Genomic DNA, 56988 nt, shown 5'->3' on the forward strand with positions numbered 1-56988 from the left:
GTGAGTGATTCATGACTGATACTTTCAACCCCGGCCCGGATGATGTCGAGATCGTTGAGCGAGAGCAATGCTTCAGCGGCTTCTATCGCCTGGATCGTCTACAGCTACGTCATCGTCTGTTCAGCGGTGGCATGGGCCGGCAGCTGGAGCGTGAGCTGTTTGTCCGTCACGATGCGGTCTGCGTGCTGCCTTACGACCCTCGCCGCGACGAGGTCGTGTTGATCGAACAATTTCGAGTCGGTGCGATAGGGAAAGTCGCGAATCCATGGCTGATCGAACTGGTCGCCGGTCTGATTGACAAGGACGAGCAACCGGAAGAGGTGGCACGTCGCGAAGCGGTCGAGGAGGCAGGACTGGAGGTCGCCGAGTTGTGGCCGGTGACGACCTACTTCCCGTCGCCGGGCGGCAGCACCGAGCGAGTGCATCTTTATGTCGGACATTGCGACAGCTCCAATGCGGGCGGCGTGTTCGGCCTGGATGAAGAGGGCGAGGACATCCGCGTACACGTCTGGTCGGTCGAGCGGGCGCTGCAAGCGGTGCGCGACGGTGGCATCGACAACGCCGCGAGCATCATCGCGCTGCAGTGGCTGGCCTTGAATCGTGACGAAATCAGGGGGGCATGGACATGAGGCGAACGCGCGAACGATACCGCGTCGACCTGCTGGAGCTGCAAGCGGCCTGCGAGGCGAACTACCTGCGGCTGATGCGCCTGCTGCCCGATATGCGTAACCAGCCGGAGACGCGTCGAATCGCCATGAGTCAGGGTGATCGGCTGCTCGGCGTGCTCGTGCTGAAGGTGATGGAGAGCTGCCCCTATACCACCACTGTGCAGATCAGCCAGCAGGATTGCCTGCCTTGGCTGCCCGTGCCGCAGATGGAGGTGCGGGTCTATCACGATGCGCGTATGGCTGAGGTCATCAGTGCCGAAAATGCCCGGCGTTTCCGAGGAATCTACAGCTACCCCAACGCGCAGATGCACCAGCCTGACGAAAAGAACCAGCTCAATCTGTTCCTCGGCGAATGGCTCGGTCACTGCCTGGCATGCGGTCATGAGCTCGAGCCGGTGCTGTAAGCGGCGATCGACGTTGAGACATTCGCTGCACTAGAAACATGACCGTCTTTCGCTGCAGCCATTGCGCGGGTTCGCTTGCAGTGTGTTCTGTGATACATGCCCGCATCGCGTGGTTTACCCCTGCGACCACCAGCCACCATAATTCGTCTGCCATTTCGCCAAAGGAGACGGGGCTTGGCTGCGTCGACCCTCACTGCTGAAAAAGACTCGGTACTGCTCGTGCAGTTGACCGATAGTCATCTGTTTGCCGAGGCGGGTGGCAAGCTGCTGGGCCTGGATACGGGCGAAAGCCTGCAGCGCGTTGTCGATCTCGTTCTCGACGAGCAGCCTCGCATCGACCTGATGCTGGCGACAGGCGATCTTTCTCAGGACGGCTCGTTGGCCTCCTACCAACGCTTTCGTCAGCTTTCCGAACGTATCGACGCTCCGGTGCGCTGGTGCCCAGGCAACCATGACGAGCTGGCCGCGATGCAGGAAGCTACCCGCGGCAGCGAGATCATGCTGCCCGTGCTGGACATCGGCGCATGGCGAGTCATCCTGCTCGATACGCTGGTGCCGGGTTCGGTATTCGGGATGCTCCGCGACGATCAGTTGGCATTGCTCGAGCGGACCCTGCGGGACGCCCCTGAGCGTCATCACCTGATTTGTCTGCATCATCATCCGGTCACCATCGGCAGCCGTTGGATGGACAGCATCGGGCTGCACAACCGCGACGCGCTGTTTGCCGTGCTTGATCGTTTTCCATGCGTTCAAGCGGTGCTCTGGGGGCACATTCATCAGGAATTCGACGCCTTGCGCGGTGACGTTCGACTCCTCGCCACACCGTCCACCGGCGTGCAGTTCGCTCCGGGCAGCGAAGATTTCCAGGTCGATACATGTGCGCCGGGATACCGTTGGTTGCGCCTCTATGCTGATGGGCGGCTCGAAACCGGCGTCTCTCGCGTGGTCGGCACGACGTTTGAAGTCGACTACAGCGTCAAGGGCTACTGAGAACCGGCTGCTTCGGCCCGTTCGCAATCGCATAGCCGGGTTCGCGCACGACTCGGTTCATGCAGCTTGCAGCCAGCGCGGCTCGCCTAGTAGCCTTTCCGTCTTTTGTCAGCTCAGCGAATCCGCATGACACGCACGAAACCCGCCATCCTCTATATGCACGGCCTCAACAGCTCCCCACGGTCGCAAAAAGCCAGCCAGTTGACCGCTGCGTTGGGCCGTATCGGCATGAGCGCATGGCTACAGGTACCCGCGCTGCACCATCATCCGCGGCATGCCATCGCTCAGCTGGAAGCGGCCATCGCCGAGTTGGGGCGTCCCGTGCTGGTCGGCAGCTCGCTCGGCGGATACTATGCAACGCACCTCGCCGAGCGTCACGGACTCAAGGCTCTACTGATCAATCCGGCCGTGACGCCGCACCGTCGCTTCGATGGCTATCTCGGGCCGCAGACCAATCTCTACACGGGCGAAGTCTGGGAACTTACCGAGGACCACGTGGTGGCGCTGGCTGAGCTGGAAGTGACGCCACCCCGGGACGCCGAACGCTATCAGGTCTGGTTGCAGACGGGCGATGAAACCCTCGATTACCGTCAGGCGGCCGACTTCTACAGGGGTTGCGCGGTACGCATCCAGGCCGGTGGCGATCACGGCTTCCAGGGTTTCGCCGAGCGGCTTCCCGCCCTGCTGGCGTTCGCCGGCTTCGATCCGGCGATTTTCGCAGACGTCGATTTCTCCGATTTATAAGGACATCACGAGACGCCCATGTCTTACACCGCAGAAGCCATTGAAGTCCTCTCCGGCCTGGATCCGGTGCGCAAGCGTCCGGGCATGTACACCGACACGTCTCGGCCCAACCATTTGGCCCAAGAGGTCATCGACAACAGTGTCGACGAGGCGCTGGCGGGTCATGCCAGCTCCGTCCAGGTGATTCTGCACCAGGACAATTCCCTTCAGGTGATCGATGACGGCCGCGGCATGCCCGTGGACATCCATCCGGAGGAGGGCGTCTCGGGTGTTGAGCTGATCCTCACCAAGCTGCACGCCGGCGGCAAGTTCTCCAACAAGAACTATCAGTTTTCCGGGGGGCTGCACGGGGTTGGCATCTCCGTTGTGAACGCCCTTTCGACCCGGGTCGAGGTGACGGTCAAACGGGACGGCAGCGAATATCGCATGGCCTTCGCCGACGGATTCAAAGCCAGTGAGCTGGACATCATCGGCTCGGTCGGCAAGCGCAACACGGGCACCAGCGTGCATTTCTGGGCCGACCCGAAGTATTTCGATTCGCCGAAGTTTTCCATCAGCCGGCTCAAGCATGTGCTCAAGGCCAAGGCCGTGTTGTGTCCAGGACTCAACGTCAGTTTCGAGGACAAGAACACCGGTGAAAAGGTCGAGTGGCACTACGAAGACGGCCTGCGTTCGTATCTCGTCGATGCCGTGAGCGAATTCGCTCGCCTGCCTGACGAGCCCTTCTGCGGTAGCCTGGCCGGCAACAAGGAGGCGGTCGACTGGGCTTTGCTGTGGCTGCCCGAGGGGGGTGACAGCGTCCAGGAAAGCTACGTCAACCTGATTCCTACCGCGCAGGGCGGCACCCACGTCAATGGCCTGCGTCAGGGCCTGCTGGATGCCATGCGTGAGTTCTGCGAGTTTCGCAATCTGCTGCCACGCGGGGTCAAGCTGGCGCCCGAGGACGTCTGGGAGCGGATCGCCTTCGTACTGTCGACCAAAATGCAAGAGCCGCAGTTTTCCGGCCAAACCAAGGAGCGTCTGTCTTCCCGGGAGGCCGCGGCGTTCGTCTCCGGTGTGGTCAAAGATGCCTTCAGTCTCTGGCTCAACGCGCACCCTGAGCTGGGCATGCAGCTTGCCGAACTGGCCATCAGCAACGCCGGGCGCCGGCTCAAGGCAAGCAAGAAGGTCGAACGCAAGCGCATCACCCAGGGCCCGGCGCTTCCCGGCAAACTGGCCGATTGCGCGGGACAGGATCCTGCGCGCTCCGAGTTGTTTCTGGTCGAGGGTGACTCCGCCGGAGGGTCGGCCAAGCAGGCCCGTGACAAGGAGTTCCAGGCGATCATGCCGTTGCGTGGCAAGATTCTGAATACCTGGGAAGTCGATGGCGGCGAGGTGCTGGCGAGCCAGGAAGTGCACGACATCGCGGTCGCCATCGGGGTGGATCCCGGTGCGGCGGACATGTCACAGCTGCGCTACGGCAAGATTTGCATCCTCGCCGACGCCGACTCGGACGGCCTGCACATCGCGACCCTGCTTTGCGCGTTGTTCGTTCGCCATTTCCGCCCGCTGGTCGACGCCGGGCATGTCTATGTGGCGATGCCGCCGCTGTACCGCATCGATCTGGGCAAGGATATTTTCTATGCCCTGGACGAGGCCGAGCGCGACGGCATTCTGGATCGGCTGTTGGCCGAGAAGCGCCGTGGCAAGCCTCAGGTGACCCGGTTCAAGGGCCTTGGCGAAATGAATCCGCCACAGCTACGCGAAACCACTATGGATCCCAACACACGCCGACTGGTGCAGTTGACGCTCGATGATTTCGACGGCACCCGTGAAATGATGGACATGCTGCTGGCCAAGAAGCGCGCCGGTGATCGCAAAAGCTGGCTCGAATCCAAGGGTAACCTCGCCGAGGTGCTGATTTGAACCGTCGCTGGATTGCGCTGTTGATCGCGCTGGTGGTACCGGTCTGGGCTGTCGGCGATGTTCAGGAGCTGGCGCTGGTCAGCGAGCATCCTGTCGAGGGAATCGCTCATGGCAACTTGTCGGGATTGGCCTGGTGCGGTGACGGACTCTGGGCTGTCTCGGATCGGGAGGACGATCTGTTATACCGCCTGGATGCAAGTGAAACCGTCTGGCGTGCCGAAGCCGAGCAATTCGAGCTACCGCCCGTACCGAACACTGGTTTGTCATGGGGTGTGCGCATACGGGCCGCCCTTACCGGCATGGTGCGCGGTGGTGAGATGGATTTTGAAGGGCTGAGTTGCGACAGCCTCGGCAATCGCTATCTGGTCAGCGAAGCGCACGCGGCGGTGCTCCGGGTCAGCCCGGCGGGCACGGCGGAGTGGCTGAACCTGCCGGATGGCCTGGTCCGTCAGGCACGCGCGAGCGGAATGCTGCTTCAGTTCAACGCCATGTTCGAGGGCGTCACTGTCGATCCGGAGGCTAATCGGCTGTGGCTTGCGGCCGAACATAGTCGCCGCGGTTTGATGGTTATGCATCGTAAGCAGAGCGTCTGGCAATGCACTGGCGGTTGCGTATTGCTAGCTGAAGGGGGGCGCGAGTCACCGCCTGCGGCGATGAACGAAAACGACCAGCCGCGACGCTTTTCCGGCCTGGCTTTTCATCGGGACAAGCTATTCACGTTGGAGCCCGTTCGGCATCAGATCTGTCGGCGCAAGCCGGCGACCGGCGATAGCGAAGCGTGCTGGAGCTATGCCGCCACGGCTTTGGCGGATTCGCGTCGCTATGACACGCCCTTCGGCAATGCCGAAGCACTGTGGGTAGACGCCGAGGGTGCCTGGATCGGCGTCGACAACAACGGGCTCACACGTGCCGACGGCGAAAAGCGGCCGGTCGTCTGGCGCTTCGCCGCGCCGAAGGGCGGCTGGGGTGCCAAGCAGTGACCCAGCCTGCCGGCCGGCGCGCCGGCCGCGTCATGCTGGTGCTGGCGTGGGGGGCGGGTTTGCTGCTGGCCACGCGGTTCTTCGCCGACTGGGAGCAGAGTCGCTTCAATCCCAATAGTGAACCCGTTTCGGTGGTGCGGGGCGATCAGGTCGAGGTGCGGCTGGAAAGTAATTTCCAGGGCCACTTCATTGCTGACGGGCTGATCAATGGCCAGTCGGTGACCTTTCTGCTGGACACCGGGGCAACCGACGTGGCAATACCAGCCGAGCTGGCGGAACGCCTTGTTTTGCCCCGCGGCGCCCCAGTGACGCTGCAGACCGCCAACGGTCGGACGACCGGTTATCGTACGGTGCTCGACAGCCTTGCCCTTGGCGACATCGTGCTGCAAAACGTGCCCGCCCTCATCGCGCCAGGCTTTGGCGGAGAAGAGGTGCTGTTTGGCATGAGTGCCTTGAAACAACTCGAATTCACCCAGCGCGCCGGCACCCTGGTGCTGCGCCAACACGCCACGGATCGACCATGAGCGAAACTATCGACCTGAGCCTGGACGGCGTGGAGCGTCGCTCCCTTGCCGACTTCACCGAGCAGGCTTACCTCAATTATTCGATGTACGTGATCATGGATCGCGCTCTGCCGCATATCGGCGACGGCCTCAAGCCTGTGCAACGGCGGATCATCTACGCCATGAGTGAGCTGGGGCTGAACGCCGATTCGAAGCACAAGAAATCGGCGCGTACCGTTGGTGATGTACTCGGCAAGTTCCACCCTCACGGCGATTCGGCCTGCTACGAAGCCATGGTGCTGATGGCGCAACCGTTCAGCTATCGCTACACGCTGGTCGACGGTCAGGGTAACTGGGGCGCGCCGGACGATCCGAAGTCCTTTGCCGCCATGCGGTATACCGAGGCCCGCCTGTCGCGCTATTCCGAGGTGCTGCTGTCGGAGCTGGGGCAGGGCACGGTGGAATGGGTGCCGAACTTCGATGGCACGCTCGATGAGCCGGCGACCCTGCCGGCGCGGCTGCCCAACCTTTTGCTCAACGGTACCACCGGTATCGCCGTGGGTATGGCCACCGACGTGCCGCCGCATAACCTTCGCGAAGTCGCCGCCGCCTGCGTGCGCCTGCTCGACGAGCCGAACACCTCGGTTGAACAGCTCTGCGAGCATGTGCAAGGCCCGGACTATCCGACCGAGGCGGAAATCGTCACGCCACGCGCCGACCTGCTGAAGATCTACGAAACCGGCCGCGGCTCAGTACGCATGCGCGCTGTGTACCGCGTCGAAGATGGCGATATCGTGGTCACTTCGTTGCCGCATCAGGTGTCTGGCTCCAAAGTGCTGGAGCAGATCGCCGCGCAGATGCAGGCCAAGAAGTTGCCGATGGTGGCCGATCTGCGCGATGAATCGGACCACGAGAACCCCTGCCGGATCGTCATCATTCCCCGCTCCAACAGGGTCGACGCTGACGAATTGATGCAGCACCTGTTCGCCACCACCGAGCTGGAATCCAGTTACCGGGTCAACACCAACGTCATCGGTCTCGACGGCCGACCTCAGGTGAAGAACCTCAAGGTGCTGCTCAGCGAGTGGCTCACCTACCGCATCGGTACCGTGCGCCGCCGTCTGCAGTTCCGTCTGGACAAGGTCGAGAAGCGCCTGCACCTGTTGGAAGGCCTGCTGGTGGCCTTCCTCAACCTCGACGAGGTGATCCATATCATTCGTACCGAGGACCAGCCCAAGCCGGTCCTGATGGCACGTTTCGAATTGTCCGAGCTACAGGCCGACTACATTCTCGATACCCGTCTGCGGCAGCTGGCGCGCCTCGAAGAGATGAAGATTCGCGGTGAGCAGGACGAATTGGCCAAGGAACGGGAACGGCTGCTGGCGCTGCTGGGCAGTGAAGCCAAGCTTAAGAAACTGGTTCGCAAGGAGCTGATCGCCGACGCCGAAACCTATGGCGACGAGCGCCGTTCCCCTATCGTGGCGCGCGCCGAGGCGCGGGCGCTTTCGGAAAACGAATTGCTGCCTTCCGAGCCGGTCACGGTGGTGATCTCCGAGAAGGGTTGGGCGCGTTGCGCCAAGGGCCATGACATCGACGCTACCGGGCTTTCCTACAAGGCCGGGGATGGTTTCCGGGCCGCTGCAGCGGGCCGATCCAACCAGTACGCGGTATTCATCGACTCTAGCGGGCGCAGCTACTCGCTGGCGGCGCATTCGCTGCCTTCTGCACGCGGCCAGGGCGAGCCGCTGACCGGGCGCCTGACGCCACCGCCGGGCGCCAGCTTCGAATGTGTGCTGTTGCCGGATGACGAGGCGCTGTACGTCATCGCGTCCGACGCCGGTTACGGTTTCGTGGTCACGGGCGAGGATCTGCAGGCCAAGAACAAAGCCGGCAAGGCGTTGCTTTCGTTGCCGGCTGGCGCACGCGTGGTCGCACCTCGGCCGTTGAGGAATCGCGATCGGGACTGGCTGGCCGCCGTCACGACCGAAGGCCGCCTGCTGGTGTTCCCGGTCCGCGATCTGCCGCAGCTGGGCAAGGGCAAGGGCAACAAGATCATTGGCATTCCTGGCGATCGCGTCGCCAGCCGTGATGAGTATCTGACGGATCTCGCCGTGCTGCCCGAGGGCGCGACGCTGGTCTTGCAAGCCGGCAAGCGCACTTTGTCGCTCCGGGCCGATGATCTGGAGCACTACAAGGGCGAGCGCGGGCGGCGCGGGAACAAGCTGCCGCGCGGCTTCCAGCGCGTGGACGCGCTGTTGGTCGAGGCGGTTAACTGAGACGGAAGTCCATTAGAGGCTGGCTTCCAGCAGCCGTTTCACGGAAGATAGTGGCCTTCGAATTTTCATCGCGATTCGCGATGCGGTTGCTGCGCTCCTCAGTCGCATCGGGAATCAAAACAATCGGTACGGCGACTAGGTGGCAGACGTAACGGAGCGGGCAGATGTCCGCTGGCGTACCGCATCATCCGGTCCGGTGCCAAGGTAGAGACGAACGTGCAGCGCCTCACAACTGTTTTGCTACTAGCCTGTGCCAGCCTCGTTGGCTGCGTGACCCAACCCGTGCCGATGTACCGACTCGACAACGGTACTGTGGAAATGCCTGCGCAAGCGGCAGACGGCGCGTCGATACTGCTGGGCCCCGTAACGCTGGCCGACTATCTACAGCATGATGCACTGCTGCAACGTTTGCCGGATGGGAGCCTGGCCGCCAATGGCCAGCAGGCTCGCTGGGCCGGCGATCTGCAAGGCGATATCAATCAGCTACTGTTGCGCCAATTGGCTTGGCGCTTGAAGACCCAGAGCGTCGAGCTGAGCCCCGGCAGTAAAGGGTTCAGCCCCGACGTGCAGATCGAGCTCGAAATAACCCGATTGGATTCCGGTCCGCAGCATCCCGCGGTGCTGGAGGCGCAATGGCGCCTGTTGGACAAGCAGGGCAAGCGCCAGGGCAGTCGCCTGATCCGGCTGCAGGAGGAGCATCAGGGGAGTACTGCTGACCAGGTACGTGCGCAGAGCCTGTTGCTGCAACGACTGAGCGAGATGATGGCATCCGCTGTCGAGCCGATGGTGATCGCCAAGGCGCGCGTAAAGCAAAACGTCAGCAAGGCGCCGAGTAAGCCGGCGTCATCACCCCCGGCGATTCCCGCGGTCGAGCCGATCAGGACCGATCTGGAAGTTTTTCGTTTCTGAAATCCTCATAAGCTGATTTCAGACGAGGCCCGACTGGGAGGCGATAAGCGCTCCCTGTCGGGCCTCGTGCTGTATGGGTTTTATCGGCCTGCGTCCCGCAAGGCTCCGTCGAGCAGGCTGGGGTTCTGGTCGACGCCGGCGTCAGGTGATGCGATTGCGAAGCTCGTGCATGCGCGCGAGTTGGCGCTCGAGCAAAGACGGGTAGGGTTCGAGCAGGCGCTCGACGCAGCAGGCACCTTCCGGGCTGGCAATGGAGCGGATGCGCGCGCGCTGACGAATCAGGCTGTCCTCACCAATTCCGCGCTCGACCAATAGCAGATTGCGGCTGTGCTGGGACATCGCCAGCGCTGCCTGCGCTGGCTCGCTGAGCAGCAGGTCGCCCTGGCTGAGGTCATACAGACCTTCGCCCTGGGTCAGCCCCAGTTGCAGCTGCAGGGTGATGCCGCTGTCGGCTACCTCGATCTGCAGAGCGTGCCCGAGTGCGCGCATCAGCTCGCCGCAGCACAGGGCGTGGGTCAGGTAGTTCTGCTCGTCGTCCTGGCTGTGGAACAGCATCAGGCTGCTGCCATCGTTGAGCGTGTGCAGCTCGGCCTGATAGAGGGTGGCGGCCTGCTGTAAGCAGTCGCTGTAGCGCTGCAGCAGCTCGGTAAGGCGTGCACGTGGCAGGCGACGCAATTGTTCTTGAGCGCCGAGTTGAATCGCCAGCACTGCGCTTTTGCCGGGTTGCGCGGGCGTCGCGGGGGCGACCGCTGCCGGTACGGGGCTCCGTTGTGGCTTGGCTTCCTCGAAGGGCGGGTCCTCATCGAACGGATCCAGGTCGTCTGCCTCGATCGGCGTGTCGGCTATGCCAATCTCCGAGGGCATGCGCTCGTGTTCCTCTTCATCGTCGAGGCGATTGCCGAGATCGGGTGCTGAGCGCTCGTAGTCCGTAGCTGGCACCGCCGCCGGGACATCGAAGTGCGCCGAGTAGATGTCCTGCATGCTCTCGTCCAGCTCGATCTCCGGCTCAGGCTCTTCGGGAACCAGACGAGCTTGCAGTTGGCGAGCCAAATCGCCGATCTCATCCTGTCGGCCAGCACCGGGCGCCGGATCGTCGGGATCGCGTAGCCACAGGCGCAACTGCATCAAGGGGAGCGAAAGCTGCCGGCCCAGGCGCATGCTGAGTGTCAGCGTGAGTGCCAGGAGGATCAGGCTGAGCAATCCCATGCTTTGCAGGCTGATGGTCATGGGTTGCTGAAATTGCCGCATGTCGAGGCTGATGCGCAGGTGTCCGGCGATCACCTCTTGGAAGCTGATCGGCGCGGAGTAGAGGCCTTCTTCGTCGCCCAGCAGGTTCCGCTGCGGGCGCGTGCCTGATTCGGCCAGCACCCGGTTGTCGACGCTGTAAATCGCGGCGTGCGCCACTAGCGGGTTCTTAACCAGATTGCTCAACAACACATTAAGGCTGAGTATGTCGTTGGCTACCAGCAGGTCGGTGGCCGAGGCGGCTGTCTGGGTGAGCAGGCTCTGGCCCAGGGCATCGGCTTGCTGTTCCATCGCATGCTTGAATTGCATGCCCATGACCCAGGCATAGATAACCAACGCCAGCGCAACCAGCAGCAGGGTGTGGCTGGCCACCCGCAAAACCAGCGGAACGCGTCGCTGGCGCAGTGCACGATAGATGAGCAGGAAGAAGTTGTCGGGCTTGACGGATGCGGGCCGGTTCACAGAGCGCGGCTCTACTCTTAAGGAAGGTGCCGCGCAGTATACGGAAAGCGCACTGGAGGCTGAAGGTCTCCCGGTCAAAGCAGACGAATTGTAGCGATATTGCGGCCCGGATCGCCGGGTTGGGGTGCGTCTGGCGCGTACCGTGACGTTCAGCGGCGGGGTGGCTGTTGTAGAATGCCCGCCTTCTTTGTCATAGGAGCTGCGCCTTGCGCGAAATCGTCCTGATTAACATCACCGGGGAAGATCGCCCCGGCCTGACCGCAGCTATCACCGGCGTGCTCGCCCAAGGTGGCGTGAATATCCTGGATATCGGTCAGGCGGTGATCCACGACACCTTGTCGTTCGGCATCCTGGTGGAGATCCCCGATACCGAACGAGCCTCTTCGGTGCTCAAGGACGTGCTGTTCATGGGCTACAAGCACGACCAGCAGGTGCGCTTCACACCGGTCGCCGAGCAGGATTATCAGCAATGGGTCGCAGGGCAGGGCAAGCCCCGGCATATCGTCACGCTGTTGACTCGCAAGGTCACTGCCGAGCAGTTGCAGCGGGTCAGCTCGATCACCGCCAAGTATGGCCTCAACATCGATCACATCGACCGTCTCTCTGGCCGTCAGCCGCTCGACATGCCAGAAGACCTGGGCAAGGGTTGCATCGAGTTCTCGGTGCGGGGCGAGCCGGACGACACCGCGGCGTTGCGCGCCGAGTTTCTCAGTGTGGCGCAAGAACTCAATGTCGATATCGCCTTCCAGCGTGACTCGGTGTTCCGTCGCAACCGTCGACTCGCGGTGTTCGACATGGACTCGACGCTGATCGAGGCTGAAGTCATCGACGAGCTGGCCAAGGTGGCGGGAGTCGGCGATCAGGTGGCGGAAATCACCGAGCGAGCGATGCGCGGTGAATTGGATTTCCGCGCCAGCTTCAAGGAGCGCTTGGCGCTGCTCGAAGGCCTGGAGGAGCGCTCATTGGCTGAAGTCGGCGCGCGCCTGCGGCTTACCGAGGGCGCCGAACTGCTGTTCGCCGAATTGAAGCGGCTGGGCTACAAGACGGCAATCCTCTCGGGCGGCTTCACCTATTTTGCACGCCAGTTGCAGGCCAGGCTTGGCATCGATTACGTCTATGCCAACGAGCTCGAAATCGTTGACGGCAAGCTCACCGGCATCGCCCAGGAGCCTATCGTCGATGCCCAGCGCAAGGCCGATCTGCTACGGGAACTGGCTGCGCGGGAAGGTTTACGTTTGGAACAAACGATTGCAGTCGGCGACGGCGCCAACGATCTGCCGATGCTCGGATTGGCTGGGCTGGGCGTGGCCTTCCGTGCCAAGCCACTGGTCAAGCAGTCGGCCAAACAAGCGATCTCGACCCTGGGGCTGGACGGGATTCTCTATCTACTCGGTTTCAGGGATCGGGAAGGCATGGAGTAGCGTTCGGCTATTCTTCGTCAGAGGCGAAGTTATAGTCCATCGACTGACTTGGCCCCTGCAGATATTGACCTTGGATGTAGCCGACACCGGCTTGCCACAGGGTGGCCAGGACGGTGGCGCTATCGACGAAGGGCACTATGGTCTGCTTGGCCTGTTCGTGCAGGTCTGCCAGTAGCTGCTTGAGCGCCTCCTGGTTTTCCTGACGGCTCAGATCTTGGGTATAGGAACCGTCGATTTTCACGAAGTCGACGTTGAGGTGCTTGAGCGTATTGAATGGATTCAGCACGCAGCCGAACTGGCTCAGCGCGATGCGACAGCCCAGCCCGGTCAACCCTTGGGTCAGGGCTTTCGCCTGTCGCAGGTAAGCGACGGTATCATTTTCGTCGAGCTGGAAGATCAGCGAATCAGGCGGCAGTTTGGATGCCTTGAGTGCAGCCCCGAGCCAGGTGAGCAATGACGGGTCCTGTAGGCTGGCGTCCGACAAATGAACCATCAACCGTGTGCTATGGCCTTTGTTGCGATGCTCGGCGAGCAGTTTGATGGAATTGAGCAGGACCCACCGGTCGATCTTGGTGGCGAGTCCCGCTTCTTTCGCTGCATCGAGGAATTCGCCGGGTGGGACTTCCACCCCTTGCGGATCAAGCAGGCGTAGCAGGACTTCGTAATGCTCGTGGCTGTCGCCGCGCAAGCTGATGATCGGCTGAAATAGCAGGCGAAAGCTGTTTTTCTCCAGTGCCTGTTGCAACATCGCGAGGATATTGCCTCGGCTGGCGGCCTTGGCTAGTTCGCTGGCCGGGTCGTAAATTCGAAGCCCGTTGCCATCGGCAAGCTCCTCGGCGCAGCGATGAGCGCGATCGATTACGTCTCGCGCTTTCGCGGTCCGCTCGTCGAGTGCTGCGACCCCGATGCTCAGGCTGGTCTGAACGGTGCGGCCGCCGACATCGAACAGATGGCCTTCAACTTTATGCAGCAGCTCGGTCAATGGTTGCTCGAGTTGGGCAGGCGCGGCCTCAGGCATCAACACCGCAAACGCATCGTCGCCGAAGCGTGCCAGCTCGGCCCTTTCGTGAAACTGCCCGCGTAGCAGTTGGGCCAGCTCGGCCAGCAGTCGGTCCGAATCGCCGAGGCCGATATCGGCCTGCAGGCTGGCAAAGCGATCGATCCGTACGTAAGCGAGACTTGAGCTTTGCCCCGCGTTGACGGCGCGTTCGACTGCGCCGTCGAGCAATTCGAGAAAATGGGTACGGTTGTAAAGCCCTGTCACCAGGTCCTGGCTGCTGATTTCGCGCAGCTTTTCCAGTTCCTCGTTGCCAGTCTCGGCGCGAATGACCACCTGGATACAGGGCTCGCCGTCATAGCTGGCCGGGGAAAAATGCATGCGGGCCTTGAAATTACCGCCGTCGGCACGAATGCCGCCACAAACCAGCTCGGCGTTGCCCTGGATGCTTTGATAGTTCTTCAGAAAACCTTTGAACTCCCCCTGATCGCAGGAAGCGATCAGGTCGATCATCGGCATGCATTCCAGTTCTTCTACGTCGTCGTAGCCGAATAACTCGAGGTAGGCGCGGTTGGCGTAGATATGCATGCCGTCGTGGACGTATGCAATGGCGTCCACGGAGCTCTCTAGCAGCAGTTGGCAGCGCTTCTCGGCCTCGCGCAGCGCCAGCTCTGCAGAGCGGCGGGCGCGACGCTCGTCAAGATTCGTCAGTTCTCGATTGGAAACCAGGATCAGCCATTCGTCTTCCCCTTGCGGTAGCGCACCTTGAGCGCCGAGAGCGAGGGCTTCGGTGATCGCGTCGACATCATTACCATCGACCAGCTGGATGACCGGAATGTCTTTGGCTTGCTTGCGAATGGCGCCAATGACTTCGCTGGGATCGAGGTTGACGCTGGTCGGCGCGCTGATCAGCAAATCCCAGGTCTGCTGAAGTGCCTCGGCAAGGTCCTCGCTGGAGGTGAGACGGTGCACACGCGTCGCCTGGCCCGCGTTTCGGAACAGGCTGACCAGTCGCTCAGCTTCATTCTGCGAATCCTCGAGGATCAGCAGGCGGATGGTTTTCTTTTGCGGGGCCATGGCAGCAGCTTTGGAACGCGCCGTAGAGGAGCGTGAAGGCTAAAAAACGGTGAGCCGCAATCTACAGCGTGTTCCAGAGCGAGTCAAAATCTTCACCTCCCGGAGACGCCTGGCTTCCCCGTGCTGTGATCGACGTCTCCCGGGGAGCGGTTGCGTTGCCTACCAACTGATATTCGAACTGGTTGTAACTGCTGGAGCCGGTTTGCCGACGGCAGAGCATCGCGCGCAGCTCATTGCCATTCTGGTTGATCTGCACTTTCTGCCCTTCCTGAAACGGTAGTCGCGGAACGATCAGCGTCGCCGGGCGCGAGATTACGCTGATCTCCGGCAGCAGGAGGGCGCGCAGATACTCGCTGCCTTGTTCAGTTTTGCGTAGCAGGCGCAGACCGCAAGGGTGCGCGGAGGGGGCAATGAGTTCCACCCCCATCTGTGGACCGCTGCCGCGAACCTGACGAATCCAGCGTACCACCGCGACGCTCCAGGTTTCACTGGAGTCTTGCAGGCCTAGCAGCTCGCCCGCCTGGAGCTGTGCCGGTACTTCGCCCGGCCAGGATAGGCAAAAACCGCCGGGACTGTGATCGACCCGTTGCACCTCGAATGTTGGAAAGCAATTGTCGCTCGAAGGGCTCGAAGGGCTCGCGGGCCCCTGCTCATTTGCTTTCTCCGTCATGACGGGGCGAACGAACTCGATATAGTCGTTCGGCAGGATCGGATCATCCTTGACCACGGCGGCATCGTACGCAACGGACCAGACGTCGGGTGCGGCATTGTTCAATTTGAACACGGCGGGAGCGGCGTCTGGCCGCTTCAGTAGCTCGCCAAACTGGCGTTGGCCTGCCAGGTAGTAATGCAGCGCACTCATGCCAATGCATATTTTCATGGTGCCCTGCGCAGGGGTGCGCTGGAAGCTGCGCTCGGAAATGTCACCCCAGGCGGCACTCACATGCTGTAGCAGATCGAGGCTCAACCCCTCGGGTATCGCGAGCGCCTTCTCTTCGGCGGATTGCGCAGGGGACTGCAAGTGCTTCTGGATAGCCTTGACCAGCCCATGCGGATCGATGCCGAGCAGGTCCGGCCGTTCCTCTGCGGTAAACATTGATCGATAGCGCGGCGGGCCATCGATGCGAGAAGACACGCCGAACAGGCTGGACGGGTTTTGCGCGGTTTGCAGGCGAACCAGTGCGCTCCAGGGCTCGAGTAGCTGAGCCAATTGGGCGATATTCTGCTGGCGCATCTGATTGCAGCGAGCGCTACCGATCATCAGTGCGACGATATAGCTCTGTTCGGCGCTCAGGCCTTTGACTCGATAGCTCAGGTCGTCACGCACCAGGGTGCGATGGACACCGTGCGTCACGGCGATGGCGTATAACCGATGAAGCTCGAGCCACAGGCCATCTGGCGTCGGCCTGTAGAGCTGGGTCGAGCGAACCAGGATGGCGCCGAGACTACGGATTGCCCGCTGCAACGAGATCGTGAGCAGCTGCAGGCGTTCGCGTCCGGTCTGCGGAGCCAGCTCGACGGCAATCAGCTTGTAGCCGATCGCAAGATGGTTATGCAGTGCCTGACACAGGCTGGCGACCTTGCGTGGGCGTTCGCTGAGCACGATCGGCTGGTTGATGAAATAGCGTTCCAGTTCGCGGCAGACGAAATGGATTTCCGGTCGCAGCAGTTCGAGCAGTTGCAGGCGGGTCTGGGCCGTGGTGCGTAGCTGGTTGAGTTCCAGTATGGCTTGGTAGAGCTGCCGTGCAGTTTCGCCGAGATTGGCCTTGGGCAGGCCGGAAAGCCAACGTTTGATGTCGCGCACGCTGGGCTCGCAGAAGGATAACTCCTGGCGATCCGGCGTCGGTACACGCAACAGCAAGGGTTGGCTCTGGTTTTCCACGCAATGATCTCCGTGACAGTCCTGACGCATCGTCTTTGATTCGGCGGTGCGTCCAGGCGTTCGCCAGCGGTGATGTCAAAATGGAATCGTTTCGAGTGACATCATAACGAACGAGAAGATGTTGGCTAGTGCTAGCCGACCATTGGCTATCGCTTAGGGCAGGGTCGTGTTCGAAGCTGGCGTGGCAGTCGGTGGCACCGGCTTGGTCTGTCCCAGTCCATCACCCATGCATACCGGCGTCAATGCCGACAGCTCTTCGGCCCAGCTGACCTGATCGGGCCCGAACAGCAGAATCACGGTAGAGCCAAGCTTGAAGCGCCCCATCTCGGCGCCTTTCTCCAGATGGATGGGGGCTCGGCTCGCCTCGTCGTAACGGACGGTCTTGAGTGCGCGCTTGGGCGGTGTGACCAATCCGGCCCACACCGTCTCGATGCTGGCGACGATCATTGCGCCAACCAGCACCATCGCCATGGGCCCACGCTCGGTATCGAACAGGCAGACCACCCGTTCGTTACGGGCAAACAACTCCGGTACGCCTTCGGCAGTCACGGTGTTAACCGAGAAGATGCGACCCGGCACGTAAACCATTTCGCGCAGGGTGCCGGCCAGCGGCATATGCACGCGGTGATAGTCCTTGGGCGACAGGTACACGGTGGCGAAATCGCCACCCATGAAGGGGGCCGCTCGTTGGTGATCGCCTCCGAGCAGCTCCGTCACGCTGTAGCTATGGCCCTTGGCTTGGAAGATCCGGCCTTGCTCGATCCGGCCGAGCTGGCTGATGGCCCCATCGCATGGGTTTAGAATCGCGCCAGGCGTCGGATCCAGAGGCCGAGCGCCGTCCTTCAGGGCGCGGGTGAAAAAGGCGTTGAAATGTTCGTAGGCGGTTGGGTCTTCGACCTGAGCTTCGCGCATGTCGACCTGGAAGTGCCGGACGAACCATTTGATGAAGGTGTTCTTCACCCATGGCAGGCGACACTCGGCGAGGCAACCGGCCAACCGTGAGATCAGGTGATGCGGGAGCAAGTACTGACTGAATACGAACAAGCGATCTTTCATGGGTGACCTTTTCATTGCTGGATCGGGGTGTCGGGCAGGTTGCCCCATTCGCCCCAGGAGCCTGGATATCCCTTGACGCGCGGATAGCCCAAAGCCTTGGCCAGCAGGTAGGTGAAGCCGGAGCGATGATGCGTCTGGCAGTGGGTGATGATTTCCTTGTCAGCGGTGATGCCGAGCGCTTCCAGCCGTTCGGCGATGTCTTCGCGGATACGCAGGGCGCGCGCCGGGTCCATCGCCGCGGTCCATTCGAAATTGATGGCGCCGGGGATATGGCCGGCGCGAGCTGCAAGTGCCTTCTCGCCGCGATATTCCTCGGGCGAGCGAGCATCCCAGATGACCAGGTCGGGAGCGCCCAGCCGGCTTTCGATGTATGGGTGGGTAGCGCTAGGCGCCTCGTCGAGCGTCAGGGCAATCGGCCCGCCTGCGTCGACGGGCTTGTCTTGCGACAGCGGCCTGTGCTCGGCCAGCCAGGCGTGCAGCCCGCCGTTCAGGTAGTGATAGCGATGATGCCCGATGACATCGAGCAACCAGATGAAGCGCCCGGCCCAGCCGCCCCCTTCGTCGTCATAGGCCACATAGACCGCGTCGGGGTTATGCCCCAACGCGCCGAACAGTGCCTCTAGCTGGGGCTTGCCAGGCAGATGCCCCGGTGCGGGTGGCTGGCCGAGCTGAGTCAGCTTGGGATCGACGAATCGTGCGCCGGGCAGATGGCCTTCGGCGTAGCGAGTCGCGCTGGTCAGGTCGACGAGGATCAGCTCGGGTTCGTTAAGGCGCTCGGCCAGATCGGTTGGTTCGATTACCAGGGGGAGGGCTGAAAACGCGGACACGGCAAATCTCAGTCGGACGGAAAGGGTAAAGTCTAGCGAAAAAAATCAGCGGCCGCGTTTGCTGAACGTCGCCAGGGCGCGCTCGATGCATTGGACGGTTTTGGTGAAGGCCTGCAGCCCCATGTCGCTGAATGCGCTGTTGTCCTGATCCGCCACCAGCAGCATGAACGTTCGACCCTCATGGCCAACGGAGCGCAGCAGAACGTGCTCGCTGGGGAAAAGCGCCTTCAGCGCGCCCGGCAGTAGCGCGGAAAACTGTGCCACGTTGTCAGGTGTGAGCCGAAGCAATGCGGGCTTTTCGAGCAACCTGCGCAACACCTGGCTCTGGTCCGGATCTAGCGTCAGCCGGATGGCCTCGCTCGGCAGGCCGCTGGTCTGCTGGCTGACTAGGCGCTGCTGCTTGCGGTCGACCAGCATCAACAGCACCCGTTGCATGCCGGCGCAGGACAGCGCTTTGCAAGCGGTGGCGGTGAGTTGGACCACGTTGCCGTACGGGCTGGGTTCGCTGAGCAGTTCACGGCAATGCGCGCGCCACTGCGCCAAAGCGTCGGTATCCGGCAGCTTTGCGACTTTTTCGTGCTGGAACCTGCTCTCCCAGGGCCAGAGCAGGCCCTGAGCTGGATGCCAGAGATCGGTCTTGCCGATGGCTTGCGCACTGGCCACGGCCTGCTGGTGCGTCATTTGCTGCAACTCGGCTAGCGGGACCTGAAGATACAGCCCGGCGAGCCGCTGCCAGCGCAGGCTGTGAATACCGCTCCAGCTGTGGTGCGCCGAGAGAGCGAGACCGTTGGCGAGCAAAATGGTATTGCTCGGCAGGGTGAGCCATCGACGCAGCGGCGGATCGGCATCAAGCATCTGTTGCTGATGCAGGGGGTGCTCATTGTCATGGGCGACATGCAGCGCTTTGACCAGCATGCGGCGATGCTCGCTGAGCAGCCGATAGCCCTGGGCGACCCAGCCGGGCAGCCCCCAGTGTTCGGCAGTTGCCACGCAAAGTTCCAGTAGCGATATGCCCAGCAGCGATTGTTCGACCTGACGGGCCGGCTCACGCTTGACCAATACCCGCTGCTCCCAGGCCTCGAGCAGTTCCGGATGAGCCGCGACCAGTGCCCAGACGGGCGCAAGGAACAGCAGGCTGCTCCAGTGGATTTCCTGCCAGAGTCGTGCGAGGCGGGAGGCGAAGAGCCCGTTGGCTTGCTGGCTGGCATGGCTGCTGATCAGCATGATTTGCCGCAGCGGTGCGGGGATATCGCGCGGCTGGGTTGCTGGAATCCGTGCGAACAGGGCTTCGGCGCGTTTCAGCCCGATGCGGCTGAGCGCAACTTCCAGGCTTTCGGCTGGCTTGTTGGTGGTTGCCGCGTTGCGGTTGGCTTCGCGAATCACGACGAGCGCCAGGACCGGGCTCTCCTGAATCAGATCGGCGATCTGGCGCATGGACATGCTGCTGTCACGCAGCGCCCGCTGGACGCGCGCATACGGATCGGCGGCTGCAGGTAGCACGACGGCGTCCAGCGTCTTTATCCAGGCGGCAAGTGTGCAGGGGAGTGGGGTCGTAGTCATGGCGCCGTCAAACTAGCATTTCATCGGGATGGCCTTTAGTCTGGCGCAAAAGTTCCGATAACCAGAACAATTCTTTTCATACGCCCCGCCTGTAACCCAGTGAGCGCGCGATGTTGCGCGGCTCGTCCCAGGTGCCCTGAGATCAGGTTTTAGACGTACCCCCTATGGCAAAAATTATCGGCATCATCGTAGTCATCGCCAGCGTGCTCGGCGGTTTTGTGTTGTCTGGCGGCAAGCTCGGCGCGCTTATCCACCCGTTCGAGGTGATGATCATTGGTGGCGCGGCACTGGGTGGCTTTCTCCAGGCCAACCCCGGCAGCACGACGAAGATCGTGTTCAAGAAGTCCTTGCAGATGTTCAGCTCGCGGTTCACCCACAAGTACTACCTGGAAGTGCTGGGCCTGCTCTATGAAATCCTCAACAAGAGCCGTCGCGAGGGGATGATGGCTATCGAGGCGGATCTCGAAGAGCCGAGCGCCAGCCCCATCTTCAGCAAGTACCCGGCGATTCTGAAGGATGACCGGATGACCGCGTTCATTTGCGACTATCTGCGAATCATGTCGTCGGGCAACATGGCTCCGCATGAGCTGGAGGGGCTGTTCGACATGGAACTGAACAGCATGAAGGAGGAGCTCGAACATCCTTCTCATGCGGTATCCAAGATCGCCGACGGCCTGCCTGCGATGGGTATCGTCGCGGCGGTACTGGGTATCGTCATCACCATGTCGGTGCTGGCCGAAGCGAACAATGCGGAAATCGGCGAAAAGGTTGGCACGGCGCTGGTCGGCACCTTCCTCGGTATTCTTGCGTCCTATGGATTCTTCGGGCCGCTGGCGGCCGCGCTCGAGCATGATGCCAAGGAGGAACTGAACCTCTACGAAGGCATCAAGGCAACCCTGGTTTCTTCCGCCTCCGGCATGCCGCCGACCCTGGCGGTGGAGTTCGGTCGCAAGGTGCTGTTTTCCGCGCATCGGCCTAGCTTCTCCGAGCTTGAACAAGCCATGCGTGGCAGCTAAGCGCAACCATGGACAATACCCAACCAATCATCATCAAGCGGGTCAAGAAATCCGCGGCCGGGCACCATGGCGGCGCCTGGAAGATCGCCTTCGCCGATTTCGCGACCGCCATGATGGCGTTCTTTCTGGTGATGTGGCTGATGTCTTCGGCCACGCCGGAGCAGAAACGGGCCATTTCCGGTTACTTCCAGGACCCCATCGGTTTTACCGAGAGTGCGAGTCCGCACGTCATCGATCTCGGCGGTACGCCCACGCCGTCGCCGGACCGCACGCTCAATGAGGAGGTAGATCCGGCGATCCAGCAGAGCGAATCGAAGATCGACGCCGATCAGGCGGAAACCTTCGCCGAGCAGTTGGAGCGCGAGCGCCTGGAGCTGTTGTTGCAGGAATTGCAGAACAAGGTCGACGAAAACCCGGACCTGACCCGCTTCAAGGATCAGATCCTGTTCGAGATCACTCAGGACGGATTGCGGATCCAGATCATGGATGCGGCCAATCGCCCAATGTTCGCCTTGGGCAGTGCGCAGCTGCAGCCCTATTTCGAAGATATCCTGCTGGCGATGGCCGATACCATTCGCGCGGTACCGAACAAGATCAGCGTCAGTGGTCACACCGACGCCAAGCCTTACTCGGGGCAGGGCGATTTCGGCAATTGGGAGCTGTCGGCGGGCCGCGCCAACGCGGCACGGCGCACGCTGGTCGCTGGCGGTTATCCGGAAGACCAGATCGCCCGCGTGGTGGGCTATGCGTCGTCGGCCCTGTTCGATCGGGAAAACCCGTTGAATCCGGTCAATCGGCGCATCGACATTCTGGTGCTGACCAAGAAAGCGCAGCGCAACATTGAGGGTGAACAATCGGATGCGGCAGATCAGCCGGACAGTCCGGAGCAAGCGTCCACAACCGGAGCGCCGTTGCCTGCGCCCGAGGTATTGCCTCCGGCAGAATTGCGCAAGCGATTGAATATCTTCGAGGACGGTGTGCTGCAGTTCGACCAGCCCGACGGCAATTGACGCCGGGCCTTGGCGTTCACGGCTGGCTCAGGAAGCGAATGACTAATAGTCGGCTTCTGGCAGACTGCTGATGATATGCCGATAGCTGGCCATGCGTTGCGGCTGTATCTGCCCTTGCTCCAGTGCTTTCAATAGCGCACAGCCCGGCTCGCGGTCGTGCTTGCAATCGCGGAAGCGACAATGTCCCAGCAACTCCTGAAACTCGATGAAGCCGGCTTCCACATCGGCGCGGCTGACGTGGCCCAGGCCGAATTCGCGAATGCCTGGTGAGTCGATCAGCTCACCACCGCCTGGAAAGTGGAAGAGGCGGGCAGTGGTAGTGGTATGGGTGCCCTTACCGGTCATTTCCGACAGTGCTCCGACGCGCGTATCGACACCCGGCAGCAGGCTGTTGACCAGCGACGATTTGCCCACTCCGGACTGGCCGACGAACACACTGACATGACCGTCGAGCCGCGCTTGCAGTGCCTCCATGCCCGCGCCGTCATGCGCGGACACTTCCATCAACGGGTAACCCAGGGTCCGATACACCGACAGCAGCGCGTTGAGTGCGCCTTCGTTCTGCGCATCGATCAGATCGGCCTTGTTCAACAGCAGCAAGGGGGTGATGCCGGCATGTTCGGCGGCGATCAGATAGCGGTCGATGAGGTTGGCGTGAGGTTCCGGCAGTGGGGCAAAGACGATGACGATCAGGTCGACGTTGGCTGCCACCGGCTTGAGCTGACCGCGCGTGTCGGGCCGGCAGAGCTCGGACTGGCGCGGCAACTGGGCGACGATCACGCCGATGCCCTGATTGCCCGGTCGCCAGACCACCCGGTCGCCGGTCACCAGGGCCGGCAGGTTGGCGCGCAGATGGCAACGAAATACCTGACCGCGGTGTTCGCCTTCCTGTGCCTCGACCTCAACCTGTACACCGAAGTGGGCGATCACCAGGCCGGTCTGCTCCGGGCCGAGGTCGCCGCCCTCGAGCTCTTCGATGGCACGTGATTCTCGGCGCGCGGCCCGGGAGGCGCGCTCTTCCTGGATCTTCTCGATACGCCAGCTTTGCCGGCGGTTGAGGTGGCGTTTGGCCATTGGTCTGCGGTGCCTGGGCTGGAAAAAAGTAGGCGAGTCTAGCATGCCGCCAGGCGCGATCACGGGCCTGTATGGGGCGCTGCCGGACGGTTAGACTTTGTGACTGGTGCTTCTGCGACGATCCTCCATGCCGGCTTTTTCTCTCGCTCGCTTTCCCGCCTTGCTGGCATTGTTCAGCCAACTGTCGTCACTGATCGTCAGCTGGTTGCTGTTGCTGGCATTGGCGCGGTTGACGGGCTGGTCTATCAGCCTGCTGACCGCTGCGTGGCTGCAGGGCTCGCTCGCGGCGCTTTTCGGCCAGCTGTTCGGGTTGTCGCGCTGGTGGCTGCCGATCAACTTCGGTTTTGTACCGGGGCTGGTACTGCTGCAGGACCAGTCGCTGCCGCCCTGGCTGCTCCTGGCCGGCTTCATCGTGCTGCTGTTGTTGAACTGGAATGCGTTGACCGAGCGGGTGCCGCTGTACCTGACCGGTACGGCAGCGGAGCAACAGCTGATCCAGCGGTTGGCACGGTTGCCTAGCGACTTTCGTTTCGTCGATCTGGGCAGCGGCCTCGGCGGAACCCTGCTGCGACTGGCGCATGCCTATCCATCGGCACACTTCATGGGTGTCGAGACCGCGCCGCTGACCTTCGCGCTGTGCTGGTTGCGCTGCCTGCCGCAGCGCAACTGCCGGGTGCGTTTTCGTAGCTTCTGGCGTGAATCCTTGGCCGATCATGATGTGGTCTATTGCTTCCTTTCTCCCGCCCCCATGCCAGCGTTGTGGCAGAAGGCGCGCAACGAGATGCGGCCGGGCGCGCTGCTGATCAGCAACAGCTTCGAAGTGCCGGGGGTCGAGCCGCAAGAGATCCTGCCGATCGAGGACTGGCGGCGCTCACGTCTGTTGATCTGGCGGCCAGCAGGCTGAAGCACTACCTGACGGCCCTTTCGCGAGCGGCTAAACTGCGCGCCACAGCCAAGGAGCTCACCATGCAGAACTCACAAAATCTCATCTGGATCGATCTGGAAATGACCGGCCTGGATCCGGACAACGACGTCATCATCGAGATGGCGACGATCGTCACCGACAGTCAGCTGAACGTCCTGGCTGAGGGGCCGGTCATCGCCATCCATCAGAGCGACGAAGTTCTTGCCGGCATGGATGAGTGGAATACCCGCCAGCATGGCGGTTCCGGTTTGACCCAGCGGGTGCGTGACAGCCGAATCTCCACCGAAGAAGCCGAGGCGCAAACCCTGGCCTTTCTCGAGCAATGGGTGCCCAAAGGCAAGTCGCCGATCTGTGGCAACAGCATCTGCCAGGACCGGCGCTTCCTGTATCGGCGCATGCCGCGCCTGGAAGCCTATTTCCATTACCGTAACCTGGATGTTTCGACTCTCAAGGAGCTGGCTGCGCGCTGGGCGCCGGACGTGCTGGCAGGCTTCAAGAAGGGTGGTAAGCACCTAGCGCTGGATGACATTCGCGAATCGATCGCCGAGCTGCGCCATTACCGCGAGCATTTCATCAAGATCTGAGCTGCGGGCTATAAGCGAGAGCGGCAGCCTCCCTGTCGCCTATTTCCCCAGGCGCCTTAATTCGTCCGATTCGACTATTCGCGTGCCGTCGCCTTCCTCCAGTGCCAGCCGCCAGAGTGCACGCGCGAGCGTGCAAGCGGCGATGCCGCGATACTTGCCGGGTAAGAGATATGAGAGCGGTGTGGTCAGCCGTTCCATCGGGCGCACCTCCATGCGAGGACCCAGCAGCTGCGATGGGCGCGCGATGGTCAGTTGCGGCCAGTCCTGCGCACGCAGTGCCTCTTCCATCTCGCCCTTGACCCGACAATAGAAGATCGAACTGTCCGGATTGGCGCCCAATGAGCTGATGACCAACAGGTGGCGTGCACCCAGCTCACGGGCGCGTCTGGCGAACGCCACGACCAGATCATGATCGATAGCGCGGAAGGCTTCCTGGCTTCCGGCTTCCTTGAGGGTGCTGCCCAGGCAGCAGAAGGCGGTGTCGAATTCACCCGCCAGCTGCGGCAACAGCGCCTGCAATTGACCGACCGGGTTTTCGAGCCGGGGGTGTTCGGCCAATGGTTTGCGGCTGGGGGCCAGCACGCTCTCCACTGTGGGTTCGTTGAGCAGGCGGTCGAGCAGGTGCTCGCCGGTCAGCCCGGTGGCGCCGGCAAGCAAAATGCGCTGTGGCGTCAAATACATGGTTTGGCTTCCTGTAACGATCAGTCGGTCGGCGTTGGCTGTTGTTGGTTCAGCGTGCGCCAGTGTTCGACAACCTGCTCCGGTGCCCATATTTGCGGCTCCGAAGCCTGATAGTGGTCGGCTTGCTCACGTTCGGCAACCCTCGCCTGTGCCAGCGTGAAGGCCTGCACAATGTCTTTGGTTTCCTGCAGGGCTTCGGCGAACAGGGCCCGCCCGAAATAGGTGAAATCGCTCTCCTCGGAGCAGCCGAACGACACCCGGTCGGCGCGAGCGGCGGTGATCACCAGGGTGTGCAGGTTTTTCAGTGGCCCGATGAAGCCGCCGGAATAGCAGGCGGAAATCACCACCACCTTGTTGCGTTCGGCGAGCGGCTGCAGTAGCACTGCCAGGTCCGCCGCCGGCAGGTCCTCAAGTGCCAGTCGGGGTTGTGCCAGTACCAGCTGATGGTCGGCGGAGCCGTGACTGGTCAGGTAGATGAAGATCAGGTCTTCTTCGCCGCTGCGCTCGGCCAGCCGCTGAATGGCACGAGACAAATTTTCGCGGGTGGCCAGCGGGCGATCGGCGAGATGGTCACGGTGGTTGACCAGCGTGATCTGGCCCCGGGCGGCGAAGCGTCCGGCCAGCAGTTCGTCGACATAGTTCACCTCGCGAAGGAACACGCTCTGTTGACCATCGCCAGCAAGGGTCAGGCTGTAGAGTTCGGCCTTGGGGGTCGATACCGGGACTGCATCGAGGGCCTCGTCGAGCAATTGCCCTTGGCGCAACAGGCCGATTTCCAACGGATCGGCCAAGCGTTTGCCTGCGAGGTCTTGGATGAGGCGGCCGGCGTGCCAGGATCCGCTCTGCTCGGTGCCGTCGGGAAGGGTTAGCGTGCCTGGGCCGTCGAACCGCCCCGCGCGAAAGGTGCCTTGGTAATGGCTACCGTCCGGTTGTTGCAGGCTGCCCTTGCCGTGGTATTGCCAGCGCTTGAATCCGCCACTGTAACGCGTACCGTCGATGCCGATGTATTCGCCTTCACCGCTTAGCTCACCGTGTTTGAAAGTCCCTTTCCAGACCTCTCCGTTGGCCTCTTCGTAACGACCCGGCCCGTGGAACTGGTCGTCCTGGAACTGGCCAAGATAGTGTTCGCCGCCGCCCCCGCGATAGACGCCCTTGCCGGTCAGGCGGCCATTGACGAAGGTGCCGCTGAACTCACCGGTTGCATCGCGGCGGATGCCCTCGCCATGGGGCTGGCCTTCGACGAACCCGCCTTCGTACGTCACGCCATCCGAGCTCTGCAGTTTGCCGATGCCGTGGTAGAGGTCGTTCTGGAATTCCCCTTCGTAGCTCAATCCCTGCTCGGTATAGCGCCCTCTGCCGTTGAGGCTGCCACGCAGGAAGTGCCCTTCGTAGACGCCGCCCGTGGCGTAGCTGAACCGTCCCTGACCATCGAACAGCCCCTGCTTGAACTCGCCTTCGTAACGGTCGCCATTGGCGCCTTGCCAGACGCCGTGGCCATGCCACCGGCCGTCTTGGAACGCGCCGCGATAGTGACTGCCATTCGGGTAGTCGATACGCCCTTCGCCCTGCAACAACCCATCGACAACCTCGCCGCGGTAGCGTCCGCCGTCAGGCAGCACGGCATCGGCAGGTAGCAGCGGCTCGCCATCACCGCAGGCGGCGAGGGAGCAGGCGAACAGGAACGGAGCGAGGCGGCGCATGCGGCAATCCAGAAATGCGATGCCGGCAGTATGCCGCAAACGCGCCGGGGCGCGACAACCACGCACCCCAGCGACTTCAGACGATGCAGAGCGCCAGGGTTTCGGCGATGTAGGCGGGCTTCTCCACGCCTTCGATTTCCATCACAACGCGACATTTGAGCAGCCACTGCCCTGGGTTTTTTTCGTACGCGTCCAACAACGTCGCGGCCAGGCGTACCCGCGAGCCGACCCTCACCGGCTGAATGAAACGCAGGCTGTCGAGTCCGTAGTTGACGCCCATCTTGGTGCCTTCGGGTCGGATCATGACGCCTTCCATCAGCATCGGCAGCAGCGACAGCGACAGATAGCCGTGTGCAATGGTCCCGCCGAAGGGGGTCTGCGCCGCCTTCTCAGGATCGATGTGGATGAATTGGTGGTCGCCGGTGCAATCGGCGAACTGGTCGACTCGCTGCTGGTCGACGGTGAACCATTCGGAGCGGCCAAGCTCCTTGCCAATGTAGTCCTTGAGTTCTGTTACGGGTACCTGCGGCATATGTCCTCCGGGCGTTTGTTGTTTTATTAGCGGTACAACGCGGACGGCCAGATCAGCATGCGCCTGGCGACGAATCAAGCACGCATGCTGCTGCGAATGATGGGCCATAGACCGGGCCGGCACGTGCAGCAGGTTTCGTTGTAGGGAGATGCCTATAATTGCGCTTCTTTTGTATCGGAGACGCTCATGCTGCTACGCGGCCTAACCTGGCTGGTGCTGTTCCAATTGCTCGGCACCGCGCTCAATGTAATGGTTTTGCCGATACTGCCGGGGCCTATCATCGGGCTTCTGCTGCTGTTCGCGGCGCTATTGGCGCGCGGGCAGGCCAGCGAATCGCTGCAGTTGGCCGCCAGGAGTCTGTTGCGCTATCTGCCGCTGCTGCTTGTCCCGCCGGCCGTGGGTGTGATGGCCTATAGCGAGGCGATTCTCGACGATTTCTGGGCGATTGTCGGCGTGCTGGTGCTGTCCCTGGTGGTGTCGTTGGTGTTCACCGGCTGGCTGATGCAGGCCCTGATCCGCCGCCAGCAACGCGGTACGGGGCGGACATGATCACAGTGCAATGGCAGGCGGCCTGGGATGCGGTCATCCATCATCCGCTGTTCGGTGTGGCGATTACGCTGACGGCGTTCCAGTTGGCTTACGCGGCGTACGAGAAGACCCGCTGGGTGTTTCTGCAGCCCGTGCTGGTGTCGATGCTGGTCGTCATCGGCACTCTCTTGGCGTGCGGCCTCAGTTATGACGAATACCGTGGCAGTGCGCAAATGCTCACTGTGCTATTGGGGCCGGCGACCGTGGCGCTGGCCGTGCCGCTGTATCTCAATCTGCGGCGGATTCGCGAGTTGTTCGGGCCGATCATGCTCACGCTGCTATTGGCCGGTACCGGCGCGACGGCGCTGGGTATGGCGTTGGCCTGGGCTTTTGGTACCGACCCGATGATTCTGATGACCCTGGCACCGAAATCGGTGACCTCGCCCATCGCCATGCTGGTGGCCGAGCAGATTGGCGGCGTGGTGGCGCTCGCCGCGGTGTTCGTCATGATCACCGGTATCATCGGCGCGATTATCGGTCCGGAACTGTTGCGTCGGTTTGGCGTTCAGCATCCTGCAGCCCGCGGCATGGCGCTCGGGTTGACCGCCCATGCGGTGGGCACCGCTCAGGCGCTGCAGGAAGGCGACGAATGTGGTGCTTTCGCGGCGCTGGCGATGAGTCTGATGGGCGTGATGACGGCGGTACTGCTGCCGCTGGCCGTGTTGCTGTTGTAAGGAGTCTCAATGAAGCTGCCGTTGTTTCCGCTCGACACCGTGTTATTTCCAGGTTGCGTCCTCGATCTACAGATCTTCGAGGCGCGCTATCTGGACATGGTCAGCCGCTGCCTGAAAGCCGGACATGGCTTCGGTGTGGTCCGTCTCATCGAGGGCAGCGAGGTGGGGCTGGCAGCGAGCGAATACGCGCCGACCGGTTGTGAGGCGCTGATCCGGGACTGGCAGCAGCGTCCCAACGGCTTGCTGGGCATTCGGGTTGAAGGCGGCAGGCGCTTCGATGTGCTGTCGGCCGAAGTGCGGCGTGATCAGCTCACCGTGGCCGAGGTCAGCTGGCGCGACGAAGGCGACGATCTGCCGCTGGGCGATGAGCACGTTGACCTGGCGGTTCTGCTTGAGGCTCTGGGGCAGCATCCGCTGGTCGAAACCCTGGGTATGGGCGGTGCCGTGCAGGGGCAACGTTCTCTGGCGCACCAGTTGGCCTACCTGCTGCCTTTCCAGCCGGAGCAGAAGGTTGAACTGTTGCAGTTGGACGATGCACCGTCGCAACTGCAGCGCATTCAGCATTGGCTGGAGCAATTGCAAGGCGACGCAGTTGCTAGTGACGACGCCTAGTTCTCTGGCGGTAGGCTATTGGTAGCGATACAGCAACATGGCACCCGGCAATGCCCAGATCGCGAACGCGCCGATCAGGCCCAGAACCGCGGGTAGAATCAGCCACCAGACCTTGGGAGAGAGTGCGTTCATCGGTGCGCGCCATTGCACGACGGTCAGGCTCGCCGCGCAAATGGTGGAGGCCAGAACGGCACCGGCGATCACGTCGGTCGGCCAATGCACGCCCAGATAGACCCGTGACAGTGCGATGGCGGTTGCGGGCAGTCCTGCCAGAAGGACCCAGGCCAGGCGCAGGCGCGGCGGCTGGCCGCGCCCGGCAAGGACCCCGAGGGTGAGAAAGAACGCGAATGCCGCCGAGCTATGGCCGCTGGGAAAGCTGAAACTGTGCAGGGGTTCGAGAAGGATTTCCGGGCGGATCCGCCCGAACGTCGCTTTCAGCGCGCCGTTGGCCAGCGCCGTGCCCAGCAGTGTGAGGATGGCGAACGTCGCCGCACGCCATTGCTTCACCACGATCAACAGCAGGCTCAACAGCACCGCGGCCCACAGCTGGGTATGGAAGTCGCCGGCCCGGGTGACCACGACCACGAAACGATCGAATATCGGGCTGCGCTCCCCCTGGACGACGGTCATCAGGCCTTGGTCGAATTCCTCCAGATAAGGCCAGCCGAAAAATAAACCGATCAAGATGATGGCGCTGAGACCTGCGGCCAAGGGTGTGACCCAGCGCATCTGATGCAGGCTGCAGTGCACTACACCGCCGATGAGCAGTAGCAATGCCGCCAGAACAACGCCTGCCTCGCCCCAGAAGCCGTCCGGCAACGGCAGTCGCACGGCGGCGCCGGCCGTCCAGCCCGGTAGCAGATAGGCCATCGACCAGCCGGCCGTCGCGACCAGGCTGACCAGCAAAAAACGCCCGAATGGCATGTCGAGCATACCGGCTGTGAGCGGTAGCATGGGTCGTAGGGGGCCGATGAAGCGCCCCACGAGGAGGCTGGCTATGCCGTAGCGCTCGAAGTACAGCTCAGCGCGGGTCAGCCATTCCGGGTGTTCACGCAACCCACGCATGCTGCGGATGTTCTGGTGATAGCGCCGACCCAGGCCGTAGGACAGCAGGTCGCCCAGCAGGCCCCCGGCGTAGCCCAGCAGCAATGTCTCGCCGAGACTCAGTACACCGCTGCCGGCGAGCACGGCGATGGCAAAAATCATCACGGTGCCCGGCATCAGCAGGCCGACCACGGCCAGGCATTCCAGGCAGGCCACCAGAAACAGGCTCAGACCCAGCCATTGCGGATTGCCAGCGAGCCAGCTAGTCAGAGCGGTGAGCCATTCGGGCATGGTTTTTTCCTTGAATCGAGACGGTTTCGACCCAGCACTTACGGTGCCGGTTTCAAAGCGTGGCCATGATAATGCTGGACGTGTGGCCGAGCGGGCTTGCCGCGGCTCGTCCTGGGCGTGGTGTGGTTGCTTGTGGTGTGGCGATTCAGGCACGTGCAGTCGATCCCAATACCGTCTTCAGGCAGTTTGGCGCATCGCTTGCAACCATTCGCCCGGCGCCGCTGTGCGGGAGGCTCATGGGTGGCTATAATCAGCGGCTTTTCCTCCATCAGGCCAGCCAGACCATGACCGAGTCCGTACTCGACTACATGACCCGCCTCGGTCGCGCCGCGCGCGAGGCTTCGCGTGTGCTTGCGCGCGCCACCACCGCGCAGAAGAATCGGGCGTTGCATGCTGCTGCTGCCGCGCTCGACGTCGCGCGCGAAGAGCTGGTGGCCGCCAACCGGCAAGACCTCGAGGCAGGGCGTGCGAATGGCCTGGACGAGGCCATGCTGGACCGCCTGGCGCTGACCCCTGCGCGCATCGACGACATGATCGAAGGGCTGCGCCAGGTCGCCGGTCTGCCCGATCCGATCGGCGAGATCCGCGACATGCGCTATCTGCCGTCGGGCATTCAGGTCGGCAAGATGCGCGTGCCGCTGGGCGTGGTCGGCATCATCTACGAGTCGCGGCCGAACGTGACCATCGATGCTGCCAGCCTCTGCCTGAAGTCTGGAAACGCGACTATCCTGCGAGGCGGTTCGGAAGCGATTCATTCGAATCAGGCGATCGCCCGCTGTATCCAGCTGGGCCTGGCCGAGGCTCAGCTGCCGGCAGCGGCGGTGCAGGTCGTCGAGACCACCGATCGTGCCGCAGTCGGCGCGTTGATCACCATGCCCGAGTATGTCGACGTCATCGTGCCGCGCGGAGGCAAGGGCCTGATCGAGCGCATCAGTCGCGACGCCAAGGTGCCGGTGATCAAGCATCTGGACGGCATCTGCCATGTCTACATCGACCAGGCCGCCGATCTCGACAAGGCCATTCGTGTCGCGGACAACGCCAAGACCCAGCGCTACGCCCCCTGTAACACCATGGAAACGCTGCTGGTACACGCGGCCATCACTACACGCGTGCTGCCGCCGCTGGCTGCGATCTACCGTGACAAGGGCGTCGAGTTGCGCGGTTGCGCGCAGACCTGCGAGCTGCTCGGGAGCGACGTGCTGGTAGCCAGTGAAGCCGATTGGTCCACCGAGTACAACGCGCCGATCCTGTCGATCCGGGTAGTCGAGTCGCTGGACCAGGCGATCGAGCACATCAATCGCTACGGTTCACAGCACACCGATGCGATCGTCACGGAAAATTTCACCGATGCTCGCCGCTTCATTACCGAAGTCGACTCGGCGTCGGTAATGGTCAATGCCTCGACCCGTTTCGCCGACGGATTCGAATATGGGCTGGGCGCGGAAATCGGTATTTCCACCGATAAGCTGCATGCGCGCGGTCCGGTTGGCCTGGAGGGGCTGACCAGTGAGAAATATGTGGTGTTCGGCGACGGCCACGTGCGTACTTGATGAGCGCTGCTCGTAAGCCCCGGCGCATCGGCGTTCTCGGCGGTACCTTCGATCCGGTGCATATCGGGCACTTGCGGGGTGCGCTGGAAGTGGCCGAAACGCTTGGGCTCGATGAGGTTCGTCTGGTGCCGAATTTTCGTCCGCCACACCGTGAGGCACCCAATAGCTCCGCGCAGGATCGTCTGGCCATGGTCCAGTTGGCCGTACAGGACCTGCCACCCCTGGCGGTCGATGCGCGCGAGCTGGAGCGCGACAAACCGTCGTATACCCTCGACACGCTGCTGTCGCTGCGTGAAGAGCTGGGGCGCGACGATCAGGTTTTCCTCATCGTAGGCTGGGACGCCTTTTGCGGGTTGCCCGGTTGGCACCGCTGGGAAGAGCTGCTCGAACACTGCCATATTCTCGTCATGCAACGCCCGGACGCCGACAGTGAAGCGCCCGAAGCGCTGCGGGATCTGTTGGCGGCCCGCAGCGTGAGCGACCCATTGGCGCTCGCCGGCAGCAGCGGGCAGATCGCCTTCGTCTGGCAGGCGCCTCTCGAGGTGTCGGCGACGCGAATTCGTCAATTTCTGGCCAGTGGCCGGTCGGTCCGTTTTTTGGTGCCCGACGCCGTACTGGCTTATATCAACGCGCACGGACTCTACCGGGCGTCGAACTGAGGTTGTTTCAAGCTATGCAAAATGATTCTTTGGTCCAGCTGGCCGTCAGCGCCCTGGAAGATCTGAAAGGCGCCGACATTACCACCATCGATGTCCGTGGCAAGACCAGCGTCACCGACTTCATGGTGATCGCCAGCGGTACCTCCAGCCGCCACGTGAAGTCGCTGGCCGATAATGTGCTCGAGAAGGTCAAGGAGCAGGGTGTACGTCCGCTCGGCAGCGAAGGCCTGGATGGCGGCGAATGGGCATTGCTCGACCTGGGTGACGTGGTGGTGCACGTGATGCAGGTGCCGACTCGCCAGTTCTATGATCTCGAACGCCTCTGGCAAGGCGCCGAGCAGAGTCGCGCGCAGCACGCGGGCGAGCAGGAATAAGCGATCCATGCGGATCAAACTGGTCGCGGTGGGCTCCAAGATGCCGCGTTGGGTAGAAGACGGTTGGCACGAGTACGCTAAACGTCTGCCTGCCGAACTGCCGCTAGAGCTGCACGAAATATCGCTTAACACGCGCGGCAAGAATGCCGACGTGGCGCGGTTGATTCGTCAGGAAGGCGAGGCCATGCTGGCGAAGGTCCAGCCTGGCGAGCGAATCGTCACACTGGAGGTGACGGGGCGGTCGTGGAGTACGGAACAGCTGGCATCCGAGTTAGAGCGTTGGCGGCTCGATGCGCGCAACGTCAACCTGATGGTGGGCGGGCCGGAGGGGCTGGCGCCCGAGGTCTGCGCGCGCAGTGAACAACGCTGGTCGTTGTCGCCGCTGACTTTGCCTCATCCGCTGGTACGCATTCTCATCGGCGAGCAGATCTATCGCGCCTGGACGTTGCTGTCGGGTCACCCTTACCACAAGTAGTACAGCCAAAGCCAAGATGTCCCAGCCGATCCCCCTCAAGGACCACGAAAAAGACGCCCGCCTGGTGCGTCAGCGCGTGCTCGTGGGTGGGGCGCTGGTCTTGCTGCTGATTAGCCTGTTGGTTGCACGCCTGTATTACCTTCAGGTCGTTCAGTACCAGTACCATTCGACGCTCTCGGAAAACAACCGCGTCCATGTCCAGCCGATCCCGCCCAACCGGGGGCTGATCTTCGATCGGACCGGCAAGATCATCGCCGATAACCGCCCAAGCTTCAGTCTGACGGTGACCCGCGAGCGCGCCGAAGATTGGCGTAAGACATTGGATACCGTGGTGGAGGTGCTGGCGTTGTCGAGCGAAGAGCGCGAGCTCTTCGAAAAGCGGGTATTGCAGGGGCGGCGGCCTTTCGAACCGGTGCCGATCATGTATGAGCTGTCGGAGGAGCAGATCGCGCGCATCGCAGTTGACCAGTTCCGTCTGCCCGGCGTCGAGGTCGCGGCGCAGCTGGTTCGGCATTACCCGCAGGGCGAGCACTTCGCGCACTCGGTCGGCTACGTCGGTCGGATCAACGAGGCGGAGGTCAAACAACTCGATCCGGTCAACTACAGCGGTACCCACCATATCGGCAAGACCGGCATCGAGCGCTTTTATGAAGACTCCTTGCATGGGCAGGTGGGCTACGAGGAGGTCGAAACAAACGCTCGCGGGCGGGTGTTACGGGTGCTCAAACGCACTGATCCGATTCCGGGCAAGGACATCACCCTGACGCTCGATCTGGAGCTGCAAAAGGCGGCCGAAGCCGCGTTGGCCGGCCGTCGAGGCGCTATCGTGGCACTGCAGCCGGCAACCGGCGAGGTACTGGCGATGGTCAGCCAGCCGAGTTTCGATCCCAATCTGTTTGTCACTGGTATCAGCTTCAAGGCATACGGCGAACTGCGTGACTCGATTGACCAGCCGTTGTTCAATCGCGTGCTGCGCGGCCTGTATCCACCCGGGTCGACGATCAAACCGATGATGGCGATCGCCGGTCTCGATTCCGGCGTCACCACCGAAGATGCCAAAGTGTTCGATCCCGGTTTCTTCCAGCTTCCGAACGTGAAGCATAAGTACCGTAACTGGAACCGCGGCGGCGACGGCTGGGTGAACCTGGAGACGGCGATCTATCGTTCCAACGATACCTATTTTTACGATCTGGCCCACAAGATGGGCATCGACCGGATGCACGAGTACATGACCCGCTTTGGCATCGGTCAACGCGTGGCGCTGGACATGTTCGAGGAAACCGCTGGCCTGATGCCGTCGCGTGAATGGAAGCGCGCGCGCTACCGTCAGGCCTGGTATCCCGGCGAAACCGTCATCCTGGGCATTGGGCAGGGCTATATGCAGGCCACGCCGTTGCAACTGGCCCAGGCGACCGCGCTGATGGCGAATCACGGCAAATGGATTCGCCCGCATCTGGCGAAGAGCATCGAGGGCGTTGCACCCGTCGATCCCGAGCCTGTGCCGGACATTCGGCTGCGTGACCCGCGTTATTGGGATGCAGCGATCGGCGGTATGGAAAAGGTCCTGCACGGCGCACGCGGCACCGCTAAGAAGGTCGGTGATACGGCTCAGTATCGCATCGCCGGCAAAAGCGGGACCGCACAAGTCGTTGCCATCAAGCAGGGGGAGCGGTACGACAGCGGCAAGCTTGCCGAACGGCACCGTGACCACGCGTTGTTTGTTGCCTTCGCGCCGGTGCACGACCCACAGATCGCGGTAGCCGTCATGGTCGAGAACGGAGAGTCCGGTTCCGGTGTTGCGGCACCGGTGGCCAAACAGGTCATGGATGCCTGGTTGCTGAACGAAGCGGGCGAGCTGAAGGCCGAGTTCGCCCCCCCGCTGACGGCCGAAGGACCCAAGCCATGAGCGGAGCATTCGATCGTACGATTTCGACCTCCGATGTGATGCGCCGGCGAGCGACGCTGCTGCAACGCATGCACATCGATGGCGTGTTGCTGCTGCTGTTGTTGCTACTGGCGGCCGGCAGCCTGTTCGTCCTCTATTCGGCGGGTGGCAAGAACTGGGACTTGCTGCTCAAGCAGGCCACCTCTTACGGCATCGGCCTGGGCGCCATGGTGGTCATTGCGCAATTGGAGCCGCGATTCATGGCGCGCTGGGTTCCTCTCGGCTATCTGCTCGTCGTCGCGCTGCTGGTGGCGGTGGACTTCGTCGGGTACACGGCGATGGGCGCGACTCGCTGGATCAGTATTCCCGGCGTGATTCGCTTTCAGCCGTCCGAGTTCATGAAGATCATCATGCCGATGACGATCGCCTGGTATCTGTCCGCTCGCGCCTTGCCGCCAGGGATCAAGCACACCCTGGTCAGCCTGGGGCTCATCCTGACGCCCTTTGTGCTGATTCTCAAACAACCTGATTTGGGCACATCGATGCTGGTACTGGTTTCTGGCGCGTTCGTGCTGTTCATCGCCGGGCTGCGCTGGCGCTGGATCCTTGGGGCGATTGCAGCTCTGGTGCCGGTTGCTGTGGCCATGTGGTATTTCGTCCTGCATAACTACCAGAAGCAACGCGTACATACCTTTCTCGATCCGGAGAGCGATCCCCTGGGAACCGGCTGGAATATCATCCAGTCGAAGGCGGCGATTGGCTCGGGCGGAGTGTTCGGCAAAGGCTGGCTGATGGGTACCCAGTCACATCTGGATTTTTTGCCCGAAAGCCATACGGACTTTATCATTGCGGTCCTAGCCGAAGAGTTCGGTCTGGTCGGCGTCTGTCTGTTGCTGTTGGTGTATTTGCTGCTGATCTCCCGGGGGCTGGTTATCACGGTTCAGGCGCAGACGCTGTTTGGCAAGTTGCTTGCCGGCGCGCTTACCATGACGTTCTTCGTATATGTTTTCGTCAATATCGGTATGGTCAGCGGGCTACTGCCGGTCGTAGGGGTGCCGCTGCCCTTTATCAGTTTTGGCGGCACTTCATTGGTGACCCTGCTATCGGGGTTCGGGGTTTTGATGTCGATCCACACCCACCGCAAGTGGATCACGCAGGTTTGAATAGAGTGAATTTCTTGAATCCATTACGACGTGGCTGGTTGGCGCGAGTGCTCTGCGGAGCAGGTCTTTTCGGTGTGTTCACCAATTCTGCTGGAGCTTTCGCTGCCGATTACCAGGGCGAGAAGGTCGCCGAGTTCGTTCGAGAAATGACTCAGGATTACGGGTTTGCCAGCGAGCAACTGGTTGAAATGCTGGCCCAGGCGGAGCGCAAACAGGCGATTCTTGACGCCATCTCTCGGCCGGCAGAACGGGTCAAACCCTGGAGCGAATATCGACCGATCTTCATCACCGATTCGCGAATCGCCCAGGGGATCGATTTCTGGCGCGAAAACGAGGCTGCGCTTACGCGCGCTGAGAAGGAATATGGCGTGCCGGCCGAGGTCATCGTCGCGATCATTGGCGTCGAAACCTTTTACGGCCGCAACACCGGCAACTATCGTGTTATCGATGCCCTGTCCACGCTGGGCTTCGATTATCCGCCGCGCCAGCCGTTCTTCCGTCAGCAGCTCAAGGAGTTCCTGTTGCTGGCGCGTGAGGAGCAGGTCGACCCGCTGACCCTCACCGGTTCCTATGCCGGGGCGATGGGCCTGCCGCAATTCATGCCGAGCAGCTTTCGCGCCTACGCTGTGGACTTCGACGCCGACGGTCATATCGACATCTGGAAGAACCCGGTCGATGCCATCGGAAGCGCCGCCAACTATTTCAAACAGCATGGTTGGATTACCGATGCACCAGTAGTGGCACGAGCGACCGTCAAGGGTGAGCGGTACGACGAGGGCCTGACCGAGGGCCTCGAACCGGTAAAGAATGCGGCTGAGCTGCGTGAACTCGGCTGGCAATGGCAGGCCGAGACGCAGACGGCTGATGACACCGCGGTAACGGCTTTCCGTCTGGACGGTGCCGAAGGCGACGAATATTGGGTAGGCTTGCCTAATTTCTATGTCATCACGCGCTACAACCGTAGCGTGATGTACGCCTTGGCGGTGCACCAGCTCGCCGAGCAGATGGTTCAGGCGCGGGACATGCCATGAGAATTCGTTTGTTGGCGGCGATAGCCGTCGCTGCCCTCGGCGCGGGTTGCTCCTCCCCGCCGACGTCGCAATCGCCAGCGCCTGCTCCGACTGTGGGTATGAGCGGCCCTGCTGATTATTCACGGCCTCACAAGGACGGCGCCCCATGGTGGGATGTCGATGTTTCCAGTATCCCCGATGCGACACCGATGCCGCATCACGGGCCGTTCAAGGCCAATCCCTACACCGTGCTGGGCAAGACCTATTACCCGCTGGGCGACAGTCGTAACTACCGTGCGACCGGTACCGCGTCATGGTACGGCACCAAGTTCCACGGTCAGCCGACTGCCAATGGCGAGAAGTACGATCTGTACGGCATGAGCGCGGCACACAAGACGTTGCCGCTGCCCAGCTATGTGAGAGTTACCAACCTCGACAATGGCAAGACGGTGGTGCTGCGGGTCAACGACCGTGGGCCTTTTTACTCGGATCGGATCATCGACTTGTCCTTCGCTGCAGCGAAAAAGCTGGGCTACGCGGAGACCGGGACAGCACGGGTCAAGGTCGAAGGGATCGACCCCGAACAGTGGTGGGCCGAACGTGGCCAGCCGGCACCGATGGTGCTGGCGCAGCCGCAGAAAGTGACCAGCAAGCCCTCCGGTCGCGCGCTTTCACAGCCCGTCGAGCAGTACGCGCCGCCCCCGGCACAGCATGCCGCTGCAACCTTGCCAGTCCAGGTCGAACGTCGCGACAAGTCGACCTCAGCCAGACCAGGGGTCTTTCTTCAGGTCGGTGCATTTGCCAACCCGGACGCCGCCCAACTGTTGCGTGACAAGCTCAGCAGCATAACTGCTGCCCCGGTATTCGTGAGCTCGGTGGTTCATCAGGAACAGATTCTGCACCGGGTGCGCCTTGGACCAATCGACTCAGCGGATGAAGCGGCGCAGCTCGAACAGAGCGTCCGTCTCGCAAATTTGGGAAACCCGCGGCGCGTACGTGACGATTGACGCTTGCACGCTTCCTTGCTGGATAAAGCGGCACCGATTCGACATCATTTTTGCCAACATCAATTTCTGAGAGAGCAATGACTATCACCACCCTCGTGCACCGACTGTTCCTCCTTACCGTGCTGCTCGTAGCGCCGGTCGCCTGGGCCGAGCCGATCATTCCGTCACCGCCGCAGCTGGCGGCGAAGTCCTACGTCCTGATGGATGCGGCCAGCGGCAAGGTACTGGTCGAGGCCGGGGGTGACGAGCGTCTGCCGCCGGCCAGCCTGACCAAGTTGATGACGGCTTATATCGCCACGCTGGAGATAAAGAAGGGTCAGATTTCCGGCAGCGACATGGTCACTGTCAGCGAAAAGGCCTGGCGTACCGGTGGTTCGCGGATGTTTATTCAGGTCAACACGCAGGTTTCGGTCGACGATCTGCTGCATGGCATCATCATCCAGTCCGGCAACGACGCCAGTGTAGCGATGGCTGAGCACATCGCTGGCAGCGAAGAGGCCTTCGCCGACCTGATGAACAGCACGGCGCAGCGGTTGGGCATGAGCAATACCCACTTCATGAATGCCACAGGGCTTCCCCATCCGGAACATTATTCTTCAGCGGCCGATATGGCCAAGCTGGCCCGCGCGATCATTTACGAAGATCCGGCGCACTATGATATCTACGCCCAGAAGGAATTCTTCTGGAACAACATCAAGCAGCCCAACCGTAACCTGCTGCTGTGGCGTGACAAGACCGTCGATGGCCTGAAAACCGGGCATACCGAGGAGGCGGGCTACTGCCTGGTAGCTTCCGCAGTGCGCGATGGTATGCGTCTGATCAGTGTCGTGTTCGGCACCAATAGCGAGCAGGCTCGCGCGGCCGAGACGCAAAAGCTGCTGACCTACGGCTTCCGCTTCTTTGAAACCCGGACCTTCTACCAGAAGGGCGTCGAACTGGCGAAGTCCCGGGTCTGGAAGGGCCAGCAAGATCAGATCAGTGCCGGCTTGGCGAATGATCTGACCCTGACCCTTCCTCGCGGACAGATGGACAAGCTGCAGGCCGGGCTGACCTTCAACCCGGAACTGACAGCGCCTATTCAGCAGGGCGATGTAGTGGGCAAAGTCGAGGTCACTCTTGATGGTCAGGTGCTGCAGAGCACCGATCTGATAGCCTTGGAGGCAGTGGAGGAGGGCGGGCTGTTCCGTCGTTTCTGGGATAGCATTCAGCTGTTCTTCTTCAATCTTTTCAATTGATGCCACCTGAGTGCGCTCTGGTTACTCACCGAGCGCGCTTACGGATCACGAGTCCGTCGCCATGACCGAAAGCAAAAGCGAAACACCTGCGCCAAAAATCGAATTTCCCTGTGAGCGCTATCCGATCAAGGTGATCGGCGACGCGGGCGAGGGCTTCAGCGCGGCGGTAATAGAAGTGATCCGCCGGCATGCGCCGAATTTTGACGAGACCACGCTGGTGACTCGCGACAGCCGCAACGGACGCTTCCTCTCCGTGCAGGTGTTGATCACCGCGACCAGTGTCGATCAGTTGCAGGCGATTCACGTGGATTTGCGCGCGACCGGGCGCGTGCATATGGTGCTCTGATGAGTGGCTGTCCGCTGTCGGCAAGTCTGATTGTCACAGCATTTGTATGCGGTGCATGTAGAGCTGGCCTTCGGAAATGGGTGCGGTGATGCTCGGTGTTCGCGAGCTCGGGCTGGTGGAGTATCAGACTGCCTGGCAGGCGATGCAGTGCTTCACCAATGAGCGTGGGCCGGCCACCGATGACGAGATTTGGCTGTTGCAGCACCCGCCGGTATTCACCCAGGGACAAGCCGGCAAGGCCGAGCACCTGCTGTTGCCCGGGGACATTCCGGTGATTCAGGCTGACCGAGGTGGGCAGGTGACCTACCATGGCCCGGGGCAACTGGTGTGCTACCTGCTGTTGGATGTCAGACGGCTAGGCATAGGTGTCCGAGACCTGGTCAGTCGCATCGAGCAGAGTCTTATCGAGTTGCTGGCCAGCTACGATGTACAGGCCATCTCCAAGCCCGACGCGCCAGGCGTCTATGTGGAGGGAGCGAAGATCGCTTCGCTCGGTCTACGCATCCGTAACGGGCGTTCATTTCACGGTCTGGCGCTCAATGTGGACATGGATCTGGAGCCCTTCGGGCGGATCAATCCCTGCGGCTACGCCGGCATGGCCATGACCCAGCTGGCTGATCTGATCGCTGGCCCTGTAGTCTTTTCCGAAGTCAGCGCCCGCTTGCGTGAACGACTGGTCAAGCACCTCGGCTACGCGCAGCAGCAGACCCTGGCGGGTACAGTAATAGGCTGCTAGGTGGGGCGCGTGCTTATTCAGTCTGAGCGGCGAGGCATGCGGATACAAAAACGCCTGCCCCAGGCTCGGCCTGAGGGCAGGCGTTGTTCGACCCGATCAGTTCAGATTGAGGGTCGGAATCAGGCTGCTATCGAACGGCTGGCCTGGAACCGGCACCGGAGCGGCCAGTCCCAGGTTGTTCTTTTCGAACACCCGGTCGGCTCGGTAGCTGGAGCGCACCAGCGGGCCGGCGGCGACTTCCATAAAGCCTTTTTCTAGGCCAATTTCGCGGAAACGGTTGAATTCTTCCGGGGTGACCCAGCGCTTGACCGGTAGGTGGTTGCGGGTTGGCTGCAGGTACTGGCCAAGGGTCAGGATGTCCACGCCGATGGCGCGCAGGTCATCCATGGTCTCCAGCACTTCCTCGTCGCTTTCTCCCAAGCCCAGCATCAGGCTGGTCTTGGTCAGCATCTTCGGACGATGGCGCTTGGCATGCTCCAGCACGCGCAAGGTCTTCTCGTAGCCGGCGCGGGGGTCGCGCACTTCACGGGTCAGGCGTTTGACCGTCTCGACGTTCTGCGCGAAGACCTCCAGTCCAGAGTCCGCTACACGTTCGATGGCTTGCAGGTCTCCGTCGAAGTCCGGGGTCAGGGCCTCTACGACCACTTGCGGGGTGCGCTCCTTGATGGCGCGAACACAGGCGGCATAGTGCGCGGCACCGCCGTCGTCCAGGTCGTCGCGGTCTACCGAGGTCAGCACGATATAGCGCAGCGCCATCAGCTCCACCGACTTGGCTGTGTTCTGTGGCTCTTCCTGATCCAGCCAGCCGTTGGGGTTGCCCGTGTCCACCGCGCAGAAGCGGCACGCGCGGGTGCACACCGAGCCCATCAGCATGATGGTGGCTGTGCCGTTGGACCAGCATTCGCCCATGTTCGGGCAGTGGGATTCCTGGCATACGGTGCTCAGGCGGTGTTCGCCGACATTACGCTTGACCGCTTCGAAGCGGCTACCGCTGGGTGCCTTGACTCGCAGCCACTTGGGCTTGGGTTCGAACACCTGGGGTTCGCTCGAGGCGCGGCGCTTCTGCCCGTCCTTGATCGCGGTGATGCCCTGGGTGGTGCGGAATTTTTCGCCGCTGGCAACGGTCTTGGGCTGGGAGGTTTCGGACATCGGCTTTCTGGGCTCCGCTAGAGGCTCCGTGGACGAGGCGGCTTGTGGCCGCCGCGCAGTTTATCACAGGCGCTGACCGTTCAGTCCGCCCAGCGAGGCGTGCAGTCGGCTGCCGCAGGGGCCGTGCTGTGGCGTCGCCAGTGTTGTCCCGCGGCTGAACTACACCTGCGCTTCATGGGGGCTAACAGAGGGCTGTATTACTGACGAGTACAGGCTCCGACGCTGCGCAACTGCTCGCGGGAGTGTGTGGCTCTGGGCAAAGCGTGGCCGAATCGTTCGGCCACGCTCGCTAAGGCTCTGCGCGCAGCCGGCCGAGCAACTCCTGGGTCGGGTGACCGTCGGCGGGCCAGCCCAGCTGTTGTTGGAAACTACGGATTGCATTTCGGGTGTTGGCCCCGATGATGCCGTCGGCAGCGCCAGGATCGAAGCCCTGGTTTGCCAGACGCTCCTGCAGCTCAAGGCGCTCGGAACGACTCAGGGGCTGCTCACCCTGCGGCCAGCTTGCGCGCACTTGGCCCGCGCCGGTGAAGCGCTCGGACAGCAGGCCGATCGCCAACGCATAGGACGACGAATTGTTGTAGCGCAAGATCGCCCGAAAATTATCCATTACCAGAAACGCAGGGCCACGGTAACCGGCAGGAAGCAAAAGGCTGGCGCTCGCCTCGTCCATGCCTGCGGGCAGCCCGCTCAGGCCCAGGCGACGCCATTCGGCCAACGGCTTGCGGATGCTGCTATCGGCCAGTGCGTAGTCGAATGCTTCAGGCAGGCGGACCTCGAAACCCCACGGCTGTCCGGCTTTCCATCCTGAGGCCTGCAGATAATGCGCGGCCGAGGCCAGGGCATCGGCCGAACTGTTCCAGATATCCCGACGGCCGTCCCCGTCGAAATCCACTGCGTGGGTGTTATAGGTGGTCGGAATGAACTGCGTCTGGCCCATCGCACCAGCCCAGGAGCCGCGCAGTTGATCGGCAGTGACATCGCCGTGGTCAAGGATCTCCAGCGCTGCCAACAGCTGGCTTTTGGCGAAGTCGGGGCGTCGACCTTCGTGTGCGAGAGTGGCCAGCGAGCGGATCACGCCCTTGTCACCCACGATTTGCCCATAACTGCTTTCCAGCCCCCAGATCGCCACCAGGGTAGTGCGGTCTACGCCGTAGCGCTTTTCTATGTCGTCCAGCGTCGCTTGATGTTGGCTCAACAGTCGTTTGCCGCCATCGACGCGTTGTCGCGAAAGGGCGCCGTCCAGGTATTGCCAGACCGGTCGGGTGAATTCCGGTTGGCTGCGATCGGCGGTGATAACGCTCGGATCAGGTGTTACCCCTGCGAAGGCGCGGTCAAACAGCTGGGCGGATATCCCGGCCTGAAGGGCTTCACTACGAAACGCGTCGCGCCACTGCGCGAAGCTTTGCTGTGGCAGAGCGGATTCAGCCGGCTCGCTCGAGGTGCGCTCAATAATGGCCGGCAACGGCTGACCGGGTGTGTCCGGCATGGCGGGCTCGGCGGCGCAAGCGACCATGATGCTCAGGGCTGATCCGGCAATCAGGGTGCGCAACAGCAATATCGGAACGAAGGTGTAAAGCATGCACCACTCTCGGCAAGTCAATGGCACGTGACATTAACACGCTTTGATTTGCTTGGCTTTTCAAGCCGCCAGAAGGACCGAAGCCTCCCAGTTTGTCGACTGGGAGGCTTCACGGCGGTAGCTGCCTTTGCCTTTTTTCGGTTGTTCCTGGCGGCTGCGAAACAGGGGTTGCGCCACCAGTGATTTAGCCTTGTTTGGCCGTTTTCGTTGCTTGCTCATCATCTCTCTCCTGATTGCCCGTGATCGAGCGGAGGCATCATAAGGTTTGTACAAAAAATGTCCAGAACCCATGGCGGCATAGCGGCTTGAAGCGATAAGCGCTACAGCCTGATCCGTCGTCCGCTCAGCTGAAGGCATAGATTCGTCAAGCCAACCCAGGGGTCACCCTCGGCCTGCCCTTTGATCTGCTCGTCGATACGCTGCGCATCCATCAGCAGGCGTTGCCAGCCTGCGGCGTCGTGGCGCTGCAGCGCCTTGCTGACCAACGGCTTGCGCTTGTCCCAAACCGGAGGGCGGGCCTGGCTGAAGGCGCGATCGAGAGGCACGCCTTGGCTGTACTGCTGTGCAATGTTGGCCAGTTGGCGAACCTCGCGAGCCACGGCCCAGAGAATGACGGGCGCTTCGACACCCTCACCACGCAGGCCCGTGAGCATCTGCAGGATGTGCTCCGGCTGGCCCAGTAGCGCCGCATCGATCAGGCCGAACACGTCGTAGCGGGCGCTGTCGGCGACGGCCGCCTGCACCGTCTCGGCCGTCACCTGGCCGTCTTCGGCGAGGAGCTTGAGCTTCTCGATTTCCTGCGCGGCGGCCAGCAGGTTGCCCTCGACACGCGCCGCAATCAGCTCCACGGCGTCCTGATCGGCGGCCAGTCCGGCCTGCGATAGGCGCTGGCGAATCCACTGCGGCAACTGTTGAGCGTCCACCGGCCAGATCTGCAGAAACTGCACCTGCTTGCCGTCGATCAGCGCCTTGGCCCACTTGGTCTTTTGCGTGTTGCCGTCGAGCTTGGGCAGGCTGATCAGCAGCACGGTGTCTTCGGCGGGACGTGCGAGGTACTCGATCAGTGCGGCGGCGCCCTTGTCGCCAGGCTTGCCGTTGGGGATGCGCAACTCCAGCAGGCGTCTCTCGGCAAACAGCGAAAGGCTTGCACCGGCTTCGATGAGTTGCCCCCAGTCGAAGCCGGTCTCCACGTTGAGCACCTGGCGCTCGGTAAAGTCCTGCTGACGGCAGGCGCCGCGGATGGCATCGCAGGCTTCCTGGCAGAGCAGATGCTCATCGCCGCTGACTACATAGACTGGCGATAGGGGGCCTTGCAGGTGCTTGGCGAGTTGGGCAGGGGAAAGCTTCATGCGTTCGAGAGAAGGCAGCCACCGGCGGTGGCTGCCTCTTCATCACTGAATGGGCAGTTCGATGGGGGATTGCTGCGGCTGTGAGCTCTGCTCGCGTATCTGTGCTTCGATGGCCTCGGCTTCTGCACGCTTCTTGGCTTCGGCAGTCTGTTGCAGTCTGTCGAGTTCCGCCGGGGTAATGCCGCGGATACGCATGCTCAGCTGTTGCAGGACTTCGCGGCGCATTTCCTGACGAAGCTGGCCAGCTTCCTGGTCGGAACCGATGAGATTGCTGCTGTCGTGTACATAGACTTTCTGCACCTCAACGCTGTCCTGTAGCAGAACGGTGTTCTGCGGGCCGCGGAATTCGTAGTCGAGCACACTGGTCAGTTCGTATTCGGCACTGCGCGCCGCAGTCGTATAGCTGGCGGTGCGCTGGCGGGTCTGCTCGCGTACCAGGTCCAGGGTGTAGCGCGCACCCGGATAGACGCGTACGCCGTTGTCCTTGAGTAGCTCTTCGAGCTGCGTAGCAGTCTCGCCATAGCTGTCGCGGGCCTCAAGGTTGAGCTCATCAAGAGCGAAACTGGTGTCACCGGTGCCACGCAACTGGAAACCGCAGGCGCTCAGGAGCAGGGCCAGGCCGGCCACCGCGAGATTGCGTTTGATCATCTTGTTATCCCCTTGTCAGCCTTGGCGCACTGCGCCAGGGCGAATTCAATTAGCGACGATATTGACCAGTTTGCCCGGCACCACGATGACCTTGCGGATGGTCAGGCCTTCGGTGAAACGCACCACGTTCTCGTTGGCGCGTGCACTGGCTTCGACGGCCTCGCGGCTGGCACCGGCCGGCACTTCGATCTGCCCGCGCAGCTTGCCGTTGACCTGAACAACCAGCGTCAGGCAGTCCTGAACCAGCGCAGATTCGTCAACCTTCGGCCACTGGGCGTCGATAATCGCGCCGTTTTTACCCAGCTGCTGCCAGAGTTCATGGCAAATGTGGGGGGTGATCGGCGCCAGCAGCAGGGCGACGGTTTCCAGACCTTCCTGCAGCAACGCACGATCCTGCTCGCTTTCGGCAGCGGCCTTTTCCAGCACGTTCATCAGGGTCATCACCTGTGCGATGGCCGTGTTGAATTTGTGGTGCTGACCGACATCCTGGCTGGCCTGCTTGATGGCCAGATGGATGGCCCGGCGTACGGCTTTCTGCTCATCACTCAAGCTGGAAATGTCCAGCGGGGCGATGGCGCCAGTGCTGACATGGGCGTGCGCCAGGCGCCAGACGCGGCGCAGGAAGCGGCTGGCGCCTTCGACGCCGGAATCGGACCATTCCAGGCTCATGTCCGGTGGCGAGGCGAACATCATGAACAGGCGGCAGGTATCGGCGCCGTAGGAATCAATCATGGCCTGCGGGTCGACACCGTTGTTCTTTGACTTGGACATCTTCTCGGTGCCGCCGATCTCCACCGGTAGGCCGTCGCTGGCGAGCTTGGCGCCGACGACCTTGGCCTTGGCATCACGCTCGACAATGACGTCGGCCGGGTTGAACCAGTCCTTGCCGCCGTTCTCCAGGGTACGGTAGTAGGTGTCGGCGACTACCATGCCCTGGGTCAACAGGTTTCTGAACGGCTCGTTGGAGCTGACCAGCCCCTCATCACGCATCAGCTTGTGGAAGAAGCGCGCATAGAGCAGGTGCAGGATCGCATGCTCGATGCCGCCGATGTACTGGTCCACGGGCAGCCAGTGATTGGCTGCGGCGGGGTCGACCATACCTTGGTCGTAGTGCGGCGAAGCGTAACGGGCAAAGTACCAGGACGATTCGACGAAGGTGTCCATGGTGTCGGTTTCACGCTTGGCTGCGGCGCCGCACTTGGGGCAGCTGCAGTCATAGAATTCCGGCATGCGTGCCAGCGGCGAACCGGCGCCGTCCGGGACCACGTCTTCGGGCAGAACCACCGGCAGCTGATCTTCCGGTACTGGCACATCGCCGCAGGTTTCGCAATGGATGATCGGAATCGGGCAGCCCCAGTAGCGCTGGCGACTGATGCCCCAGTCGCGCAGGCGGAACTGGGTGCGAGCCTGGCCGAGGCCCTTGTTCTGGAGAGCGACTTCCATTGCGTCGAAAGCGCCATCGAAGTCCAGGCCATTGAATTCGCCGGAGTTGATCAGCTCACCGTGGTCGCCATAAGCGTCCTGCCAAGGCGCAGGCGTCTCGTCGCCAGCGCTGGTGCGCACCACCGGTTTGATAGGCAGATCGTATTTGCTCGCAAAGGCAAAGTCGCGCTCGTCATGGGCGGGTACGGCCATCACAGCGCCTTCGCCGTAGTTCATCAGCACGTAGTTGGCGACCCAGACCGGCAGTAGCTCGCCGGTCAGCGGGTGCTGGACGCGCAGAGCGGTGGCGAGGCCTTTCTTTTCCTGGGTGGCAATATCCGCCTCGGCGACGCCGCCGCGCTTGCATTCATCGATGAATGCTTGCAGTTCAGGGTTGTTCTGGGCAGCGAGAGTGGCCAGCGGATGTTCAGCCGCCACGGCAACATAGGTGGCGCCCATCAGCGTGTCGGGACGGGTGGTGAATACCTTCATCACGCCTTCGCTGCCGATGCTGGCAACGTCGTAGGGGAAGCTGATCTCCATTCCGCGCGACTTGCCGATCCAGTTGCGCTGCATGGTCTTGACCTGCTCGGGCCAGCCGTCCAGCTCGTCCAGACTCTCCAGAAGTTCATCCGCGTAAGCGGTGATTTTGAAGTAGTACATGGGGATTTCGCGCTTCTCGATCAGCGCGCCGGAACGCCAGCCGCGGCCATCGATGACCTGCTCGTTGGCCAGCACGGTCTGGTCGACCGGGTCCCAGTTGACGGTGCCGTTCTTGCGGTAGATCACGCCCTTTTCGTAAAGCCGTGTGAACAGCCACTGCTCCCAGCGGTAATAGTCGGGCTTGCAGGTGGTGACTTCCCGCGTCCAATCGACCGCCAAGCCCAGGCTCTTCAGCTGGGTGCGCATGTAGTCGATGTTTTCGTAGGTCCACTTGGCCGGCGCGACCTTGTTCTTCATCGCCGCGTTCTCGGCGGGCATGCCGAACGCGTCCCAGCCCATGGGTTGCAGCACGTTCTTGCCCTGCATGCGCTGGTAGCGCGCAATCACGTCACCGATGGTGTAGTTGCGCACGTGGCCCATGTGCAGCTTGCCGCTGGGGTAGGGGAACATCGACAGGCAGTAGAAGGTGTCCTTGCCTGGCTGTTCACTCACTTCAAAGGATTTCTGCGCGTCCCAGTGGGACTGCGCGGCGGCTTCGATCTCGCGGGGCTGATACTGTTCGTGCATGGCTACTGGCGTTGAATAGGGGCTGGCTGTTCGCTAAGCGGCCACGGGCTGCGGAAATGCCGGGTGAGACCTGGCGAAGACGGCGGCGCAACGGGCTGAATGCGAAAGCATGGAAGCGCCGTAGCATACATGACCCCCCGTGACCGAGGGAAACCCGATTTGCCGGCGCTGCACGGCCCCGTTGGTCGCGGGCATCGTCGTCGTTCTGGTGTGAGCTACGCTTGTACAGGGGGCGGGACGAACGAAGAGGTGAATCATGGGTAAAGAGCGCCAAGCAGATGAGGGCAACCTTTACGGACGCGTGCTGCAGCGGCTGACGGTGGCCTTGGAAGAGGCGGAACGGACCGCGGGCAGCGATGCCGGCGCGACCGAGTTGGAAGTCGGTGGGCTGACGCCGGCGGAGTTCGATCTGATCCGCGCTTATCTGCAGCAGGATTCGCAATGGCTTTCGGGCTGGCATGCGGCGGCCGAAGAACAGGCACAGTTGGTGCGCCAGGCGACGCGCCCGGCACTGCGCAATGTGCTGCGCCATCATCCTCATCCGGGCAAACGGAGCAAGCAGGCACCCCTGTCCCTCCAGCAGGCGATGAATTGCGCGCTATGCGGCGCCAGCGTGAATTGGCCGGAGGGTGCAGGGCCGGTCGCCTGTTCGGCCTGTGGCTCTCAACTGCTCCGAGCGAGGCAGCGATTACATACCTACCCAAAGCACTGACGGCGTCCGTGCTGCCGACAAGCGGACGCCCTGGCATGTAAAGTTGCAGCGACCGATCTGCCGGAGCTGCACATGCCGATTCGCTATTTCTTCAAACAACTGCTGCTGCCGCCGGGTGGCCTGTTATTGCTATTGCTCGCCGCCTGGTGGCTTAGACGTCGTGCGCCGCGTCTGGCCGCGCTCTGTTTCGTGCTGGGGTTCGGAGGGTTGTGGTTGATGAGCTTGCCGGTCACGGTGGAGTGGGCGGCGCGCATGATCGAAAGCGAAGTGGCTTTGGATCGATCGCAGTGGAGCGGCCTCGAGCAGCGGGCGCAGGCGATTGTGGTGCTTGGCGCCGGCCGAGAGCAGGCCGATCCCGCCTGGGAAGACGATCAGCCCAGCCATATCGCCCTTGAACGGCTGCGCTATGCATCGCGCCTGGCCAAGGCCTCCGGTCTGCCGATCCTCGCCAGTGGGGGGCTGCACTATGGTGAACCTCCCAGCGAAGCCTTGCTCGCTGCTGAAACGCTGCAGCACGATTTTGCGACTCAAACCCGATGGCTCGAGGAGCGCAGCCGCACCACCTGGGAAAACGCACGCTATAGTGCCGAGCTGCTGAAGGCAGGTGGCATCGAACGAATTGTTCTGGTGACCTCGGCGTCGCACATGCCAAGGTCACGCTGGTGCTTCGAGCAGTTCGGACTTGAAGTCATCCCGGCGCCCGTGGGCTTCGTCGGCGTACCCAACGGAAGGCCGTTCGGGGGATGGCTGCCCGAGTCGAAAGCCGTCTGGCAGAACGGCATGCTGCTCAACGAGGCAGTGGGCATGCTGGTCTATCCGCTGCTATATGACGGCGACGGCCAATAACGTTTTGCCGATCGGCCGGGCTGACGCTGTTCAGGTCCGCCGGCGGCGCACCACACCCCAGCCGAGCAACAACACGCACACCACGATCAAGGGCCAGGAGCGCCATTGCAGATAGGGCGTCAATCCTTGCATGGGGGTGACCTCACCATAGAGCACGCTCTCCTCGAACGCAGGGATCCGTTCGGTGATTTGACCCTGTGGGTCGATGAGCACCGTAACGCCGTTGTTGGTGGCACGAATCATCCAGCGGCCGGCTTCCAGCGCGCGCATCTGTGCCATCTGCAAATGCTGCAGCGGCCCGATGGAATGACCGAACCAGGCGTCGTTGCTGACCGTGAGCAGCATGTCGCTCTGCGCTGCGAGGCTGGCGGCGAACTCCGGATAGACGACTTCGTAGCAGATGAACGGCGCGATTTGGTAACCCTTTGCCTGAAGCAGTGTTTGCTCCGGCGTGCCACGGGCGAAGTCGGACATCGGCAGATCGAAGAAGGCGATCAGACCGCGCAGCAAGTCCTGCAGAGGGACGTATTCGCCGAAGGGCACCAGTTTCTGTTTCAGATAGGTGCCCTGCGCGTCGCCGGCGGTAGTCAGGCCATTGTAGTAGCGCAGCTCGCCCTCGGCGTTGGGCTGGCGTATAGGTACCCCGGTGATCAAGGCTGACTGTCGATCATTGGCGAAGCGGCTCATCATGCTCAGATAGCCTTCGGCGTGCTCCTTGAGGATCGGTACGGCGGTTTCCGGCCAGACGATGAGGTCGGCGGGACGACTATGGAACGTCATGTCGCGGTAGAGCAGCAGTTGCATTTCGAGCTTTTTGGGGTCCCATTTGATGCTCTGGGCGACATTTCCCTGCACCGCGGCGACTGTGATCGGCTCACCCTTGGTGGTTGTCCAGGCGTGCTGACCGATCCCCAGTGCGCCGCCCCAGAGCAGCGCCAGTGCGGCCAGCGAGCCAATCAACGCACCCTTGTGAGCGGCCAGGCGGGGCAGTTCTATCAACAGGGTGGCGGTCAGTACGATCACGAAGCTCAGCAGCCAGACGCCACCAAGGGGGGCGAGCCCGGCCAACGGACCTTCAAGCTGGCTGTAGCCGGCATAGAGCCAGGGGAAGCCCGTCAGTACCCAGCCGCGCAGCGCGTCAAGCGCGAGCCACAGCGCGGCGAACACAAGCGCGGCGAGTAGCGGTGCGCTGGCCGGTCGGAGCCAGCGCGACCAGAGCCAGCCAAGCAGCGCGAAAAACAAGGCCAGGCCGGCAACGAAGCCCAGGGTCAAGGTCCCCGCCAGGATGGGTGGAGCTGCGCCGAAGTCGTGGATGCTGACGTAGACCCAGCTGACGCCGGAGGCGAACAAGCCGAACCCGTAGCACCAGCCGCGACCGGCGGCCTGCTTTGGTGCCAGCTCGCGTAGGCCGAGATAGATCAGCCCGATCGACAACAGGGCCAGCGGCCAAATGTCGAACGGTGCGAGCGATAGGGTGGTCAGGGCGCCAGCGGCAAGCGCCAGCAGGTTGCCCGGCCAGCCGGGGCGGGTGATCCAGCGCATGGGACTTCCTTGAAAGACTGCCGCCGGTACGGTGACCGGCGGCGGGAATACGGAGCGGACGAGTCTACCGAAGGTTTCGCTGCGCCGGCAGGGAGCCTAGCGGTTTTCCGTCTCAGTGCGCGTTAGGCGCAGCATGTGCACGCGGCGGCTGTCGGCATTCAGCACGCGGAAGCGGAAACCGTCGATTTCGGTCACCTCGTTGCGCTTGGGTAGATGGCCGAATGTGCTCATCACCAGTCCGGCCACGGTGTCGAATTCTTCGTCGGGAAACTCGCTGTCGAAGAACTCGTTGAAGCTGTCGATCGGCGTTAGCGCCTTGACCAGAAAGTCGCCGCTGGGCAGCGGGCGGATATAGCTGTCTTCCTCGATGTCGTGCTCGTCTTCGATGTCGCCGACGATCTGCTCAAGTACGTCTTCAATGGTCACCAGCCCGGCGACACCGCCGTATTCGTCGATGACGATGGCCATGTGGCTGTGGTTCGCGCGGAACTCGCGCAACAGCACGTTGAGGCGCTTGGATTCGGGAACAAAGGTGGCCGGGCGCAGCAGGTCCTTGATGTCGAAAGGCTGTTGTTCGTCCTGCAGGATCAGCGGCAGCAAATCCTTGGCCAGCAGTACCCCGATCACCTCGTCGAGGCTATCGCCGACCACCGGATAGCGCGAGTGGGCGGCAGAGATGATGGCCGGTAGGAACTCCTTCGGCGACTGGTCGGCGCGGATGCTCATGACTTGTGAGCGCGGCACCATGATGTCGCGTACTTGCAGGTCGGCCACCTGGATGGCGCCCTCGACGATCGCCAGGGCTTCGTTGTCCAGCAGTTTGTTCTGGTGGGCGCCGCGCAATACTTCCAGCAGCTCCTCACGATTTTTCGGCTCCTGGGCAAAAGCCTGGGTGATTTTCCCAAACCAGGACTTCTGCCCGTTGCTCGATCGGTCTTCGCTCATGTTTTTGACTCAATGGTCCTTGCAGTTGCCCGTTCGGGCTATTCGGTGGCGTAAGGGTCGGCGTGACCCAGTTCGGCCAACAGTTGACGCTCGAGGCTTTCCATTTCTTCGGCTTCGTCGTCTTCGAGGTGATCGTAGCCGAGCAGATGCAGGCAGCCATGAATGACCAGGTGGGCCCAGTGCGCCGGCAATGTCTTGCCTTGTTCGGCCGCTTCGCGCTCCACCACCGGCACGCAGATCACCAGGTCGCCCAGCAGCGGGATATCCAGCAGCGGAACGCCGCCCGGCCCGTCCGGTACGTCCGCCGGAAAGGACAGCACGTTGGTGGCGTAGTCCTTCTGGCGCCAGGTGTGATTCAGCTCGCGGCCCTCGGGTTCGTCCACCAGGCGGATGGTCAGTTCGGAATCCGCGCTGCGCTGACGCAAGGCCAGCTCGCACCAGCGGCGAAGGTCTGCCTCGTCAGGTACGGCGCCGTTGCTAGCGCACTGCACATCAAGCTCAATCATCGCGATTGTCCGCAGTGCTACGTTTGCCAGCCGGGGGCTGGCGGTCTTCGAAGGCCTCGTAGGCTTCGACGATGCGCTGCACCAGCGGGTGGCGCACCACATCCTTGGGTTTGAAGTGAGTGAAGCTGATGCCGTTGACGTCCTTGAGCACTTCGATCACATGCGCGAGGCCGCTCTTGGTGCCGCGCGGCAGATCAACCTGGGTGATGTCGCCGGTGATCACCGCAGTGGAGCCGAAGCCGATCCGGGTGAGAAACATCTTCATCTGTTCCAGCGTGGTGTTCTGGCTCTCGTCAAGGATGATGAAGCTGTTGTTCAGGGTCCGCCCACGCATGTAAGCCAGCGGTGCGATCTCGATAACCTGTTTCTCGATCAGCCGTGCCACGTGCTCGAAGCCGAGCATTTCATAAAGGGCGTCGTAGAGCGGGCGCAAATAGGGATCGATCTTCTGCGCCAGATCGCCCGGCAGGAACCCCAGCTTTTCACCGGCCTCGACCGCTGGGCGCACGAGCAGGATACGGCGGATCTGCTCGCGCTCCAGCGCATCGACGGCGCAGGCGACGGCCAGATAGGTCTTGCCGGTACCGGCCGGGCCAATGCCGAAGTTGATGTCGTTGTCGAGGATCGACTGTACGTAGCGCTGTTGATTGGCACCGCGTGGGCGAATATTGCCTTTTCGGGTGCGAAGCGAAATGTTCGGCGTGGTGGACGAGTTGTTCAACTCCTCCATCGCCGACTCCTGCAGGAACAGGTGAACCATGTCGGGCGAGAGCTCGTTGCTCTTAGTCTCGCGGTACAGGCGTCGCAGCAGGTGTTCCGCCGCTTTGGTGACGTCGGTTGGCCCGATCAGCTCGAACTGGTTTCCACGATTGCGGATTTCCAGCTCCAAGCGCTGTTCGATCAGGCGCAAATGCTCGTCGAACTGGCCGCACAGATTGGCGAAGCGGTTGGCTTCAAAAGGTTCCAGGGTGAAACGATGAGGTTCTATAGGGGCGTTCAAGGGATTTTGATTGACCTGCTCTGCAATAAGGTTCGATGAGAATAGCGCCGCGCGGCGAAAAAAGCAGCGGCGCGCCGGCTCGGGCCGTTCGTGACGTTACCGGTCAGAAACTGCTCGAGCGCTGTCCGGTGACCCGCTCAGCTTGCGGCCCGTTCGATCAGCGTGCCTCGCAGCGAATGCGGGAGGGCGTCATCGATATGCACGTCGACGAACTGACCGATCAACCTTGGATTGTCGCAGCGGAAATTGACGATCCGGTTGTGCTCGGTGCGGCCCTGAAGCATGCCTGGGTCTTTTTTAGAGTAGTCGGTGACGAGAATTCGCTGCTGGGTACCCACCATTCGTCGACTGTTCTCGAAACCCTGCTGGTTGATGCGTTGTTGCAGGATCGCCAGACGCTGCTTCTTCACCTCGTCCGGGGTCTCGTCGAGCAGGTCCGCCGCCGGTGTGCCGGGCCGCGAGCTGTAGACGAAGGAGTAGGAAAAGTCGAAGCCGACGTCCTCGATCAGCTTCATGGTCTGCTCGAAGTCCTTCTCGGTCTCGCCGGGAAAACCGACGATGAAGTCAGAACTGATCAGAATCTCCGGTACCGCCGCTTTCAGCTTGCGAATGCGTGACTTGTACTCCAGCGCCGTATGGTTGCGCTTCATGGCTGCCAGTATACGATCGGAGCCCGCCTGCACCGGCAAGTGCAGGTATTTCACCAGCTCCGGCACTTCGGCGTGAGCCTGGATCAACGCATCGGAAAATTCCAACGGGTGGCTGGTGGTGTAGCGGATGCGGTCGATGCCGTCGACAGCCGCTACCACGCGGATCAACTCGGCCAGATCGGCGGTTCGCCCGTCATGAGTGGCGCCGCGGTAGCCGTTGACGTTCTGGCCGAGCAGGGTGACTTCGCGGACGCCATTTTCAGCCAAGTGGATCACTTCGGCGAGCACGTCGTCGAAAGGCCGGCTGACTTCCTCGCCGCGGGTGTAGGGCACGACGCAGAAGGTGCAGTATTTGCTGCAGCCTTCCATGACTGAGACGAAGGCCGTGGGACCATCGACGCGGGGCTCGGGTAGACGGTCGAACTTCTCGATCTCGGGGAATGAAATATCGACCTGCGGCTTCTTCGTGGTGCGTGCCGCGTCGATCATCTCCGGCAGCCGGTGCAAGGTTTGCGGGCCGAAGACCACGTCCACGTAGGGCGCGCGGTCGCGGATCGCCGCACCTTCCTGGCTCGCCACGCAGCCGCCAACACCGATGACCAGTTGCGGGTTGTCCAGCTTCAGTTCACGCCAGCGACCCAGCTGGGAAAATACTTTTTCCTGCGCTTTTTCTCGAATCGAACAGGTATTGAGCAGGATCACGTCGGCTTCCGCCGGATTCAAGGTGATCTCGAGAGGCTGTTGCTCGCCCAGCAGGTCCACCATGCGTGAGCTGTCGTACTCGTTCATCTGGCAGCCGTGGGTTTCGATATAAAGCTTGCGGGTCATGTTACGGGCCGGCGTTGTGCAAAAAATGACCGGCGATTATACGGCCGGACGGGGGACGATAAAAGCGAAAGCCGGTAAAGCGGATAAATGCATTGGCGGAGGGGCGCGCAGGAAGCGGAGCGCTGAAGCTGAAACGATCGGCAGGGCGTGGTCACCGGTATCGGGGCGTTCAGCTGCGCCGTTACGGCCTCGACGGAGCGCTTTCGCCGGCGGTCTGTAGATCCATCAGGTAGTCACGAAAGATCTGTCCGAGAACCTGAGTGGCAATCTCCAGTTCGTCGCGGCGCATCTGTGCAGACACGCGATCGGCCGTATCCAGCGCGTCCTCCTCGCCGTTGACCGCCGACATCTTCAGTACCACATAGGCCTGGACGTTGTTCGCAGGCACGCCTTCGCCGCGAAAGAACATCACGCCGAGCCGATGCTGGGCCAACGCGTGCCCCTTCAGCGATGCCTGTTCGAACCAGTGCAGTGCTTTGCTCAGGTCGCGAGGGGTGCGGCGATTGTCGTAGTGATACTCGCCGAGCTCATAGGCCGCTTGCACATCGCCTTCGCTGGCGGCCTGCTCACATGCGCGCAGGGCTTCACGCATCGCTTCCGGGGTGGTATTCAGCGCGCAGCGGGAAGTTGCCGGAATCAGCAGCGAGTTGCCTCCTGCCGTGGCCGGCAGAGGCGAGAGAAGCAGCAGGCAGCCAACGAAGAGGCTGCGGCCGGTGCGAATCATGGATCAAAGCGCCTCGAAGAGCAGGGCGGTGATTGAAGGCCGGCGAAAACGAGCCGACGTTCACATTATGGATAAGCCGTTGCCTGCTTACAAAGGCTTTGATGACGCGTGTTCGGCTTTTATGCAGGTGCGCTGTGCTCCTCGCGCAAGTTACCCGGCAGATTAAGCAGCATCCAGGCAATGATCGGACAGGCCAATGCGAGCCAGAACTGCTGATAAGCGCCGAGCGGATTGGGGCCGATCGACAGGCCGGTCCAGGGCAGCAATGCCAGCATCAGAGCGCTACCGGCTACGCCAGCACTGGCCTGCAGGCGCGCCGGCAATTGCAGCAGGCCCGCATAAAGCACCAGCAACGCGCTGAGCAGGCCCAGTGTGAGCGCGTAAGGTGCGCTCCAGCCAAGCTGCCGGGCGAGTTCGAAGAAGGCGCACAGGCCTATCACAATTCGACCCCAGGTCGGCCGGCTCCAGGTCCATTTGCGACCCAACGTCAGCGCCACCACGCCGACCAACGGTAGTCCGAGCAGCAGGGTTGCCTGCATCAGCCAGCGTTCGGCCTCCAGCGTATCGAGGCCAATCGCCAGTCTTGCCGCAGCGCAGGCTCCGGTTCCGGCCGCCAGGCTAAAGGCGAGCAGCGCGCAAAATAGTGCGGGCTGGTCCGGCTCGCCATAACCGCGGCGGGCCGTACCGATCCAGATCGCGCTGGAAAGCCCAGACAACGTCAGCAACGTGGCTTGCAACAGTTCGGGCATCGGGCTCACTTCAGTCGGGCGAAGGCGCGCTC

At 62.1% G+C, this 56988-nt stretch carries 55 protein-coding genes (1 of these 55 running past the window's edge); 30 read left to right on the forward strand and 25 right to left on the reverse strand.

Translation table 11 applies throughout. From position 1 onward, the window contains the following. The first annotated feature begins 11 nt into the window (after positions 1-11). From nudF to ACL0K2_RS16345, 9 genes are all read left to right on the forward strand, one after another. Complete coding sequence (gene nudF / locus ACL0K2_RS16305) at positions 12-629, forward strand: ADP-ribose diphosphatase (protein ID WP_045163853.1); 618 nt, start codon at positions 12-14, stop codon at positions 627-629. Beyond that, a complete protein-coding gene (locus ACL0K2_RS16310) occupies positions 626-1072 on the forward strand; it encodes a DUF1249 domain-containing protein (protein ID WP_045164362.1) in 447 nt (148 codons plus the stop codon). Before nudF ends, ACL0K2_RS16310 begins: the two co-directional genes overlap by 4 nt. A gap of 174 nt (positions 1073-1246) precedes the next feature. Further along, positions 1247-2062, forward strand: coding sequence for a 3',5'-cyclic-AMP phosphodiesterase (cpdA, locus tag ACL0K2_RS16315; RefSeq protein ID WP_045163852.1), 816 nt, complete (start codon positions 1247-1249; stop codon positions 2060-2062). A 126-nt stretch (positions 2063-2188) separates the two neighbouring features. Next, positions 2189-2806 (forward strand): YqiA/YcfP family alpha/beta fold hydrolase, encoded by a 618-nt coding sequence (locus ACL0K2_RS16320; protein ID WP_045163851.1) that lies wholly within the window; start codon positions 2189-2191, stop codon positions 2804-2806. Between the two features lie 18 nt (positions 2807-2824). Further along, positions 2825-4711, forward strand: a complete 1887-nt coding sequence (gene parE, locus ACL0K2_RS16325) for a DNA topoisomerase IV subunit B (protein WP_045163850.1) — start codon at positions 2825-2827, stop codon at positions 4709-4711. Beyond that, a complete protein-coding gene (locus ACL0K2_RS16330; RefSeq protein WP_045163849.1) occupies positions 4708-5691 on the forward strand; it encodes an esterase-like activity of phytase family protein in 984 nt (327 codons plus the stop codon). The genes parE and ACL0K2_RS16330 overlap by 4 nt, the downstream gene beginning before the upstream one ends. Beyond that, the gene (locus ACL0K2_RS16335) at positions 5688-6215 is read left to right on the forward strand and encodes a TIGR02281 family clan AA aspartic protease (protein WP_045163848.1); all 528 of its coding nucleotides are present in this window, start codon (positions 5688-5690) and stop codon (positions 6213-6215) included. The genes ACL0K2_RS16330 and ACL0K2_RS16335 overlap by 4 nt, the downstream gene beginning before the upstream one ends. Then, entirely contained in the window at positions 6212-8470 is a 2259-nt protein-coding gene (gene parC, locus ACL0K2_RS16340) for a DNA topoisomerase IV subunit A (RefSeq protein ID WP_413043043.1), read from the forward strand. Before ACL0K2_RS16335 ends, parC begins: the two co-directional genes overlap by 4 nt. Positions 8471-8686: 216 nt before the next feature. Continuing rightward, on the forward strand, positions 8687-9379 hold the full coding sequence (locus ACL0K2_RS16345) for a membrane integrity-associated transporter subunit PqiC (protein WP_239611149.1): 693 nt from the start codon (positions 8687-8689) through the stop codon (positions 9377-9379). Between the two features lie 141 nt (positions 9380-9520). Here ACL0K2_RS16345 and ACL0K2_RS16350 read toward each other — a convergent pair whose 3' ends face one another. Next, the gene (locus tag ACL0K2_RS16350) at positions 9521-11086 is read right to left on the reverse strand and encodes an AhpA/YtjB family protein (RefSeq protein ID WP_413043044.1); all 1566 of its coding nucleotides are present in this window, start codon (positions 11084-11086) and stop codon (positions 9521-9523) included. Positions 11087-11292: 206 nt separating this feature from the next. Between ACL0K2_RS16350 and serB the strand changes: the two genes are divergently transcribed. After that, a complete protein-coding gene (serB, locus tag ACL0K2_RS16355) occupies positions 11293-12507 on the forward strand; it encodes a phosphoserine phosphatase SerB (RefSeq protein WP_413043045.1) in 1215 nt (404 codons plus the stop codon). A 7-nt stretch (positions 12508-12514) separates the two neighbouring features. Here the strand turns inward: serB and ACL0K2_RS16360 are convergent, their stop codons facing one another. From ACL0K2_RS16360 to ACL0K2_RS16380, 5 genes are all read right to left on the reverse strand, one after another. Further along, positions 12515-14581 carry an EAL domain-containing protein gene (locus tag ACL0K2_RS16360; protein ID WP_045163842.1) on the reverse strand — a complete coding sequence of 689 codons (2067 nt, stop codon included), beginning with the start codon at positions 14579-14581 and terminating at the stop codon, positions 12515-12517. A gap of 61 nt (positions 14582-14642) precedes the next feature. Beyond that, positions 14643-16463 (reverse strand): hypothetical protein, encoded by a 1821-nt coding sequence (locus ACL0K2_RS16365; protein ID WP_045163841.1) that lies wholly within the window; start codon positions 16461-16463, stop codon positions 14643-14645. Positions 16464-16616: 153 nt separating this feature from the next. Continuing rightward, the gene (gene asd / locus ACL0K2_RS16370) at positions 16617-17519 is read right to left on the reverse strand and encodes an archaetidylserine decarboxylase (RefSeq protein WP_045163840.1); all 903 of its coding nucleotides are present in this window, start codon (positions 17517-17519) and stop codon (positions 16617-16619) included. Between the two features lie 11 nt (positions 17520-17530). Next, positions 17531-18346, reverse strand: coding sequence for a rhodanese-like domain-containing protein (locus ACL0K2_RS16375; RefSeq protein WP_045163839.1), 816 nt, complete (start codon positions 18344-18346; stop codon positions 17531-17533). Between the two features lie 45 nt (positions 18347-18391). After that, positions 18392-19906 (reverse strand): HDOD domain-containing protein, encoded by a 1515-nt coding sequence (locus tag ACL0K2_RS16380; RefSeq protein ID WP_045163838.1) that lies wholly within the window; start codon positions 19904-19906, stop codon positions 18392-18394. A 164-nt stretch (positions 19907-20070) separates the two neighbouring features. Here ACL0K2_RS16380 and motA point away from each other — a divergent pair, with 164 nt between their 5' ends. Continuing rightward, the gene (gene motA / locus ACL0K2_RS16385) at positions 20071-20922 is read left to right on the forward strand and encodes a flagellar motor stator protein MotA (RefSeq protein ID WP_045163837.1); all 852 of its coding nucleotides are present in this window, start codon (positions 20071-20073) and stop codon (positions 20920-20922) included. Positions 20923-20930: 8 nt separating this feature from the next. Next, positions 20931-21932, forward strand: a complete 1002-nt coding sequence (gene motB / locus ACL0K2_RS16390) for a flagellar motor protein MotB (RefSeq protein WP_045163836.1) — start codon at positions 20931-20933, stop codon at positions 21930-21932. A 42-nt stretch (positions 21933-21974) separates the two neighbouring features. Here motB and rsgA read toward each other — a convergent pair whose 3' ends face one another. Beyond that, entirely contained in the window at positions 21975-23006 is a 1032-nt protein-coding gene (rsgA, locus tag ACL0K2_RS16395; protein ID WP_413043046.1) for a small ribosomal subunit biogenesis GTPase RsgA, read from the reverse strand. A gap of 127 nt (positions 23007-23133) precedes the next feature. Between rsgA and ACL0K2_RS16400 the strand changes: the two genes are divergently transcribed. Both ACL0K2_RS16400 and orn read left to right on the forward strand, forming a co-directional pair. After that, the gene (locus ACL0K2_RS16400) at positions 23134-23910 is read left to right on the forward strand and encodes a hypothetical protein (RefSeq protein WP_045163834.1); all 777 of its coding nucleotides are present in this window, start codon (positions 23134-23136) and stop codon (positions 23908-23910) included. A gap of 62 nt (positions 23911-23972) precedes the next feature. Then, positions 23973-24515, forward strand: a complete 543-nt coding sequence (orn, locus tag ACL0K2_RS16405) for an oligoribonuclease (protein WP_413043047.1) — start codon at positions 23973-23975, stop codon at positions 24513-24515. Between the two features lie 39 nt (positions 24516-24554). Here orn and ACL0K2_RS16410 read toward each other — a convergent pair whose 3' ends face one another. The 3 genes from ACL0K2_RS16410 to ACL0K2_RS16420 all read right to left on the reverse strand — a co-directional run bounded on the left by ACL0K2_RS16410 (position 24555) and on the right by ACL0K2_RS16420 (position 27428). Beyond that, on the reverse strand, positions 24555-25196 hold the full coding sequence (locus ACL0K2_RS16410; protein WP_045163832.1) for an oxidoreductase: 642 nt from the start codon (positions 25194-25196) through the stop codon (positions 24555-24557). 20 nt (positions 25197-25216) lie between these two features. After that, positions 25217-26896: a C13 family peptidase gene (locus ACL0K2_RS16415; protein ID WP_413043048.1), complete on the reverse strand. Its 1680-nt coding sequence runs from the start codon at positions 26894-26896 to the stop codon at positions 25217-25219. Positions 26897-26972: 76 nt separating this feature from the next. After that, the gene (locus ACL0K2_RS16420) at positions 26973-27428 is read right to left on the reverse strand and encodes a MaoC family dehydratase (RefSeq protein WP_045163830.1); all 456 of its coding nucleotides are present in this window, start codon (positions 27426-27428) and stop codon (positions 26973-26975) included. 186 nt (positions 27429-27614) lie between these two features. Here ACL0K2_RS16420 and ACL0K2_RS16425 point away from each other — a divergent pair, with 186 nt between their 5' ends. From ACL0K2_RS16425 to ACL0K2_RS16435, 3 genes are read left to right on the forward strand one after another with little or no spacing between them, the layout of a single operon-like run. Next, positions 27615-27977: a CidA/LrgA family protein gene (locus ACL0K2_RS16425; RefSeq protein WP_045163829.1), complete on the forward strand. Its 363-nt coding sequence runs from the start codon at positions 27615-27617 to the stop codon at positions 27975-27977. A 5-nt stretch (positions 27978-27982) separates the two neighbouring features. After that, a complete protein-coding gene (locus tag ACL0K2_RS16430) occupies positions 27983-28690 on the forward strand; it encodes an LrgB family protein (protein WP_196298710.1) in 708 nt (235 codons plus the stop codon). 9 nt (positions 28691-28699) lie between these two features. Next, positions 28700-29302 (forward strand): LON peptidase substrate-binding domain-containing protein, encoded by a 603-nt coding sequence (locus tag ACL0K2_RS16435; RefSeq protein WP_413043049.1) that lies wholly within the window; start codon positions 28700-28702, stop codon positions 29300-29302. Between the two features lie 15 nt (positions 29303-29317). On the opposite strand, the gene ACL0K2_RS16440 is transcribed toward ACL0K2_RS16435, so the two are convergent. Beyond that, on the reverse strand, positions 29318-30637 hold the full coding sequence (locus tag ACL0K2_RS16440; protein WP_239611138.1) for a bifunctional DedA family/phosphatase PAP2 family protein: 1320 nt from the start codon (positions 30635-30637) through the stop codon (positions 29318-29320). Positions 30638-30921: 284 nt separating this feature from the next. Here ACL0K2_RS16440 and ACL0K2_RS16445 point away from each other — a divergent pair, with 284 nt between their 5' ends. From ACL0K2_RS16445 to lipB, 11 genes are all read left to right on the forward strand, one after another. Then, positions 30922-32187: a glutamate-5-semialdehyde dehydrogenase gene (locus ACL0K2_RS16445; protein WP_413044484.1), complete on the forward strand. Its 1266-nt coding sequence runs from the start codon at positions 30922-30924 to the stop codon at positions 32185-32187. Beyond that, complete coding sequence (nadD, locus tag ACL0K2_RS16450; RefSeq protein ID WP_413043050.1) at positions 32187-32846, forward strand: nicotinate-nucleotide adenylyltransferase; 660 nt, start codon at positions 32187-32189, stop codon at positions 32844-32846. Before ACL0K2_RS16445 ends, nadD begins: the two co-directional genes overlap by 1 nt. A 14-nt stretch (positions 32847-32860) precedes the next feature. Further along, positions 32861-33220, forward strand: a complete 360-nt coding sequence (gene rsfS / locus ACL0K2_RS16455) for a ribosome silencing factor (protein ID WP_021209688.1) — start codon at positions 32861-32863, stop codon at positions 33218-33220. Positions 33221-33227: 7 nt separating this feature from the next. After that, positions 33228-33695 (forward strand): 23S rRNA (pseudouridine(1915)-N(3))-methyltransferase RlmH, encoded by a 468-nt coding sequence (gene rlmH / locus ACL0K2_RS16460; RefSeq protein WP_045163824.1) that lies wholly within the window; start codon positions 33228-33230, stop codon positions 33693-33695. Positions 33696-33711: 16 nt separating this feature from the next. Further along, positions 33712-35601, forward strand: a complete 1890-nt coding sequence (mrdA, locus tag ACL0K2_RS16465; protein ID WP_045163823.1) for a penicillin-binding protein 2 — start codon at positions 33712-33714, stop codon at positions 35599-35601. 38 nt (positions 35602-35639) lie between these two features. Then, complete coding sequence (gene rodA, locus ACL0K2_RS16470) at positions 35640-36743, forward strand: rod shape-determining protein RodA (protein ID WP_196298709.1); 1104 nt, start codon at positions 35640-35642, stop codon at positions 36741-36743. Positions 36744-36790: 47 nt separating this feature from the next. Further along, positions 36791-37774, forward strand: a complete 984-nt coding sequence (mltB, locus tag ACL0K2_RS16475) for a lytic murein transglycosylase B (RefSeq protein WP_413044485.1) — start codon at positions 36791-36793, stop codon at positions 37772-37774. Next, on the forward strand, positions 37771-38760 hold the full coding sequence (locus ACL0K2_RS16480) for a septal ring lytic transglycosylase RlpA family protein (protein ID WP_413043051.1): 990 nt from the start codon (positions 37771-37773) through the stop codon (positions 38758-38760). Before mltB ends, ACL0K2_RS16480 begins: the two co-directional genes overlap by 4 nt. Before the next feature lie 77 nt (positions 38761-38837). Next, positions 38838-39995, forward strand: a complete 1158-nt coding sequence (locus tag ACL0K2_RS16485) for a D-alanyl-D-alanine carboxypeptidase family protein (RefSeq protein ID WP_239611136.1) — start codon at positions 38838-38840, stop codon at positions 39993-39995. Positions 39996-40056: 61 nt separating this feature from the next. After that, positions 40057-40341: a DUF493 domain-containing protein gene (locus tag ACL0K2_RS16490; protein ID WP_045163819.1), complete on the forward strand. Its 285-nt coding sequence runs from the start codon at positions 40057-40059 to the stop codon at positions 40339-40341. A gap of 88 nt (positions 40342-40429) precedes the next feature. After that, a complete protein-coding gene (gene lipB, locus ACL0K2_RS16495; protein ID WP_413043052.1) occupies positions 40430-41077 on the forward strand; it encodes a lipoyl(octanoyl) transferase LipB in 648 nt (215 codons plus the stop codon). Between the two features lie 96 nt (positions 41078-41173). On the opposite strand, the gene lipA is transcribed toward lipB, so the two are convergent. The 6 genes from lipA to leuS form a co-directional block, all read right to left on the reverse strand. Next, complete coding sequence (gene lipA, locus ACL0K2_RS16500) at positions 41174-42226, reverse strand: lipoyl synthase (RefSeq protein WP_045163817.1); 1053 nt, start codon at positions 42224-42226, stop codon at positions 41174-41176. A 289-nt stretch (positions 42227-42515) separates the two neighbouring features. Beyond that, a complete protein-coding gene (locus ACL0K2_RS16505; RefSeq protein ID WP_413043053.1) occupies positions 42516-43805 on the reverse strand; it encodes a lytic murein transglycosylase in 1290 nt (429 codons plus the stop codon). Between the two features lie 60 nt (positions 43806-43865). Beyond that, positions 43866-44024, reverse strand: coding sequence for an alternative ribosome rescue factor ArfA (arfA, locus tag ACL0K2_RS16510; protein WP_021209677.1), 159 nt, complete (start codon positions 44022-44024; stop codon positions 43866-43868). Between the two features lie 101 nt (positions 44025-44125). Further along, positions 44126-45154 (reverse strand): DNA polymerase III subunit delta, encoded by a 1029-nt coding sequence (gene holA, locus ACL0K2_RS16515; RefSeq protein WP_239611133.1) that lies wholly within the window; start codon positions 45152-45154, stop codon positions 44126-44128. 42 nt (positions 45155-45196) lie between these two features. Further along, a complete protein-coding gene (gene lptE / locus ACL0K2_RS16520) occupies positions 45197-45802 on the reverse strand; it encodes an LPS assembly lipoprotein LptE (protein WP_045163814.1) in 606 nt (201 codons plus the stop codon). A 45-nt stretch (positions 45803-45847) separates the two neighbouring features. Continuing rightward, positions 45848-48454: a leucine--tRNA ligase gene (gene leuS, locus ACL0K2_RS16525; protein WP_413043054.1), complete on the reverse strand. Its 2607-nt coding sequence runs from the start codon at positions 48452-48454 to the stop codon at positions 45848-45850. Positions 48455-48710: 256 nt separating this feature from the next. Here leuS and ACL0K2_RS16530 point away from each other — a divergent pair, with 256 nt between their 5' ends. Together ACL0K2_RS16530 and ACL0K2_RS16535 are read left to right on the forward strand one after the other, a co-directional pair. Further along, positions 48711-49166: a hypothetical protein gene (locus tag ACL0K2_RS16530; protein ID WP_196298703.1), complete on the forward strand. Its 456-nt coding sequence runs from the start codon at positions 48711-48713 to the stop codon at positions 49164-49166. A 72-nt stretch (positions 49167-49238) separates the two neighbouring features. Then, on the forward strand, positions 49239-50012 hold the full coding sequence (locus tag ACL0K2_RS16535; RefSeq protein WP_413043055.1) for a YdcF family protein: 774 nt from the start codon (positions 49239-49241) through the stop codon (positions 50010-50012). Positions 50013-50042: 30 nt separating this feature from the next. Here the strand turns inward: ACL0K2_RS16535 and lnt are convergent, their stop codons facing one another. From lnt to hemL, 8 genes are all read right to left on the reverse strand, one after another. Further along, entirely contained in the window at positions 50043-51554 is a 1512-nt protein-coding gene (lnt, locus tag ACL0K2_RS16540) for an apolipoprotein N-acyltransferase (protein ID WP_239611130.1), read from the reverse strand. Between the two features lie 96 nt (positions 51555-51650). Next, positions 51651-52499 carry an HlyC/CorC family transporter gene (locus ACL0K2_RS16545; RefSeq protein WP_045163810.1) on the reverse strand — a complete coding sequence of 283 codons (849 nt, stop codon included), beginning with the start codon at positions 52497-52499 and terminating at the stop codon, positions 51651-51653. Between the two features lie 38 nt (positions 52500-52537). Further along, positions 52538-53005 carry an rRNA maturation RNase YbeY gene (gene ybeY / locus ACL0K2_RS16550; protein WP_045163809.1) on the reverse strand — a complete coding sequence of 156 codons (468 nt, stop codon included), beginning with the start codon at positions 53003-53005 and terminating at the stop codon, positions 52538-52540. Continuing rightward, positions 52998-54005, reverse strand: a complete 1008-nt coding sequence (locus ACL0K2_RS16555) for a PhoH family protein (RefSeq protein WP_045163808.1) — start codon at positions 54003-54005, stop codon at positions 52998-53000. The genes ybeY and ACL0K2_RS16555 overlap by 8 nt, the downstream gene beginning before the upstream one ends. A 137-nt stretch (positions 54006-54142) precedes the next feature. Beyond that, a complete protein-coding gene (gene miaB / locus ACL0K2_RS16560; protein WP_413043056.1) occupies positions 54143-55483 on the reverse strand; it encodes a tRNA (N6-isopentenyl adenosine(37)-C2)-methylthiotransferase MiaB in 1341 nt (446 codons plus the stop codon). Between the two features lie 181 nt (positions 55484-55664). Next, positions 55665-56207: a tetratricopeptide repeat protein gene (locus ACL0K2_RS16565; RefSeq protein ID WP_045163806.1), complete on the reverse strand. Its 543-nt coding sequence runs from the start codon at positions 56205-56207 to the stop codon at positions 55665-55667. 119 nt (positions 56208-56326) lie between these two features. Continuing rightward, positions 56327-56956 (reverse strand): hypothetical protein, encoded by a 630-nt coding sequence (locus tag ACL0K2_RS16570; RefSeq protein WP_413043057.1) that lies wholly within the window; start codon positions 56954-56956, stop codon positions 56327-56329. Positions 56957-56961: 5 nt separating this feature from the next. Next, positions 56962-56988: the final stretch of a glutamate-1-semialdehyde 2,1-aminomutase gene (hemL, locus tag ACL0K2_RS16575; protein ID WP_045163804.1), read on the reverse strand. Its footprint extends 1257 nt past the window's final position; only the last 27 of its 1284 coding nucleotides appear in the window; the start codon falls outside the window, past its right edge; its stop codon occupies positions 56962-56964.

The organism is Pseudomonas sp. YJ42 (assembly GCF_047225135.1).
Taxonomy (GTDB): Bacteria; Pseudomonadota; Gammaproteobacteria; order Pseudomonadales; family Pseudomonadaceae; genus Stutzerimonas; species Stutzerimonas stutzeri_E.

Bases quoted from the DNA above. Each gene is read 5' to 3' on its own strand.
- nudF (WP_045163853.1), top strand. From the start codon at position 12: ATGACTGATACTTTCAACCCCGGCCCGGATGATGTCGAGATCGTTGAG.
- ACL0K2_RS16310 (WP_045164362.1), top strand. From the start codon at position 626: ATGAGGCGAACGCGCGAACGATACCGCGTCGACCTGCTGGAGCTGCAA.
- ACL0K2_RS16320 (WP_045163851.1), top strand. From the start codon at position 2,189: ATGACACGCACGAAACCCGCCATCCTCTATATGCACGGCCTCAACAGC.
- parE (WP_045163850.1), top strand. From the start codon at position 2,825: ATGTCTTACACCGCAGAAGCCATTGAAGTCCTCTCCGGCCTGGATCCG.
- parC (WP_413043043.1), top strand. From the start codon at position 6,212: ATGAGCGAAACTATCGACCTGAGCCTGGACGGCGTGGAGCGTCGCTCC.
- ACL0K2_RS16360 (WP_045163842.1), bottom strand. From the start codon at position 14,581: ATGGCCCCGCAAAAGAAAACCATCCGCCTGCTGATCCTCGAGGATTCG.
- asd (WP_045163840.1), bottom strand. From the start codon at position 17,519: ATGAAAGATCGCTTGTTCGTATTCAGTCAGTACTTGCTCCCGCATCAC.
- ACL0K2_RS16380 (WP_045163838.1), bottom strand. From the start codon at position 19,906: ATGACTACGACCCCACTCCCCTGCACACTTGCCGCCTGGATAAAGACG.
- motA (WP_045163837.1), top strand. From the start codon at position 20,071: ATGGCAAAAATTATCGGCATCATCGTAGTCATCGCCAGCGTGCTCGGC.
- motB (WP_045163836.1), top strand. From the start codon at position 20,931: ATGGACAATACCCAACCAATCATCATCAAGCGGGTCAAGAAATCCGCG.
- rsgA (WP_413043046.1), bottom strand. From the start codon at position 23,006: ATGGCCAAACGCCACCTCAACCGCCGGCAAAGCTGGCGTATCGAGAAG.
- ACL0K2_RS16400 (WP_045163834.1), top strand. From the start codon at position 23,134: ATGCCGGCTTTTTCTCTCGCTCGCTTTCCCGCCTTGCTGGCATTGTTC.
- orn (WP_413043047.1), top strand. From the start codon at position 23,973: ATGCAGAACTCACAAAATCTCATCTGGATCGATCTGGAAATGACCGGC.
- ACL0K2_RS16410 (WP_045163832.1), bottom strand. From the start codon at position 25,196: ATGTATTTGACGCCACAGCGCATTTTGCTTGCCGGCGCCACCGGGCTG.
- ACL0K2_RS16415 (WP_413043048.1), bottom strand. From the start codon at position 26,896: ATGCGCCGCCTCGCTCCGTTCCTGTTCGCCTGCTCCCTCGCCGCCTGC.
- ACL0K2_RS16420 (WP_045163830.1), bottom strand. From the start codon at position 27,428: ATGCCGCAGGTACCCGTAACAGAACTCAAGGACTACATTGGCAAGGAG.
- ACL0K2_RS16425 (WP_045163829.1), top strand. From the start codon at position 27,615: ATGCTGCTACGCGGCCTAACCTGGCTGGTGCTGTTCCAATTGCTCGGC.
- ACL0K2_RS16435 (WP_413043049.1), top strand. From the start codon at position 28,700: ATGAAGCTGCCGTTGTTTCCGCTCGACACCGTGTTATTTCCAGGTTGC.
- ACL0K2_RS16440 (WP_239611138.1), bottom strand. From the start codon at position 30,637: ATGCCCGAATGGCTCACCGCTCTGACTAGCTGGCTCGCTGGCAATCCG.
- ACL0K2_RS16445 (WP_413044484.1), top strand. From the start codon at position 30,922: ATGACCGAGTCCGTACTCGACTACATGACCCGCCTCGGTCGCGCCGCG.
- nadD (WP_413043050.1), top strand. From the start codon at position 32,187: ATGAGCGCTGCTCGTAAGCCCCGGCGCATCGGCGTTCTCGGCGGTACC.
- rsfS (WP_021209688.1), top strand. From the start codon at position 32,861: ATGCAAAATGATTCTTTGGTCCAGCTGGCCGTCAGCGCCCTGGAAGAT.
- rlmH (WP_045163824.1), top strand. From the start codon at position 33,228: ATGCGGATCAAACTGGTCGCGGTGGGCTCCAAGATGCCGCGTTGGGTA.
- mrdA (WP_045163823.1), top strand. From the start codon at position 33,712: ATGTCCCAGCCGATCCCCCTCAAGGACCACGAAAAAGACGCCCGCCTG.
- rodA (WP_196298709.1), top strand. From the start codon at position 35,640: ATGCGCCGGCGAGCGACGCTGCTGCAACGCATGCACATCGATGGCGTG.
- ACL0K2_RS16480 (WP_413043051.1), top strand. From the start codon at position 37,771: ATGAGAATTCGTTTGTTGGCGGCGATAGCCGTCGCTGCCCTCGGCGCG.
- ACL0K2_RS16485 (WP_239611136.1), top strand. From the start codon at position 38,838: ATGACTATCACCACCCTCGTGCACCGACTGTTCCTCCTTACCGTGCTG.
- ACL0K2_RS16490 (WP_045163819.1), top strand. From the start codon at position 40,057: ATGACCGAAAGCAAAAGCGAAACACCTGCGCCAAAAATCGAATTTCCC.
- lipB (WP_413043052.1), top strand. From the start codon at position 40,430: ATGCTCGGTGTTCGCGAGCTCGGGCTGGTGGAGTATCAGACTGCCTGG.
- lipA (WP_045163817.1), bottom strand. From the start codon at position 42,226: ATGTCCGAAACCTCCCAGCCCAAGACCGTTGCCAGCGGCGAAAAATTC.
- ACL0K2_RS16505 (WP_413043053.1), bottom strand. From the start codon at position 43,805: ATGCTTTACACCTTCGTTCCGATATTGCTGTTGCGCACCCTGATTGCC.
- arfA (WP_021209677.1), bottom strand. From the start codon at position 44,024: ATGAGCAAGCAACGAAAACGGCCAAACAAGGCTAAATCACTGGTGGCG.
- holA (WP_239611133.1), bottom strand. From the start codon at position 45,154: ATGAAGCTTTCCCCTGCCCAACTCGCCAAGCACCTGCAAGGCCCCCTA.
- lptE (WP_045163814.1), bottom strand. From the start codon at position 45,802: ATGATCAAACGCAATCTCGCGGTGGCCGGCCTGGCCCTGCTCCTGAGC.
- leuS (WP_413043054.1), bottom strand. From the start codon at position 48,454: ATGCACGAACAGTATCAGCCCCGCGAGATCGAAGCCGCCGCGCAGTCC.
- ACL0K2_RS16530 (WP_196298703.1), top strand. From the start codon at position 48,711: ATGGGTAAAGAGCGCCAAGCAGATGAGGGCAACCTTTACGGACGCGTG.
- ACL0K2_RS16535 (WP_413043055.1), top strand. From the start codon at position 49,239: ATGCCGATTCGCTATTTCTTCAAACAACTGCTGCTGCCGCCGGGTGGC.
- lnt (WP_239611130.1), bottom strand. From the start codon at position 51,554: ATGCGCTGGATCACCCGCCCCGGCTGGCCGGGCAACCTGCTGGCGCTT.
- ACL0K2_RS16545 (WP_045163810.1), bottom strand. From the start codon at position 52,499: ATGAGCGAAGACCGATCGAGCAACGGGCAGAAGTCCTGGTTTGGGAAA.
- ybeY (WP_045163809.1), bottom strand. From the start codon at position 53,005: ATGATTGAGCTTGATGTGCAGTGCGCTAGCAACGGCGCCGTACCTGAC.
- miaB (WP_413043056.1), bottom strand. From the start codon at position 55,483: ATGACCCGCAAGCTTTATATCGAAACCCACGGCTGCCAGATGAACGAG.
- ACL0K2_RS16565 (WP_045163806.1), bottom strand. From the start codon at position 56,207: ATGATTCGCACCGGCCGCAGCCTCTTCGTTGGCTGCCTGCTGCTTCTC.
- ACL0K2_RS16570 (WP_413043057.1), bottom strand. From the start codon at position 56,956: ATGCCCGAACTGTTGCAAGCCACGTTGCTGACGTTGTCTGGGCTTTCC.